The sequence below is a fragment of the Tessaracoccus sp. genome, assembly GCF_016714275.1.
Lineage (GTDB): Bacteria > Actinomycetota > Actinomycetes > Propionibacteriales > Propionibacteriaceae > Arachnia.
Genome location: NZ_JADJNP010000010.1, coordinates 1 through 54,678, shown reverse-complemented (window position 1 = coordinate 54,678; position 54,678 = coordinate 1). Strand labels below are relative to the sequence as shown.

At 63.9% G+C, this 54,678-nt stretch carries 61 protein-coding genes (1 of these 61 only partly in view); 30 read left to right on the top strand and 31 right to left on the bottom strand.

The window, feature by feature from the left end; translation table 11 throughout:
- From IPJ61_RS20530 to IPJ61_RS20500, 9 genes are all read right to left on the bottom strand, one after another.
- Positions 1-189: the 5' end (the start) of a hypothetical protein gene (locus tag IPJ61_RS20530; RefSeq protein WP_297112266.1), read on the bottom strand. 732 nt of this gene lie to the left of the window's left edge; 189 of the gene's 921 nt are visible here — the first part of the coding sequence; it begins with the start codon at positions 187-189; its stop codon lies beyond the left edge, outside the window.
- 133 nt (positions 190-322) lie between these two features.
- Positions 323-541 (bottom strand): hypothetical protein, encoded by a 219-nt coding sequence (locus tag IPJ61_RS20525; RefSeq protein WP_297112265.1) that lies wholly within the window; start codon positions 539-541, stop codon positions 323-325.
- A gap of 18 nt (positions 542-559) precedes the next feature.
- Complete coding sequence (locus IPJ61_RS20520; RefSeq protein ID WP_297112263.1) at positions 560-757, bottom strand: hypothetical protein; 198 nt, start codon at positions 755-757, stop codon at positions 560-562.
- On the bottom strand, positions 754-975 hold the full coding sequence (locus tag IPJ61_RS20515; protein ID WP_297112261.1) for a hypothetical protein: 222 nt from the start codon (positions 973-975) through the stop codon (positions 754-756). Before IPJ61_RS20515 ends, IPJ61_RS20520 begins: the two co-directional genes overlap by 4 nt.
- Complete coding sequence (locus tag IPJ61_RS20510; protein WP_297112259.1) at positions 975-1,259, bottom strand: hypothetical protein; 285 nt, start codon at positions 1,257-1,259, stop codon at positions 975-977. Before IPJ61_RS20510 ends, IPJ61_RS20515 begins: the two co-directional genes overlap by 1 nt.
- A gap of 622 nt (positions 1,260-1,881) precedes the next feature.
- Complete coding sequence (locus IPJ61_RS22465; RefSeq protein ID WP_366506007.1) at positions 1,882-2,025, bottom strand: SUMF1/EgtB/PvdO family nonheme iron enzyme; 144 nt, start codon at positions 2,023-2,025, stop codon at positions 1,882-1,884.
- A gap of 136 nt (positions 2,026-2,161) precedes the next feature.
- A complete protein-coding gene (locus IPJ61_RS20505; RefSeq protein WP_297112257.1) occupies positions 2,162-2,368 on the bottom strand; it encodes a helix-turn-helix domain-containing protein in 207 nt (68 codons plus the stop codon).
- Positions 2,365-2,508: an SUMF1/EgtB/PvdO family nonheme iron enzyme gene (locus IPJ61_RS22460; RefSeq protein ID WP_366506005.1), complete on the bottom strand. Its 144-nt coding sequence runs from the start codon at positions 2,506-2,508 to the stop codon at positions 2,365-2,367. Before IPJ61_RS22460 ends, IPJ61_RS20505 begins: the two co-directional genes overlap by 4 nt.
- On the bottom strand, positions 2,505-2,918 hold the full coding sequence (locus IPJ61_RS20500) for a hypothetical protein (protein ID WP_297112255.1): 414 nt from the start codon (positions 2,916-2,918) through the stop codon (positions 2,505-2,507). Before IPJ61_RS20500 ends, IPJ61_RS22460 begins: the two co-directional genes overlap by 4 nt.
- Before the next feature lie 86 nt (positions 2,919-3,004).
- Between IPJ61_RS20500 and IPJ61_RS20495 the strand changes: the two genes are divergently transcribed.
- The gene (locus IPJ61_RS20495) at positions 3,005-3,682 is read left to right on the top strand and encodes a hypothetical protein (protein ID WP_297112253.1); all 678 of its coding nucleotides are present in this window, start codon (positions 3,005-3,007) and stop codon (positions 3,680-3,682) included.
- Here the strand turns inward: IPJ61_RS20495 and IPJ61_RS20490 are convergent.
- From IPJ61_RS20490 to IPJ61_RS20410, 17 genes are all read right to left on the bottom strand, one after another.
- Positions 3,679-3,915 (bottom strand): hypothetical protein, encoded by a 237-nt coding sequence (locus tag IPJ61_RS20490; protein WP_297112251.1) that lies wholly within the window; start codon positions 3,913-3,915, stop codon positions 3,679-3,681. The two genes, IPJ61_RS20495 and IPJ61_RS20490, sit on opposite strands and share 4 nt — an antisense overlap.
- 65 nt (positions 3,916-3,980) lie before the next feature.
- Entirely contained in the window at positions 3,981-4,493 is a 513-nt protein-coding gene (locus IPJ61_RS20485) for a hypothetical protein (RefSeq protein WP_297112249.1), read from the bottom strand.
- 94 nt (positions 4,494-4,587) lie between these two features.
- On the bottom strand, positions 4,588-4,986 hold the full coding sequence (locus IPJ61_RS20480; protein ID WP_297112247.1) for a hypothetical protein: 399 nt from the start codon (positions 4,984-4,986) through the stop codon (positions 4,588-4,590).
- 7 nt (positions 4,987-4,993) lie between these two features.
- On the bottom strand, positions 4,994-5,329 hold the full coding sequence (locus tag IPJ61_RS20475) for a hypothetical protein (protein ID WP_297112246.1): 336 nt from the start codon (positions 5,327-5,329) through the stop codon (positions 4,994-4,996).
- Positions 5,330-5,333: 4 nt separating this feature from the next.
- Positions 5,334-6,092: a hypothetical protein gene (locus tag IPJ61_RS20470; protein WP_297112245.1), complete on the bottom strand. Its 759-nt coding sequence runs from the start codon at positions 6,090-6,092 to the stop codon at positions 5,334-5,336.
- Positions 6,092-6,934 carry a hypothetical protein gene (locus IPJ61_RS20465; protein WP_297112244.1) on the bottom strand — a complete coding sequence of 281 codons (843 nt, stop codon included), beginning with the start codon at positions 6,932-6,934 and terminating at the stop codon, positions 6,092-6,094. The genes IPJ61_RS20470 and IPJ61_RS20465 overlap by 1 nt, the downstream gene beginning before the upstream one ends.
- A 3-nt stretch (positions 6,935-6,937) precedes the next feature.
- Positions 6,938-7,936 carry a hypothetical protein gene (locus IPJ61_RS20460; protein ID WP_297112242.1) on the bottom strand — a complete coding sequence of 333 codons (999 nt, stop codon included), beginning with the start codon at positions 7,934-7,936 and terminating at the stop codon, positions 6,938-6,940.
- 11 nt (positions 7,937-7,947) lie between these two features.
- The gene (locus IPJ61_RS20455) at positions 7,948-8,181 is read right to left on the bottom strand and encodes a hypothetical protein (RefSeq protein ID WP_297112240.1); all 234 of its coding nucleotides are present in this window, start codon (positions 8,179-8,181) and stop codon (positions 7,948-7,950) included.
- 206 nt (positions 8,182-8,387) lie between these two features.
- A complete protein-coding gene (locus IPJ61_RS20450; protein ID WP_297112238.1) occupies positions 8,388-8,738 on the bottom strand; it encodes a hypothetical protein in 351 nt (116 codons plus the stop codon).
- Positions 8,735-9,133 carry a hypothetical protein gene (locus IPJ61_RS20445; RefSeq protein ID WP_297112236.1) on the bottom strand — a complete coding sequence of 133 codons (399 nt, stop codon included), beginning with the start codon at positions 9,131-9,133 and terminating at the stop codon, positions 8,735-8,737. Before IPJ61_RS20445 ends, IPJ61_RS20450 begins: the two co-directional genes overlap by 4 nt.
- 56 nt (positions 9,134-9,189) lie before the next feature.
- Positions 9,190-10,815, bottom strand: a complete 1,626-nt coding sequence (locus IPJ61_RS20440) for a hypothetical protein (protein WP_297112235.1) — start codon at positions 10,813-10,815, stop codon at positions 9,190-9,192.
- A gap of 47 nt (positions 10,816-10,862) precedes the next feature.
- A complete protein-coding gene (locus IPJ61_RS20435; protein ID WP_297112233.1) occupies positions 10,863-12,533 on the bottom strand; it encodes a hypothetical protein in 1,671 nt (556 codons plus the stop codon).
- Positions 12,534-12,680: 147 nt separating this feature from the next.
- The gene (locus tag IPJ61_RS20430) at positions 12,681-13,454 is read right to left on the bottom strand and encodes a hypothetical protein (RefSeq protein WP_297112231.1); all 774 of its coding nucleotides are present in this window, start codon (positions 13,452-13,454) and stop codon (positions 12,681-12,683) included.
- Positions 13,455-13,630: 176 nt separating this feature from the next.
- Positions 13,631-14,533: a hypothetical protein gene (locus IPJ61_RS20425; RefSeq protein WP_297112230.1), complete on the bottom strand. Its 903-nt coding sequence runs from the start codon at positions 14,531-14,533 to the stop codon at positions 13,631-13,633.
- 25 nt (positions 14,534-14,558) lie between these two features.
- Positions 14,559-15,344 carry a phosphodiester glycosidase family protein gene (locus IPJ61_RS20420; protein WP_297112228.1) on the bottom strand — a complete coding sequence of 262 codons (786 nt, stop codon included), beginning with the start codon at positions 15,342-15,344 and terminating at the stop codon, positions 14,559-14,561.
- Positions 15,345-15,602: 258 nt separating this feature from the next.
- A complete protein-coding gene (locus IPJ61_RS20415; RefSeq protein ID WP_297112226.1) occupies positions 15,603-16,055 on the bottom strand; it encodes a hypothetical protein in 453 nt (150 codons plus the stop codon).
- Positions 16,056-16,500: 445 nt separating this feature from the next.
- Positions 16,501-16,737: a helix-turn-helix domain-containing protein gene (locus tag IPJ61_RS20410; RefSeq protein WP_297112224.1), complete on the bottom strand. Its 237-nt coding sequence runs from the start codon at positions 16,735-16,737 to the stop codon at positions 16,501-16,503.
- A gap of 26 nt (positions 16,738-16,763) precedes the next feature.
- On the opposite strand from IPJ61_RS20410, the gene IPJ61_RS20405 reads away from it, so the two are divergent.
- From IPJ61_RS20405 to IPJ61_RS20390, 4 genes are all read left to right on the top strand, one after another.
- Positions 16,764-20,384 (top strand): hypothetical protein, encoded by a 3,621-nt coding sequence (locus tag IPJ61_RS20405; protein WP_297112221.1) that lies wholly within the window; start codon positions 16,764-16,766, stop codon positions 20,382-20,384.
- Positions 20,384-21,448: an adenine nucleotide alpha hydrolase family protein gene (locus tag IPJ61_RS20400; protein ID WP_297112219.1), complete on the top strand. Its 1,065-nt coding sequence runs from the start codon at positions 20,384-20,386 to the stop codon at positions 21,446-21,448. Before IPJ61_RS20405 ends, IPJ61_RS20400 begins: the two co-directional genes overlap by 1 nt.
- The gene (locus tag IPJ61_RS20395; RefSeq protein ID WP_297112217.1) at positions 21,445-26,040 is read left to right on the top strand and encodes a UvrD-helicase domain-containing protein; all 4,596 of its coding nucleotides are present in this window, start codon (positions 21,445-21,447) and stop codon (positions 26,038-26,040) included. Before IPJ61_RS20400 ends, IPJ61_RS20395 begins: the two co-directional genes overlap by 4 nt.
- Before the next feature lie 81 nt (positions 26,041-26,121).
- Complete coding sequence (locus tag IPJ61_RS20390) at positions 26,122-33,363, top strand: Eco57I restriction-modification methylase domain-containing protein (RefSeq protein ID WP_297112215.1); 7,242 nt, start codon at positions 26,122-26,124, stop codon at positions 33,361-33,363.
- A gap of 216 nt (positions 33,364-33,579) precedes the next feature.
- Here the strand turns inward: IPJ61_RS20390 and IPJ61_RS20385 are convergent, their stop codons facing one another.
- Complete coding sequence (locus IPJ61_RS20385) at positions 33,580-34,800, bottom strand: ATP-dependent DNA helicase (protein WP_297112213.1); 1,221 nt, start codon at positions 34,798-34,800, stop codon at positions 33,580-33,582.
- A 30-nt stretch (positions 34,801-34,830) separates the two neighbouring features.
- Here IPJ61_RS20385 and IPJ61_RS20380 point away from each other — a divergent pair, with 30 nt between their 5' ends.
- The 4 genes from IPJ61_RS20380 (at position 34,831) to IPJ61_RS20365 (ending at position 36,325) form a co-directional block, all read left to right on the top strand.
- Positions 34,831-35,232, top strand: coding sequence for a hypothetical protein (locus tag IPJ61_RS20380; protein ID WP_297112211.1), 402 nt, complete (start codon positions 34,831-34,833; stop codon positions 35,230-35,232).
- The gene (locus tag IPJ61_RS20375) at positions 35,232-35,372 is read left to right on the top strand and encodes an SUMF1/EgtB/PvdO family nonheme iron enzyme (RefSeq protein ID WP_297112210.1); all 141 of its coding nucleotides are present in this window, start codon (positions 35,232-35,234) and stop codon (positions 35,370-35,372) included. The genes IPJ61_RS20380 and IPJ61_RS20375 overlap by 1 nt, the downstream gene beginning before the upstream one ends.
- Before the next feature lie 279 nt (positions 35,373-35,651).
- Positions 35,652-35,960: a hypothetical protein gene (locus tag IPJ61_RS20370; RefSeq protein WP_297112208.1), complete on the top strand. Its 309-nt coding sequence runs from the start codon at positions 35,652-35,654 to the stop codon at positions 35,958-35,960.
- Positions 35,954-36,325, top strand: a complete 372-nt coding sequence (locus tag IPJ61_RS20365) for a DUF488 family protein, N3 subclade (protein ID WP_297112206.1) — start codon at positions 35,954-35,956, stop codon at positions 36,323-36,325. Before IPJ61_RS20370 ends, IPJ61_RS20365 begins: the two co-directional genes overlap by 7 nt.
- Before the next feature lie 124 nt (positions 36,326-36,449).
- Here the strand turns inward: IPJ61_RS20365 and IPJ61_RS20360 are convergent, their stop codons facing one another.
- On the bottom strand, positions 36,450-36,737 hold the full coding sequence (locus IPJ61_RS20360) for a hypothetical protein (RefSeq protein WP_297112204.1): 288 nt from the start codon (positions 36,735-36,737) through the stop codon (positions 36,450-36,452).
- A gap of 138 nt (positions 36,738-36,875) precedes the next feature.
- Here IPJ61_RS20360 and IPJ61_RS20355 point away from each other — a divergent pair, with 138 nt between their 5' ends.
- The 15 genes from IPJ61_RS20355 (at position 36,876) to IPJ61_RS20290 (ending at position 47,248) form a co-directional block, all read left to right on the top strand.
- Positions 36,876-37,247: a hypothetical protein gene (locus tag IPJ61_RS20355; protein WP_297112202.1), complete on the top strand. Its 372-nt coding sequence runs from the start codon at positions 36,876-36,878 to the stop codon at positions 37,245-37,247.
- The gene (locus IPJ61_RS20350; protein ID WP_297112200.1) at positions 37,244-38,413 is read left to right on the top strand and encodes a DEAD/DEAH box helicase; all 1,170 of its coding nucleotides are present in this window, start codon (positions 37,244-37,246) and stop codon (positions 38,411-38,413) included. Before IPJ61_RS20355 ends, IPJ61_RS20350 begins: the two co-directional genes overlap by 4 nt.
- Before the next feature lie 3 nt (positions 38,414-38,416).
- Positions 38,417-38,659: a hypothetical protein gene (locus IPJ61_RS20345; protein ID WP_297112198.1), complete on the top strand. Its 243-nt coding sequence runs from the start codon at positions 38,417-38,419 to the stop codon at positions 38,657-38,659.
- Positions 38,660-38,915: 256 nt separating this feature from the next.
- Positions 38,916-39,437, top strand: a complete 522-nt coding sequence (locus IPJ61_RS20340) for a hypothetical protein (protein ID WP_297112196.1) — start codon at positions 38,916-38,918, stop codon at positions 39,435-39,437.
- A gap of 187 nt (positions 39,438-39,624) precedes the next feature.
- Entirely contained in the window at positions 39,625-39,969 is a 345-nt protein-coding gene (locus IPJ61_RS20335) for a hypothetical protein (RefSeq protein WP_297112194.1), read from the top strand.
- 4 nt (positions 39,970-39,973) lie between these two features.
- A complete protein-coding gene (locus IPJ61_RS20330) occupies positions 39,974-40,510 on the top strand; it encodes a hypothetical protein (RefSeq protein WP_297112192.1) in 537 nt (178 codons plus the stop codon).
- Entirely contained in the window at positions 40,458-40,727 is a 270-nt protein-coding gene (locus tag IPJ61_RS22455) for a helix-turn-helix domain-containing protein (RefSeq protein WP_366505995.1), read from the top strand. The genes IPJ61_RS20330 and IPJ61_RS22455 overlap by 53 nt, the downstream gene beginning before the upstream one ends.
- A gap of 121 nt (positions 40,728-40,848) precedes the next feature.
- Positions 40,849-41,199 carry a hypothetical protein gene (locus IPJ61_RS20325; RefSeq protein WP_297112190.1) on the top strand — a complete coding sequence of 117 codons (351 nt, stop codon included), beginning with the start codon at positions 40,849-40,851 and terminating at the stop codon, positions 41,197-41,199.
- Positions 41,200-41,220: 21 nt separating this feature from the next.
- Positions 41,221-42,531 (top strand): DUF932 domain-containing protein, encoded by a 1,311-nt coding sequence (locus tag IPJ61_RS20320; protein ID WP_297112188.1) that lies wholly within the window; start codon positions 41,221-41,223, stop codon positions 42,529-42,531.
- Positions 42,532-42,626: 95 nt separating this feature from the next.
- On the top strand, positions 42,627-42,860 hold the full coding sequence (locus IPJ61_RS20315; protein WP_297112187.1) for a hypothetical protein: 234 nt from the start codon (positions 42,627-42,629) through the stop codon (positions 42,858-42,860).
- Entirely contained in the window at positions 42,857-43,813 is a 957-nt protein-coding gene (locus IPJ61_RS20310) for a hypothetical protein (RefSeq protein WP_297112185.1), read from the top strand. Before IPJ61_RS20315 ends, IPJ61_RS20310 begins: the two co-directional genes overlap by 4 nt.
- Complete coding sequence (locus IPJ61_RS20305) at positions 43,803-44,183, top strand: hypothetical protein (protein ID WP_297112183.1); 381 nt, start codon at positions 43,803-43,805, stop codon at positions 44,181-44,183. The genes IPJ61_RS20310 and IPJ61_RS20305 overlap by 11 nt, the downstream gene beginning before the upstream one ends.
- Positions 44,184-44,502: 319 nt before the next feature.
- Positions 44,503-46,188 carry a DEAD/DEAH box helicase gene (locus IPJ61_RS20300; protein WP_297112181.1) on the top strand — a complete coding sequence of 562 codons (1,686 nt, stop codon included), beginning with the start codon at positions 44,503-44,505 and terminating at the stop codon, positions 46,186-46,188.
- A 104-nt stretch (positions 46,189-46,292) separates the two neighbouring features.
- Positions 46,293-46,964 carry an ERF family protein gene (locus IPJ61_RS20295; protein WP_297112179.1) on the top strand — a complete coding sequence of 224 codons (672 nt, stop codon included), beginning with the start codon at positions 46,293-46,295 and terminating at the stop codon, positions 46,962-46,964.
- On the top strand, positions 46,961-47,248 hold the full coding sequence (locus IPJ61_RS20290) for a hypothetical protein (protein ID WP_297112159.1): 288 nt from the start codon (positions 46,961-46,963) through the stop codon (positions 47,246-47,248). Before IPJ61_RS20295 ends, IPJ61_RS20290 begins: the two co-directional genes overlap by 4 nt.
- Here IPJ61_RS20290 and IPJ61_RS20285 read toward each other — a convergent pair.
- On the bottom strand, positions 47,233-47,616 hold the full coding sequence (locus IPJ61_RS20285) for a hypothetical protein (RefSeq protein ID WP_297112157.1): 384 nt from the start codon (positions 47,614-47,616) through the stop codon (positions 47,233-47,235). The two genes, IPJ61_RS20290 and IPJ61_RS20285, sit on opposite strands and share 16 nt — an antisense overlap.
- Positions 47,617-47,684: 68 nt before the next feature.
- Between IPJ61_RS20285 and IPJ61_RS20280 the strand changes: the two genes are divergently transcribed.
- The 6 genes from IPJ61_RS20280 (at position 47,685) to IPJ61_RS20255 (ending at position 52,889) form a co-directional block, all read left to right on the top strand.
- Entirely contained in the window at positions 47,685-48,227 is a 543-nt protein-coding gene (locus tag IPJ61_RS20280; RefSeq protein ID WP_297112155.1) for a hypothetical protein, read from the top strand.
- Positions 48,224-48,847 (top strand): dTMP kinase, encoded by a 624-nt coding sequence (locus tag IPJ61_RS20275; protein ID WP_297112153.1) that lies wholly within the window; start codon positions 48,224-48,226, stop codon positions 48,845-48,847. The genes IPJ61_RS20280 and IPJ61_RS20275 overlap by 4 nt, the downstream gene beginning before the upstream one ends.
- A 299-nt stretch (positions 48,848-49,146) precedes the next feature.
- Positions 49,147-49,413: a hypothetical protein gene (locus IPJ61_RS20270; RefSeq protein ID WP_297112151.1), complete on the top strand. Its 267-nt coding sequence runs from the start codon at positions 49,147-49,149 to the stop codon at positions 49,411-49,413.
- A 9-nt stretch (positions 49,414-49,422) separates the two neighbouring features.
- Positions 49,423-50,370, top strand: coding sequence for a formylglycine-generating enzyme family protein (locus IPJ61_RS20265; RefSeq protein ID WP_297112149.1), 948 nt, complete (start codon positions 49,423-49,425; stop codon positions 50,368-50,370).
- Between the two features lie 582 nt (positions 50,371-50,952).
- The gene (locus tag IPJ61_RS20260) at positions 50,953-52,248 is read left to right on the top strand and encodes a DNA cytosine methyltransferase (protein ID WP_297112147.1); all 1,296 of its coding nucleotides are present in this window, start codon (positions 50,953-50,955) and stop codon (positions 52,246-52,248) included.
- A complete protein-coding gene (locus IPJ61_RS20255; RefSeq protein ID WP_297112145.1) occupies positions 52,245-52,889 on the top strand; it encodes an Eco29kI family restriction endonuclease in 645 nt (214 codons plus the stop codon). The genes IPJ61_RS20260 and IPJ61_RS20255 overlap by 4 nt, the downstream gene beginning before the upstream one ends.
- Here the strand turns inward: IPJ61_RS20255 and IPJ61_RS20250 are convergent, their stop codons facing one another.
- The gene (locus IPJ61_RS20250; protein WP_297112143.1) at positions 52,890-53,069 is read right to left on the bottom strand and encodes a hypothetical protein; all 180 of its coding nucleotides are present in this window, start codon (positions 53,067-53,069) and stop codon (positions 52,890-52,892) included.
- The gene (locus tag IPJ61_RS20245) at positions 53,066-54,031 is read right to left on the bottom strand and encodes a DDE-type integrase/transposase/recombinase (RefSeq protein WP_297112141.1); all 966 of its coding nucleotides are present in this window, start codon (positions 54,029-54,031) and stop codon (positions 53,066-53,068) included. Before IPJ61_RS20245 ends, IPJ61_RS20250 begins: the two co-directional genes overlap by 4 nt.
- Positions 54,032-54,678 lie beyond the last annotated feature (647 nt).

Genomic DNA, 54,678 nt, shown 5'->3' with positions numbered 1-54,678 from the left:
GGGGCCAGAACGCGCACCCGCAGGCACCTGAAACAGCCCAACCTCGTGGAATGGCTGCGTCAGTACGCCCTCGGTGGTGTTCTCAGTCCAGCCGTCCGAAAAGGACGTGAATCCGAGGAACGCCGCCGCCAGGAACGCGGCATCACCCTCGGGAAACACGACCGGAACGTCGTGGTTCAAAAGCGCCATCAACTCCGCGTTGCGCCCGCGGAGCATGGGGAGCTTTTCGCGTGCGTAGACCCGAGGCTTGCCGTTTGTGTAGGATCGACCCATGCGCGGAACCTACCGCGCCTGTGGGCCACAGGAAAGAGAGTTTTCTATTTCAGGGGGCGGGTGGGACGCGGAGGGCGCGGAACACGGCCATCCCACGCAGTTGAATGAGAGTGTCGCCCGTGGCGTTTTCCCACGCCTCACCGAGCACCATTTCCCCCTCGGGGGAGTCAATGCCCTCGGGACGGGCGTAGACGAAACGGAGGTTGCGCCGCTCGTCCACGACCGGAATCCCGATGAGCGTTCGCTCAGAAGGCTCCACGTCCACCATCTTGACCTCCGTTAGAGTCTACAGCCCCGCAGCGCGGAGCACATCCCCGGCCTTGCGGTCGCCCTGCGCCTCTCGCTTGTCGAGCAGATAGGCGACCAACGGACGGTCGGGGTAGAAGCCGCCATACCGCTCGTCTGGTGTCCCAACGCGCGCCGCCGCGTCGTAAACGTAGATGCGTGCCCGCAGTCCCTTCGCGCCTGAGAATTCTCCGGTCACAGCACACCTCGCACGGTTCGTGTGTAGTACCGCCAGCGGCTTGTCTGAATCACCCGTCGCGGTTCCCAGCCGCGCGACGTGCGGACCTCCACACGACCGCCGAGCGCGTAGAGCGCCGCGACGGTCTTGGACACCTTGCGCGCGTCTCGCGCACTCCCTGTAGAAATGGTGCTTTCGTAGAGCACCTCGTCGCCGTCGAGAACTCGCAGATCGTTCATCACACAATCTCCATGCTGGTGTTGACGCCCTGGACGCACTCTTGAATCGCATCCACGACGATAGGCTCCACGGTCTTCTCGAACCCTTCGCCGCCGCGGATGAAGCCGCCCGCGAACAGCACCGCGATTTCGCGGTCCTCCAGCGTCCGAAGGTGGATGTAGGCAATCTCGCCGTTCGTCTCGCGAACCTGCCCCCACACTTCGGAGAACAGTTTGTAGGCGATGACGGGGTGAATTGCCATCAGAGACATGAGCTGTACCCGAAGGCTGTCGATGAGTTTCACGAGTGCTCCATCCGGCGCGTTCTCTGCCCCGGTGAACTAAACCTAGATCGCCCCCACAAAAGAGTCAAGCGCGGTGGATACTTTTCTTGCGCTGTGCCTGTTTTCTAGGGCTTTTCTGTACGTCGATTGTCCATCGCGGCTAGCAGCGGGAGGTTCTCGGCGCGCGGCTCGACCTCCAAGCGTCGCGCCTCAGTGATCGTGATGGGAACTATTTTGAGCGTCATGGTCCGACCTCCATGCGCATTACGCGCAAGCCTCGGTCGTTCCCTGGTAGATCCTTCTCGCAAGTGAAGCCGCGGTACTCGGCGCGCAGTCTACGCCAGCTTTGACCGAGGATGGTTTCACTGCCGATGCGATACCTCACGGCCCCACCTCCAGCCGTACACAGTGAAACCCGAGATTGTAGAACCGATCAGACACAACCCCGCCGATGCGATGAGCCATGAGCGACCACGGAAAAACGCTACCCCAGCTCTTGCCGCGGTAGGTATAGAGCGTCACGGCCCCACCTCCAATCGTCGCACGCGCAAGCCTGTTCCGCTAAAAGCTGACGTGGTGCTGTATGCGATGCAAGGTTTCCACCACCCTGTTCGATGCCAAGAACAGCCACGCGCAACAATAATCACGGTCCCACCTCCACGCGCGCGCAACGAAACCCAAGGCTGAAGAACCGATCGGACACGGCGTTCCTGAAGCGATTGGCCGCGCGCACCCACGACGGGACGTTGCTGACCCAACTCCCGCCGCGGAGGACGCGTGCGATCACGGCCCGACCTCCAGACGCGCGCAACGAAACCCGAGGCTGAGGCCCCAAGAGAACACGTCTCCCCTGTCGTGATTGGCTGTAGGCAACCTCGACACAAGGGTCGAAAAACAGCTTCCGCCGAAGTAGACGCAGAACGTCACGTCTCGCTCCCGCGCTTCTCGGGCCTGCCCTGCGTTGCCGGAAACTCCCTCACGAGTTCGGGGAACATCTCCAGCCGCCCGTACAGAGCTTGTTTGGAGAGGTTGAGCGCCTTTGCAGTGCGCGTGCGATTGCCGCCCGCGTCCCGAAGTGCCGATCGCGTCTCTGCGAGGATTGCAGCGCGCATGATGTCTTGAACGGTCACGGCCCCACCTCCACCCGCGCGCAACGAAACCCAAGGTTGCTGTGCCGATCGGACACGGCGTACCTGCTGCGATTGGCCGCGCGCACCCTCGACGGGACGCTGTTGCTCCAACCCCCGCCGCGGTAGAAGTGGGGTTTCACTGTTCAAACTCCACAGCGCACTCCCAAATCCAGTGCCCAGGATCGTCCAGCGGCCCGTCTTCGTCCGCCTGTCCGTAGTGATTTGCGCAGGCTTCTGCGAGCGACGTGAGGTTCACGATGGCCGTGCGCGCGTCTCGGTGCTCCTCGACGTTGAGCCACATCCATGACCTTACCGCCCGAGCCGTAAACCGCTGCACGGCGGGCCTCCACTTGCTCATTGTGCGGTTTGAGCCGCAGTACAGGTTGCCCGTCGTCGGGTCGAAGCATCGCGACTCCATGATGTGCTCAACCGTCTCTTGAAGGCTTGAAGGCCCGAGGATCGTAACCTCTTCTCCGTCTTCGAGAAGGGCGTGGTGCATGAGTTCTTCTGCGAGGCCATCGGTCCCGCGGAGGGTGAGCTTGGGTGTCATGTTGCAGAGGTTGCTCACGACGATAGAAACCGTCAACCGTGGCTGTCGCTTTCGGGGAGAAGCGTCTTTTCTGTCAGACTCCCCCCATGTCCGACACCTTCACGCCTTGGAGTCCGAGCCCCGAAGCCGTCGCAGGAGGCCGCGGTGCGCGCGTCGTCTACCGCAACGCCCCACTGCGGAGCGAGGTTCCGCCCGAGCATCGCGGCGCGACGCGCACACAGCTCCCCATCACCCCCGGACTGCGCGTGCTGCGCGCGCACATCGTCGGGCGGTTCCCCTTCATTCGGCAGACATACATGCCGGGACGCTCGCGCCCGATGCTCGACACGCAACGGCTGGACATGCACCAAGCGGGTCGCGCGATTGATTTCATGGTCGCCCAGCTCGGACGCCAGCCGGATCACGCGCACGGGGATCAAATCGCCAACTACCTCGCGGCGAACGCGGAGCGCTTCGGCGTCCAATTCATCGTGTGGGCGGGCTACAAGTTCAACGCGGGCGCGCGGACGCCCGCCGAGCGGTTCGCGCCCTACACCGGCACGGTTCCGCACCTCGACCATCCACACGTCGAAATCACGCCAGAGGCGGGCGCGATGGCTCTGCCTTGGTATCGGACCCAGCAATCCCCCGCGGCGACGCCCTCAGATGACGCGCCTGCGCCCTACGAAGACGCTGGAGGCCCGTCGCCCCTGGTGATGGGCGGCGTCGCCCTAGTGAGCCTCGCAGCCGCGTTCGCGGGCGTGTGGCTGATTCGTCGGCGCTAGTAGCGCGATCCGAAATCTGCCCAGCCGTTGAAATTCTCCTCCATGAAGGCGTTTGCCTTCTGTGTGCTCACGCCATGACAGAAACCCACCGTGGACTCTGACGGGGCACGCTTCGTCTTGAGCGCGTGGATGCCGCGACGGGCAATGTCGCGTTTTCCCACCGTGCCGCAGGCGCAGAGGTAGAGGGCCGTGTGCCCCTGGAGGGGCTCCCAGGTGTGTGCGTGGTCGCTCATGCTGGATTGACGCTACAGCAAACAGGAGTCTGACAGGGGGGGTCGCGGATTTCCCGCGAAGGCGCTCAGGGAGACGTGACGGTGTGCGTGTGCGCGGGACCGGCGAGCGTGCCCGCAGCGTGAGTGTGCGAGGGTCCGGTGTGCGTGTGCGACGCGACGGAACCCGCAGGAACCGGAACCCGAAGAATCTTGAACGCTTCTGCGCTGGTCGGCGGTGCTGCGCCAAACACGCCCATCACGAGGGGTGAACCGAGCGCGCCGATGGTCGCATCGTTGCTGTGGATCAGACACGGCGGCTGCGTGGCGGTGATGAGCCACATGCCTTTGAACTCGTCGTTGCCTGCAATGAAATTCGCCGTCGTCGTCACCGTCTGTCCGACGGTGGCGAAGCCGGTTCCAGCCAAAGCCTCGTCGGTCGCCGTGGTCGGGGTTGCGCCCGTGAACGATGGTTCGGTCGCGCCCGACGCGCCCGTACCATCCGCAGCCGTTGCGCCAGTCACGGCCCCACCTCCACCCTTCGAATTGACGAGAGACGTACTCCCGTCTTCGTTGCGAACCAGTACCTTCTTTGCGCTCATGTTCTCTGTGTCCTTTCAGCCAGAAACCTTGTGCATGATGAAAGCGTCGAGCGCGGCCCCGAGGAGCGCGCCGAGCATTGAATCTACTTCCTTCTCATGCGGGGCGGCAGTCGCCCACGATTTCGTTGTCGTACAGGAAAATGAAGCCCTCGCGCCCGTCGCGGAGCACCTTGACCTTGTACATCTTCGCGCCGCGCCGCGTGAGCGCGCCCTGCGGAGCCTGGAGGATCTGGACCTCCGTGCCGACGGGGTAATTCTGAGAGTTCTCAGTGCCCATCTGCATCTGCGGGCGAAGATGAAAATCCCAATGCGGCACGGCGCGGCACGGTCCCGTGGGTGACGTGGTAAGGACCGTGACGGGAGTAGATCCCGGCGTGAGCGAGCCCTGCCGCGCGTTCATCTGGACCGCCATGCGGAGGAACAGATACGCGAGCGTCGGGATGGCGACAGCGCAGCCAACAATCAGGATCTTTTTCTCTGTTTCGGGGCTCATGGCTTACTCAGGGGTTGGGAATGTCGAACGCCGCGAAGGCTGCGATGACGCCTTGCGTGCTGACCTCGTTGTGGACGAACGCCGGAAAGCTCTGGCCGCTCGCTGTCTCGATGATCGGCACGGCGAGGTTGACCGCAGCGCGGGCGAGCGGGCGTTGGCCGCGCCGAGCCTCCGCGACAGCCTTCCCGATCTTCTGGTCAACGGCGTTTTCAAGGCGGTAGCGCGTGGCGTCTCGCACGATGCGCGAATGGCGCAAGAGAAAGAGCGTCGTGTACGGGGCGACGACGAGCACGCCCAGCGCGCCCGCGAGCACCCCAAGCAAGAACGCATCTCCCTCTTTCACGGGATTATCCCCTCGCCCGCTTTGCAGCCACACCCGAAGCGCCCGCAATGACCATCAACACGCCCGCGCCGAGGCCGAAGACAAGCACGCCAAGACCGATGCCCAGCGCCCATCCGGGGATGCCCACCGAGGCCGCGCTGTCGGTGATGGTCGAGAGCGAGACGAGGCTTTGGGTCTGCCCGCGCGCCTCGGGCTCAGTCGCGTCCGTCACGGTCGATCCGCCCGACGCGATGCGCTCCGAGGCCGGGACGGGCACGGGCGCGGGCGGCGGCGCGGGCGGGTCCACCGGCACGCTCACCGGCACCGCAGCGCCGGCAGGCCGCACCGTCCGCACGGCGGGCGCAGCGCCCGTTCGAGAAACGGAGAAGCTGCCGCGAGTGATGTCGGCGGTGCAAGCGGTGTCCGCCGCAGCGGGACGGCCTGAGAACCACACCTGTTCGATGGCTGCGTTGCGGACGATGGCACCCGCCGTGCCCATCGCGCGCACCACGTCTCGAATCAGGTCGATCTTCTGGATGCTCGATCCAGCCTTGACGACAATGTTGATCGCAGCCCGGAATTCCACACGCCCGCAGTTGCGAGCGCTGGCGACGGTGCTGTTGGGGTTGCGCGTTCTCCCGTCGAGCGACACATCGGTCCCTGACGCGCTCCACGCTGCCGCGATGGCGTCATCGAAACGCGCGCGGCTGAAACGCCCTGCGTTCTCGTTGCCGAGCGACGCGAACAGCGTGATTCTGTACTTCCCAGGAGCGAGCGCAGCCATCACTTCACCTCACGAATCAGACCCGACACACCGCGCGCGGTGTAGCCGATGATGAAAAGACCGACGACAGAACCGAGGCCGATGAGCGTCCACTGGATCGCCGCCGCGCTGATGGGCCACTCGAAGCCGGGGACGTGAAACGCGGGAGGCGACGTGCCTACCTGTCCCGGCGTCGTGGATTGCTCAATCGGCCCCGCAGCCACCGCCGCGCCAGCCGTTCCCAGCACGCCGCCGCCGCCCGTAATGGTTGCCTCGGGCGGCGCGTGCCCCGCCTGAAAAGGCTCGTAGGTTGCGCATGCGGTGGCAAGTACGGCTTCTACCGTTACATCCTGTCCGGTTGAGCGCCGGTAGGCTGCGGCTGCGGCTGCGGCGGTGAGTGTTGCTGGCAGGATAAGAAAGTTGACACCAACCGCCGCGCCCGCAGTGCGCACAACCGGCGTGCGGAACCACTCGGTCAGGTCGGAACAGGTGTTGAGTCCGCCCGCGATGCGCTCTGCGGAGAGGCCCGTGTCGCGCGAGGCCACCTTGAAGGCTTCCGCCGCTGCGCGGTTTGCCGCTGCTCCTGCCACCGCGGAAGCTCCGACCTTTACCCACAGGTCCACGCTGATGACCTTGCGGCCCATCACGCGCGACAGGGGAATGATCTTCACTTCGGGGTTTGCGTGCCCCGACGGCGCAAGGCTTCGACCGTCCTCCGACGTTGCGAGCCCGAGCCCTGTGAAGCGCCGAGTGATCTCGGTTGCCATGACGGCAATCGAGAACCGCGACGCGAGCGCAGGGCTCACGTTGAACGAGTAGGAGCAGTGCCAATACTCGCCCATGCGGATGTTCTCGGCGCTCATGGCTCAGTGCCTCTGAAAGAGCATGTCCGCGAGGAACGACGCGGAGCGCGTGAGGCCACCGCCGTTGCCCGAGAGCGCGGTGTTGATCGTGTCGAGTTCGGTGCTCACGGCGTCAAGTTGTGACTTGGCAATGTTCATCTGCGCGGAGAGTTGGCGAAGCTCGTCGGTGAGGTCTTGGAGGCGCGTAAGCGAACGGGAAACGTCATCCGAGATGAGCCGCACGTCAGCGTGCGCGTCGCCCCCCGGATACCCCGCCGCAAGCCGTTGCCGATCACCCTGGACAGCCGACCCTTCCGGCGACGACAGAAGCAACACGCGAGCGCCGCCCGTGTCGGCGCGCTCCGTTCCGGCATTGTCGTCTCCGGCGATGCGCCAGCCGGTGAGCACCTGATAGTCGGGGATGCCGTGCGCCAGGGTGAGGCGTTCGGCCACGCGCGCCGCAATCTGCGTGGCGAGGTTCGCCATCGCAGCCGCAAGGGCGTTCTTCTGCGAGGTGAGTTCGCCTCGCCGCGGGAGAAGTTCGGCCTGCGCTCGGGCGCGAGCATCCGCCGCCGCCGCCGCCGCATTGGCGTTGGCGATAACGGCTTCTTTCGCGGCGTTCGCGTCCGCGAGCTTGCGCTCAAACGAGGCTCGGGCATCCGCGAGCTGGCGCTGAATGTCTGCGGCCCGTCCGTCTCCCGATGCAATGGCGATGCGGAGCTGTTCCGTCAAAGCCGCCACGCTCGCAGAGGCGGCGTCGCGGTCGCGCAAGAGCCCGTCTCGCTCTGTCACGAGGTCTGCGTTCTTCGCCCGCAGCCGCGCGAGTTCCGCTGCCGCGTCGTCGGATGCTTCGGCGTGCTTGTCGGTGTGCTCTGGCGTTCCCGGCGTCGTCTCGGTCTTCGTTGCCGATCCCTTCACGGGATCACCGAAAACGTCGAGGCCCTTCTCGGCCATGTGCGCGGCTTGTCGCCCGTAGGCGTAGGCCGCGACAACGGCGGCGAGTGCGATCAAAAGCGGACCCATTGAACCTTCTCCTATGCCTGCGCCATCAGGGCGCCGCTTTCTTTCAAGGCAAGCTCTCGCGAGTAGGCTTTCTTCGCCGCGGTGCCTGCCGCCTCTTGCTCTGGTGTGTACTCGCCCGCGGCGATTTCTTCCGCCGTGGGCTGCAAGGCCGCGCGCTCCTGCGCTGTTTCCGGTCGCAGGAGCCACCAGAGGCCAGCGCCCACGCCAACCAGGGCGAGCGCGCCGATGACGTGCTTCGCCTTCATGGTCGTTCAGGGGGCGGCGGGCGGCGTCGTGGTCTTCGGCTTGAAGACCATGTATCCGGCGAGCACGCCAAGGGCGAATCCGCCGCCGACGAGGACGTAGGGGTTGCTGCCAATCTTCTTCATCATGTCCATCATGGTCGTTTCCTCGGTTGAATCCCCGTTACGGGGAGAAAGTGTCTTTCTTGTCGGAACCTATCACACACGGGTCAGGCGTGCTGCGTCGGAGTTCCAGCCGAGCCGTCGGGCGTCTTCGGGATGGACAGGCCCAGCGTGCCCTCCCGAGCGGCGATGCGTTCGGCGCGGTCGGCGGCGTCACGCTCGCGCCGTGCCGTGCGGTCGGCGTTCTCGCTCAGGTAGCCCAGCACGTCATGCAGCGCACCACCCACGCCGCGAACGATACTCGCGGTGGGGTTATTGGACTCCGCAGGCGGGGCGTTCTGATCCGGCGTGAAGTTCTGGTCGGGCGACGGCGTAGAGGGCTTCGCCACCACAACCACAATCCCGACAACCAAAGCGGCCCCGAGGACCGCCAGAATGATTTTCCCCGTGTCGCTCATGTTCCTTCGCGCTCCCTCACTGGCTGGTCTACAGCCTCGAAACTCACTTGTACGTTGGACAGGTCTACGTCTGTCGCGTTGACGATTTCGATTCCGTCAATCCCCGTCGTGCTCACGCTCCCAGCGCAGTTACGACCTTGCGCGGACGCGGTGTAATACTGTCCCGGCGTCACGAGAACAACGGGCTCCTCGCCCAGCGTCCAATCGCGACCCTGCCCCACGTCGAGGCGGGAGCGAACAAAGTACACCAGCAAGCCATCGCCCATCGGTGCGCCGACGAGGTTCGCGGGCGGGTCGAAGGTGACACGCACCCGCACGTTGAGGCTTTCAAGCCCCTGTCCTGACAAATCAAACCGGCGCGCGGCGCGCTTCAGGTTCGCGGCGTTGGCTTCCATGAAGCCAAACATGTGCGTCTGGTTCCACCGCTTCGTCTCTGTTCCTCGGCAAGCCATCACATCACCCTTCCAGAAGCGTCAGCCACGCGGATGATTGGCGTTCCGCGGATCGCTTCATCGCGGGTCCACGGGTACATATTCCCACCGAAAACGTCTCCGTTGGGATCGTCGCCCTCGTCCTTGTCGCGGACCTTCGCCGCGCCGTCCCTGACGTAGCGCAACTCGGGGGTCTTGCGCGCTCCAGCGCCGCCCGCCGCCAGCCACGCCACGACGGCACCCACGACGGTCACAACCGCCGCGATCCCGCCGACAATGGGATTGGCTGCGAAAAGCTGCGCGGACGCCACAGCGCCGCCGCGAAGGATGCTCATGGACAGGTCCACGGCGTCTGCGTGCTCTTGCGAGTTCGCGAGCTCAAGCCCTGCGATGTAAGTGTTGAGCTGATCGACGCGGGAGGACTGCGCCCGCGCGACGCGCGCGTCGCGCTCTCGCCCGACGCTGCGGTCAAGCTGCGATCCGACGCCAAGCCCAAGCTCGCGCATCGCCTTGCCCGCGACGCTGTTGTGGCACTCCAGCGCGGCGTGCGCGTGGGCGCTCGCGCCCAGGTCCACCATGAAACTTGCGAGGTTTGCCCACCGGCAGAAATCGGCCACCGCATCGGCCACCGTGAGCGTCGCCCATTTGTGGACGGCGTTGTAGGTGTTCTCTTCGCGGTGCGCCGTGAAACAGCGCGTCCGCGCGCGGAGCGAGGTGTTCCACACGTCGGAGCGGTTGCCGAGGATGTTGATGCCGGTGTTGTTCCGCGCCGCGCCGTGCTTGGGCTCTGCCCAGCGGTGCGCGAGGTATCCGCGCCACCGCTCGTCAATCTCGTGAAAGACGGTCCCGTAGACGCCCGCAGGCTCGTTGTACTGCCACGAAGGGAACTGCGGCCCCGTGTTGAAGAACATGAACGCCGGATGCCACGCTGGGTCCGCATTGCCGCCTTGCGAGAGGAGGGCAAGTTGCGTGGTGAGGTCGGAGAGTTCCGTCACGAATCGGCTATCGGACAGGAACGTGGAGTCAAACAGTTTCGGCCCTGGATAGAGCTTGCGCCAGCGGTTCGGCACGGGGAACGACGGGAGAAGATCGCCCGAGGCCGCGGTGATGCCGATGGCGGTAGACGGTCCCGTGTCGCCATCGAAGGTGTTTCGCAGTCCACCGTAGGGAGCGAAATCCGCCCACTGCGCCGTCATCAGGCGCGTGTCGAGCGGAGCCCCCCAAATGCCCGACGGCATGGGGTCGTTCGTCCACGTCACGAGGTTGCGCGCGGCGGGAGGGGGGACGACCGCGCCAGGCGCGGGCGGGTTCCACGAAAGAATGCCGTCGCGCACCCATTGGTCGAGCTTCGCGCGAATCGCTCGCTCCGCAGTCGAAAAGCTTGGGTCGATCAAAAGGAGTTTGTTGACGGAGGTATGAAAGGTTCCCGCCACACCGCGAACGGTGTAGGGGAACTCGTAATCACGCGACGGGATCGCGTTCGCCCACTGAGCGATTGCGACCTGTTCGGTCGGCGTGAGGCTGGATTGGTAGGGGAGAAAGCGCTGTACGGACGGAGGGACGCGCGACCCGATAGAGTGCGCGCTGCGCTGGACAGTGTTCCAAAGCCCCATGAGGCGGGTACGGGCACGGTCCAGCGCAGTCACGTCAAGCTCCAATCAGGTCGAGTCGTTTGAGGCGAGAGACGCGAGGGTCAGACCTTCGGCGCGACCGCGGAGAGTTGCGGGATGCCCGACCCGGCGTTCATCAGCGCAGCGCCCGCGTTGGCGACCGCATCGGGGACGCTCTGGACGAAGCTCGTGATCTTGCCCGCGACGATGTTCGAGCTGGGGCTGTCGGGGTTCGCGATCGTCGGGAGGAACGTGACCGTGCCGTTCTTGCAGCAGTTCTGCCCGAGGTCTTCGATGATCCCGCGGTCGGTGGCGTCGTTGTTGAGCACGATGTCCACCATGTTCGCGAGGCTGTTGTAGGCGTACTGGCCGCTGGAGAAATCCCAGTTGCCTTCGAGCTTCACGCTGGCCGCGCCGCAGCCCGCATCGAGCGAACCGAAGCCCGGAAAGCCCTTCATCTCCAGCGCAGAGACGGCGACCATCCGGCACGGGTACGGGGACACCATGCCCAGGAGGGTCGAGAGGTCGTCGGGGGCAAGCTGCGTGGTCGGAGCGGTGGTGCCAGTGAACGCGCGGGCCGAGCGGAGCACGTTCTCCGCGGTGCCGGTGACGCCGGGGTAGCGAACGGTCTGGAAGCCGTTGCGGCGGTTCCAGATTTCTTCGAGGAGGTGGCGCGGCCCGCGATCCTTGTAGTACTTCGGGAACGTGTTCTGCCCCGCGATGTACCAGTCGAGGTAGTTCGCGACGGCGAAGTCGCCCGAGAACTCCCCGTACACGATGCCGGGGCGGTACGCCTTCGCGTCCACAGTGTCCGTGACGTTGGTGTCGGTGGTGGCCGGGAGCGTGCCCGAGAACAGCACCACTTCGCCGTCGTTGTACTTCAGGTCGCCCGCCGAGCGCGAGACGTTGCGGAACTGCCAGGGCATCCCGTGGACGCGCTTGTCGGTCGGGCGCAGCGGGACGGCGAAGACGTACAGCGAAACGGTCGTGACCGAGAACGCGCCGCCGTCGGCGACGTGGATCAGGTTGCCTTCCGGCGTCCTGTTCATCTGGCAGTTGATCTGCCAGGGCTGCTCGTAGTCACAGAGCGTGTCGAGCGGGATGGAGTCGGCCACGAGGTCGCCCATGTAGGCGCACAGCGGGATGACGAAGAAATCGTCCACGGTCTGCGCGACGCTCGCGCCAGGGGCCTGCACGTTCAGGAGCCCTTCGAGCTGCCGCCAGTAGGCGTCCGTCCGCGAGCCGGGGAAGTACGACGGGTTGAAGGTCGAGAGCGGCGTCGAGAGGCCCGCCCCGAGGGTGTTGTCGGGCAGCGCGAGATATTCGGGGTGGATGCCGCGCGTGGCGACGCCGCCTGGGGTGCTCATGTGCTGGTCGAGCTGCATGGCGGGACCGTTCACGAGTTCGCCCGCGAAGCTCCAGCGCGCGAGGTCCATGAAGGTCTGGTAGTACTTCTTCGTCAGCTTGGGGGTGTCGAGCTGGACGTTGACGAAGCTCCCGCGCTGGAGGCGCGAGCACTTCAGGGTTGCGGCCCCGAGGTCGTTGGTGAGGGTGCCCTGGACGCGCACGCCGATGGCCGGAACCTGCATGTTCCACTGCCGGTTGCGGAAGTCCGCCGCCATGTTCTGCGGGATCTTCACCGTCTGGACGTTGCCGCTCGCGGCAAGGTTGTTGCTGGTCTGCGAAGCGAGCGCCCACTGGCCCCCGCCGCCCGCAGAGCGAAAACGCTGTCCGCCATTCTGTCCGTAGATCATCGTCGTATTCCCTCGTTGGGTGGTCGTTTGCCTTGTGGCTACCGGCAATGACCTAACACGCCGCGAAGATAGGAAAGAAGCTTTCCTGTTCAATGGTGTCGGAAGGTGGGCCAGTTGTGGCCCATAGGTAGGAAAGAGGCTTTTTCGTCAGAAGCCCAACACGCGCCCCTGTGTTGGCGTCGCGGGCGTGATGAGCGCAGCGGGATAGTGGTTCGGATAGCGCCCGCGGTCCCAAATGAGCGGTGTCGGATCGCCGCCGACGAAGTAGTGGATGCGCTCCGAGCGGATCGGCGTACATCGCTCACGCGGAATCTTGACGCCGTTGATGTCGTAAAACTTCGCGTCAACAGGAGTCCAGAGAATCAGGAGCCGGATGTTGGTTCGCGCGCTCGGGTGATAGTCCACAAGGCGGTGTCCGGTGGAGTAGAGCGTCAGCCCTGCGTTACGCGCCTGCCGCATCGCAGCCCAGAATTCATCGTCGAAATCGCGCACAGCGCCCGCCTCGTCGATGAACAGAACCGCGCGAGGACTCTTGGGCTTGCCGCTGTTCACAGCACGCAAACCCTCTCCGATCATGGCCCGCACCGACGCTTTGAGCTTCTCCAGCGTCGCGGGTCCGCGGAACAGATTGCTCTTGCACTGTTCCGCGAATTCCAGCTTGCGCCGCTGGAGTGCTGCCTCTTCGGTCGTTCGCGCCTCTCGAATTCCCTTCGCGTGTGCCTCGGAAACGCGGTTCAAGTGAATGAGAAGGTCGCCGTTGGAATCGTAGCCGTACCAGCCAATTCCATTGAAAAACGCACACGCCATCGACAGGCGAGAAAGCGTCTCGGTCTTGCCGCAGCCACCAGGGCCGAGGCCCACGACGATTGAGCCGTTGAGCCTGCGGGCTGCGTCAATTTGAGCTTGGGTTGCTGGGTCCATCCCGGCGAGGATAGCAGGAAAGCGTGTTTCCTACTTGCGGGTTTCTGGAGCGTCTTCGCGCGAGGTGTAGGGATCAAATCCCATCTCTTCTGCGGGCGGACACTCACACTCGAAGGCGTGCTTCTGGTGCTTGCTGCACCAGAACTCACCGCACAGGCACCGTTGCCAGAGCGGGTCTACTTTGAGCCGCGAACGTCTTGGACGACGGCCCATGCATAGCTCCCAGCCAGGAGCGCGCCCACGGCCATGCGGATCTGTTCCTCGTGGTTCTTGAGCCACTTCCCAGCCTTGTCGCCCATGTTGTCGCCCGCACTCGCAAACTGCGCCGCGACCGTCATGCCGATGGTCGCCGGGAGCACAACAACGACGTGCTCTCCCTCGGTGGGTTTTCGCTGGTTCTCCGCAGCCCTCTCGGTTTCGCGGAGGGTCGTGACGCCCATCGCGTAGCGAACGGGGACCGCCATGCCGCCGCGGACGGTGAGCACGATGGAGATTTCGCGCACCACCGCGTTCGCGAGGTCGCTGCGGATGAGTGCTTCAAAATTCAGGTCAATGGGGAGGCCCATCGGCGGCAATGGCTGGTGAGCTTCCAGCGCTTCCGCCGTCATCTGCCGGTGCATGTACTGCATGTGCCCCTCGGGCGTCATGCTCGATCCGAGACGGGTCGCGCCCCATTCGAGGAGACCATCGAACATCACCTTGCCGACCGTTGCAGCCATCTGCGCGCGGTCCTCGGGAGTGATCGCGTCGCCCTTCTTCGCCTTCTTCGACCCGTCGAGGATCGGCATGGGCTCTGCGCCCATACCTGCGATCACGGCGTCTCGAATGTCAACGAAGCCCTCTGGAGCACCGCCGACAGCGGGCTCCGCAGCGGGCTCCGCAGCCGCGACGGGAGCGCCTTCGCCCATCGCAACGGGACCATCACCGATGCCGGTGTCGAGCTTCTCCGGGGGCGTTTCTCCAAGCGCAAGCTCGGGCACTGCGGGCGCTTCGGGCTGCACTTCGGGCATGAGGTCCACGCTCGGTCCCGCCCCTACGTCCTCTTCAACGATTTTCCTCTTCGCCACGTTCTTCTCCATTCAGAGTAGGAAAAACACTTTCCTGTCAGCCGTTCCTCGAAACCATGAGCGCGCCCGCCAGGACGAGCGTGCCCACAACCGTCAATGCGCCGCCGAGCACACCGTCAGAGCCCGTGCCGATTGCGGCTTTCGCGCGCTCCAGCACGTTGCGGGCGGGGCTTTTGCGCTCCAGCGTCACCCATGAAATCACTCTGCGTCCGCGGAGGTTCATCGCCTGTTCCGTGCGTCCATCCTTCTCAATGTCGGCATAGAGCGCCGTCGAGCCGCCGCCGTCGGTGTAGCCCGCATCGACAAAGCCCGCGGCCCCTATGGCTGCGGCGAATTGCGGGAGCGTCATGCTGGACGCGGCGATGAGCGCAATGCGCCCGTCTGCGGCGATGCCGACGCCCGCACAAGCGGTGGGCACCGTTCCGCGCAAGCCCGCCGTCACGACACGGCTGCGCACGAGCGTCGGATAGAGCTGCACCAGGGCATCCGCCCCGGTGCTGTTGCCAGCTCCGTGCTCCGCGCTCGCGCGACCACCGGAGACGGCAATGGCGATGCCGTCGTTTGGCACGCGCGACGCCACATCCACCGCGCGCGTCGGATACCAGAGACGGCACTTGTTCACGCCCTTGCGGAAGGTCGAGTAGGAGTGCGGCTCCCCCGGCGCGTAGTCGAACATCGGCCCGTCGATGGCTGCGAGGATCGCGGGGTTCCCCGTCACAATGTCTGCCGTCGTGCTTGGGGCGGTGGGCTGCGAGACGACGCCAAGCATCGACGCATCGCCCAGCACGATCCGAAGCCCGCTGCGTTGCTGTACTTCGATCACCAGAGCCTCCACACGATGAAATCAACGATGAGCGCAACGAACGCGCCCGTTCCGACTCCGTAAAGGTATGCATGGGCAACAATGCGCGAAACCCTCGCATCCGCTTCGCACAGGTGTTCATCGCGCATGTGAGCCGCCGCAGCAACGCCGATGACCGATTGGAGTTGTTCTCTGTGCTCCGACTCTTTCGGGCACGCCTGATGTTCTTCTCGCATCGGTCGGTGTTCTGACACTCCGCGAATGCGGAGTCACGGAGAATCAGCCGCGCCGCTTCTTACAGGCACATGCAATCGGCGCACCATTGCGGCGGGACCGATAGAAGAACCACGGTGCGGGAGAAAGTGTGTTTTCCTCCCCGGTGACGGTCATCACGGTTCCGACCGCTGCGCCAGCCGGGAGGTTGCCAACGGCAACGACCCAAGACCCAGGCGCGACGCCCTCCAGCGCGGTCCCGAGCAGCTTCGCGTCAAGCACGAGCCCGTACTGAATCAGCGCCACGTCCGCGCCTGACAGAACCGCCTTCAAGTCGCCCGAGTAGACGACGCGGCCCACGCCTGCGGCTTGCACGTCGGCGGCGGGGAGCGTCGTCTGAATCCGGCCCGAGAAGGCCCGCGCGAGTTCGGAGAGGAGTCCCGCGCTCGGACTGCCCGCGAGGGCCACCGTCTGCGCGCCTCGCGTGTTGGTTTGGAGAATCTCATTCAGCGTTGACATTGGCCCTCTGTTGGCACGGTGCTTGAATCTAGTATTGAAATCTAACTATCTATCCCGCCGCACCCACCCTTTGAGGGTAGCAGTGAAAAAGATTAGTTCAAGGTACGATTGTCGTATTTCTCTATATACAATCTATTTCATGTTGTGTATTTTTGAGGGCGGAGCGAGGGAGGGGATCAAGATTTATAAGAGAAGTAAGAGGAACTAAAGTATAGATAGAGTATAACTAGAAGATAGTTGCAGAAGAGTAACTATAAGATCACCACAAAAGACATAGTTATACAAAAGAGAGAAACTCTGAAAACCGAAAATCACTAGAGTAGGCAAACGCGCGCGGGCGCGCGAGGTTGGCACGGCGGATGCTAGAGGCTTTCGGTCAACCGACAAGCGCGATTGACACAAAAAAACGAGTTGGGAAAATCCTCTTTTCTGTCGTGGTGGCGAATCAGGTGGGAAACGGGGTGTTTCTGGCTAGAAACCGGAAACGCTCAATGTCGGGACGAAGCCCGTAGGCGTTCACGAGGCGGGTGAAGGTGCGCCGTGGGATCTTGAGCACGCGCGCCGCATGGGCGACGTTTCCGTCGTGCCGTTCCAGCGCGCCGAGCAGACGGATGCGCTCTGCGGCTTGGGCTTCACCGCCGACGATGAGCGCTGCGAACGCGCGGGTGGGTGTATTCGCCATGCGGGGAGTGTGGCATCCTACGGGCCATGAAAGAGCAGACGCGCAACGCGATTGACCTTCTCTTGCGAGGCGCAACCCGCTTCGGAAGTGTGCTTCGCCAGCACTTCAAGGCGAAGACGGCCCCGGACTGCGAAACGGGGAGCGTGGTCGAAAAGGAGGTGAGCGTTCGCGGGCTCGCATCCCTGGAGAAGCGCGTCGAGCGGATCGCGTCGCAGCTTGCACGCATCGAGAAGAACTCAGAGCGCGGAGGCCGCGCGCTCACGAACGCGCTGGACGATTTCGAGCGGGAGTACAACGCCCTCTCGCGCGGCGCGAAACGGTACTGCCGACGGTCGGATGCGTGGATCGCTTCGCAGCGGAAGTTCACGGCGTTCGCGCTGGGGTATCTCAGGGGCCTCGCCAGCGCGCCGCAAGGGGCCAAGCGGGCGGCGGAAGCCCCGGTGAAGGCCGAGAGCCCGAAGCCCGAAGCCAAGCCGCAGACGGACCCGCAAAAGCCCGCCGCGAAGGCTCCAGAGGGGAGCCGCGAACTCCCCACCGCCGAAGACTGCCGCGACCGCGGCGTCGAAGCGTTCAAGGGGAAGTATGCCATCGTGCAGGCCATCGCGTGCTGCGTTCACGCTGCGGCGCGCGATCACGGCGTCAAGCAATCCGAGTTCCGCGTCACCCGCGCTCGCGGGTCGCACCTGTCGCTGACGGTTCGGATGGTCCGCACGGGTCGGTCGATGCGCTTCACGGGCACCACGACGACGAAGGGCTATCGCAGCGCGTGCAATAGCGTGTCTGCGTTCTTTTCGTCCCTTGCCAAAGCATCGAAGAAGGATGAAAAGCCCACGGTGAAGCCCAACTATCCCAAGACTCGCACCGTTCAAGTGGCCCTCGCATCGCATGGTCTGCGCGCTGAGAGCACCATGCCCGCGGATCTTCTCGCGCTGGAGTACAGCGCCTATGAGATGACCGCCGCGGATCAGGACCGGATCGCGGACGAACACCGCGCGATGGTCGAGCGGCTCTTGAAGAAGGGCGTCGAGATCGACCCGCGGGTGGCTGGTCACTACAACCTCTCGCACGTCGAGCACGCGCCCGTGGTGCCCGCCGAGCCAAAGCTCACCACGGAGCAACTCTCCGAGCTGACGAAGGACCAACAAGAGCTTCTCGCGCGCCTGGAGACGATGCCGCTGGACGATGCCGAGAGCGAATACCAGAAGATCGCGAAGGCCGCGCGCTTCACGGGCTCGGGCATCGACGCCGTGTTTCGCGGGAAACACCGCGTCGCCATCGTGGAGAACAAGCGCGAGATTCAGGAGATGAAGGGGCGCAACGAAGACCTCCCCGACGACAAGCGCCTCGCCTCGCTCAAGGGCACTGCCCACGAGGGCAAGGCGAACGCGGTGGACTACTGGATTGTGTTCAACAAGAGCGTGTCGAAGGCCGAGGCCGAGAAGACGCTCGGGGATTACCTTGACGTGCTCGATGCCGCGGGACACCAGGGCCGAAACGACATCGTTTCGCTCTGGACGAAGACCATGCGAGCGCTCGGGTACTCCGACTCGCTCATTCGCGCCAACCACCTGAAGGACGCTGCGAAGCGCGTCGTGTCGAAGCGCCGCGCCGAGGCCGCGAAGGAATCCACGACGGACGTGAAGTGGGTTCGCGTGGAGCTTGAGCAGAACGTGGTGCGGCTCAAGTTCGGTCGGAAGCCCGCCGCAGGGAGCGAGAAGGCGCTACAGGCCGCGGGCTACGGGCTCGTGAGCAAGGGTCACGAGAGCCCCTACTGGCGCGCGACGTGGAACCAGAAGGCGCGCGACGCCGCGTTGGCCGTGGGAGCGAACGCCGCAGACCTCCCCGAGATCGCCGCGTCCAAGCCTGCCGAGAAGCCCGCTCCGAAGGCCGAAGAGAAGCCGATGGAGGCTCCCGCGCCCGTCGCTGCGCCGCCCCAGGTCGAAGCCGCGCCCGCCCCGGAGGCATCGAAGCCCGACGCCAATCTGGAGACGATGGCGAAGATGGTGGCCGAGCTTCTGGTACGGCCAGAGGGCGCAACGACGGGGGAGATTTCTGCGGCTGGCGGCGGCACTCCCGCTGCGGTCTACAAGGCACTCGCTGGCCTCGGCGTCGCGACCATCACCGGCACACAGGTCAACCCCACGGGCGGTGGTCGCAACGTGGGGACTGACAACGTGTGGCAAGTGCGCGGCGTGGACGACAACGGCGTGAGCGGGCGCGGCGCGAAGCGCATCCGCATCGTGCTCGCGGCGCTCGGTCTGCCGCCCGCGGACGTGAAGGTCACGAACGAAGAGACGCCGACGCCCGCGCCGCGTCCCGCCACCATCCCGCCGCCCGCTCGCTTGGAGGTGCCAGAAGCACCGAAGGCACAACTCACCTACCGCGGCGTGAAGGTCAAGAAGATCGCTTTCGTCAAGATGGCGAAGACGAACATGCTGGTGACGTTCGATGAGAAGCTGTCGCCAGCGATGGAGCGACGCCTGAAGCGCGAGGGCAGTCTCGACGGCAATTCGTGGGCCGGGAGTTTCTACGGAGAACACTCCAATCCATTTTTCTGGCCTTACAACGCAACGACCCTTTCCATGCTTCTGTGGATCGCGTCGGAGCATGAGCTTCCGCCCATCGGAAACGATGAGTTTCGCGGTTCCGAGAAGCAGGCCAATCGGCGCATCGCATTCGACCAGAACGGCAATGGAGCCGCGGACTCGCTTCGGAAGCACTGGACCGAGATTCGCACCGAAACGGGCCGACTGATTGACGACATCAACCGCCTGAAGGGCGGTGTGTCCGAAAAGCGTCTTGAGACGATCAACGAAGACCTCCAAGACATTCGCACGGTCATGGCCGATCAGGGAATGTGGGCAACGCTGCACGCATACGGCGAGGCTTACGGTCTTCTGGTCGATGTGGAAGCGTGGGTGAAACAGGGAGCCAAGACCGGCAAGGGGCCAAAGACGGCGGTTGGTCAGGTTGAAGTGGGCAACGGCATCACGATCGTTTCAGACCGCAAAGCCAAGCCTCGTGACGCCGCCGACGATGATCGCATCTACCGTCTTTCGGACGGTCGCGAGGCATTGGTTTCTCCGTTCCGACCGGGAGGCACGGGAGATTTGAGGTACAGCGCCCTGATTGGCGAGCTGGAGGCGGTCGCGTCCACGCCGGAACACGCCATCCGCAAGGCCCTCAAGAACCCCACCGTGCGACATGGCGAGGAGCCCGCGCCAGAGGCCCCCGTCGCAGCGCCGTCTGTGCCTGCCCCGCAGCCCGCCGCGCCGGTCGAAACCGAAGAGGAGGCCGAGCGACGCGAAGCGGCTGAGATCATGCGCGCGCTCGGGCTCTCGCCCACAGCTCCCGCACCGGCTCCCGCGCCCGCCCTTCGCCCTGCAACCATCCCGCCGCCCGCTCGCACAGAGGTGCCAACCGCACCGCCCGTGAGCGTCCCTGCGTCCATTCCCGAGCCGCTGCCTGCGGAAGACCCTGCGCTGACCCGTGCGAAGGCTCTGGCCGACAAGGCCGCACGCATGATGGCTGAATTGAGGGGAAAGCAGCTTTCTCCCGCCGCACCCGCGCCGAAGCCCACCCCGACGCCGCAAGAGATCGCGGACGAGAGGATGCGGAAGCTCCTGGCAGACCTCGGAGAGTCGTGATGGGGACCGACCCAAAGGCCGAGATTGTTGAAGCCGTATTCAAGGGCATTCAATCGGCCTTTGACGCAAGAACGACACCGATTGCCGTTGTAGAGCATGAGGCAATCGACCTTTCAATCTACGATCACATCATCGTTGCGTTCTCAGGAGGCAAGGATTCTCTTGCTTGCCTTCTCAGGCTTCTGGACCTCGGCGTCAAGAAAGAGAAGATCGAGCTTTGGCATCACGACGTTGACGGACAAGAGGGATCGACCCTCATGGATTGGCCCTGCACGCGCGACTATTGCCGAGCGGTGGCCGAAGCGTTTGGCGTCAAACTTTACTACTCGTGGAAAGTTGGGGGATTCGAGCGGGAGATGAACCGCAAGGAGACACCAACAGCTCCGATCAAATTCGAGACGCCCGACGGAACATTTGAGACAGGCGGCAAAGGTCCGAAGGGCGACCGAAACGGGCTCTTTCCACAAGTCAGCCCCGACCTCTCAGTGCGTTGGTGTTCCGCCTATCTCAAGATCGACGTGGGCGCAGCCGCACTCCGAAACCAAAGACGCTTCGACCGGAAAAAGACGCTGTTTGTCACAGGCGAGCGAGCGCAGGAATCCGCCGCACGCTCCAAATACCTCACCTTTGAGGCTCACCGCGCAGACCTTCGCGACGGGCGCGTCCCGCGGTACGTCGATCAGTGGCGTGCAGTTCATGCCTGGAGCGAACGCGAGGTGTGGGCAATCATTGAACGGTACAGGCTCAACCCGCATCCCGCATACCGTCTCGGATGGGGCCGTGTCTCATGCGCTGCGTGCATCTTCGGATCATCCGATCAATGGGCGAGTCTCCGTGCTGTGAATCCGTCGCAGTTCAACGCGGTGGTTGCCGCGGAAGCCAAAAGCGGTAAGACAATCAAGCGAAAGCTGTCTGTGGTCGAAACGGCAGACAGGGGAAAACCGTTCAGCATGAACCCGGCAGATATTCGAGCCGTGCTCAGTCACAAATTCGATGAGCCCATCATCGTTGACCGCTGGATGCTCCCCGCTGGAGCGTTTGGCGACTCGTGCGGACCCACATGAACATCATCGGAAGCCTTACGGTTGGCGGCATTCTGGTTGAAGCCATCTCGACGGATGAGGGCGTGAGCTTTCGCGTTGGCGGCATGGATAACCCATCCGAGCCGTGCAACTCCAAGAAATGCGTCAAAGAGACAATCGCTTCCGTGTCTCGGGCCATTCGCGAGCGCGAGCGCGAGCTTGCCAAGCCGCAACCGGAGGTTGTTTCGTATGCGTCCGTGGTTGAAGATCCGGCGTCAAGACCAGAGGAAATCACTGCGCTTGCGGTCACAATGAAGGAATCGAGAATGAGCAACGCTGAAGCCTGGAACGAGCCGCCGCGCGTAGACCTCGCAGGCCCTCTCCGCATCGAATCCGGCATCATCGGCACCGTCTTTACGATGGTGCTCTCCTACGTCGGCACGGGAGAGGTGCTCGGGCGGTACGAGGCGCAGACCGACGAGGATGTGGAGGCCATCTTTACGGTCATTCAAGAGATCGTGAAGGAGGGATCGGAGAGCCCCGCGCTGTCTCCCGTCGTCGCTCCTGCACCTGTCCCGCCGCGTTCGCCCTACGCCGATCCCGAGGCGTCGATCCAAGAGCGGGCCGAGTGGGTCAAATCGGGTGGACACCTTGCCTGGACGTGGAACGAGCCGGAACGCCAGTGGTACGAGATTGGAACGCACGGGGGGAAGGGCGTAGACGCCTACGCTGCGCCCGCGTCGAACGTCGTAGACGGCACGACAGGCGTTCGCTCTTACCGCCTGTTCAACGGGAGCGAATCGGCCCGCGATTGGCTGCGCGGTGTGTGGGGCTACATGGGGACGTTGCCGTCGCAGAAGCCAGCGTCTGCAATTTCGGCAATCTCGTGGATTCCGCCGCGCACGCTCACCGCAGCCGAGCGCCTGAACCTCCAAATGTCGGGACTCGCAGAGGCTTCGCTGCAAGCGCCAGGAACCGAGGAAGGGCTTGCGACGGGATGGATCGGTCGCAGCAACCCGAAGATTCTGGAGATGATCCAGCGCATTGACGCAGAGCCCCGCGTCGCAGCGCCGCCGCCATCACCATCGCCCGCGACAGTGCGGGGGGCGTTTGTTGTGGTCGAGGAACGACCGCAAAAGAAACCGAGCAGACCGACGACAAACGAAGCCCTGCACGGCTTTGACCTCCCCCGCAAATCAGCAACCCTTTCCAAGCGCAGCCCCGCCGAAGGCGTGATCGAGTTCGAGGTGCGCGTGCGCGTCGATGAGCGCGATCCTGTGTCGTCGCAAGACGGCGAAAGGCTCGTGAACGATGCGCTGGACAGGGGAGACGAAACTCTCCGCGTGACGAAAGGTGTTTACTTCAACAACGACATTCGCAGGGCGACGTGCGAAACGTCACTGTTCACCGGAGATTGTATCTGGACCGGGACTCTCCGCGGAAAGATGGATGAGAACCATCTGGCCGATTCCAATGCAGTGAACTACCGGCACTTTCTCGACGCAACGACCGAAGCCGAAGCGGCGATGTTTGAGAGCTTGGAATCCAAGCAGATTGACGTGGTGCAAAGCTGGATCGTTCAAATGCAAACGCCGTGGGGGAAGGAACTCCACGCGATGATCCAAGCAAAGAAAGAGGCCGACGAGGCAAGGGTCAAGGCTGAGAAGGCTGCAAAGAAAAACGCGCCGCCCGCGTCACCGCTGCCGCCGTTGCCCGTGCCCACGTCCGAGGCCACCGTTGACCAGGCTCTGTACGCGCGCATCGAAGCTGCGATGGTCGCGCAAGGCTTGCCCCCGCAGGGAAAGGCGCTCGCTTTCGCGATTCAGACGGGCAAGTACAGTTCCATTCTCGACACACGAAACAAGACCTCGCGCAAGGTGTTCACCGCGATTACGGGCGTGAAGCTCCCGCCGACGATCAAAGGCACGCAGGCGCTTTTCGTCGGGAAGCCGTTTCCCGTTCTGTCCGACGGGAGCAAGCCCGCCAGCAAGCCAGAAGCAAAGCCCGTTGCCCTGCCGCCAGCGCCCGACGCAAGCAACCCCTACAGCAACACGCGCCGCTACGGCGCACGCAGGCCCGCCGCATATGGGGCCATCCCCGCGGGCTCCATGAAGACCGAGGCGGACGACAGCGGACGGTTCCGTGACCTCGTGACGTACCCCCAGCCGCTCCCGCTGAAAGAGTTGGCGAAGTACGAACTCTCGCCCATCTTCGACACGCCCGCCGATGCCGTGGATTCGCTCGTGAGCGCGTACAAGATCGCGAAGCCTGAATGGGATCTACCCGCGATGTTCGCGCGCAAGGCCGCGCTGGTCGAGCGCAGAGGATTTGCGGACGATCCAGACTCCGAGGTTGCGGCACGGATTTTCGAGGAGGTGATTCAAGAGGCCGCGGAGACGATTCAGCCTGCACTCAGCATCCACAAGCCGCTCGGACAGTACAAGCCGTGGGATCTGGTGTCAGCCGTGCGTGCGCGCCGATGGAGTGAGCCCGTTGCAGCGCCCGCGGCAACCGAAGACGGCTACGAAGACCTCCCGCCAATGTCGCTCAACGTCGGCGCGCTCCAGCCGCTCCACGCGCCGAACATCGCAAGCTCGCTCCTGAGCGGTGTAGACGTGGAGGCTGAGATCGCCGCCATTCCCGACCCGCCAGAGAAGACCGAGGCACAGGCCCCTGTCGGCGCGATCCTCATGCCCGCCGCGACCGCAGCGCAGTCGGCGGACCCTGCCGTTGCGAGCGCGGCGCGCAAGTGGAGCCCCTACCAGAGCGCCATTTTCGATGAGGTTCGTACCGGCCAGGGTCATGTCGTGATCGAAGCCGTCGCCGGAAGCGGCAAGACGACGACGATTCTTGAAGCCATCAAACAGATCAACACCGACAAAAAGGTGCTGATGGTGGCGTTCAACAAAACCATCCAGAAGGAACTCCAGGCGCGGCTTCCGAGGGACCGATCCAACATCGCCGTGAGCACCCTCGCGGCGCACGGATACTCCATCCTGCGTCGGTACTGGAAGGCGCGGTATATCAGCACGAAGGGCCGCGGAGAAAAGCTCCTGAGCAACGCCAGAGACGAAGAGGTGTTCGCGTTCGCGGTGCGAGAGTACATCGGCAATGACGCCAACGCCGATCAGGTCAGGGCCGACGTGAAAGACCTGATGGGGCTATGCGAATCGTTCCTCGCGATGGACGACAACGCGATCCGCAGCGTACAGGAGGATTACGAGCTTTTGCTCGGGTCCGATGGAGCCGCAGCGTCGTGGTACTTCGACGGATGGAACAAGGGAGCCAAGCGCCGATTCACTCACGCTGACATTCTGCGGTGGGTCAAGGCTGGACTCACGCATCGGATGGATGAGCCGCCCGCGAATTCCAACTACGCAAAGCGCATGGTGTCCGACAGGGACACCGGCCTTTACAACGAGATGACCGAAGACGGAAAACTCGGCTTCGTCTCGTTCCGAGATATGTCGTTCGTTGTCTCTGCAACGAAAAGCATGGTGCCCGAAACCCTCTATGACGTGATCTTCGTGGATGAGACGCAAGACATGGACGTGGCGCAAATCGAGCTGGTGTTTCGCTCGCTCGCGCCGCAAGGCCGCATCGTCGTGGTGGGCGACCGGAATCAGAGCATCTATCGCTTCCGCGGAGCTGACAGCGAAGTGATCCCGCGGCTTATCAAGGAACTCTCTGCGACCGTACTCCCGCTCTCGGTGTCCTACCGCGTTCCTGGATGCGCCGCAGAAGAAGCGCGCAAACTGGTGCCCGAGTTCTCGGTGCCCGAGACGACGCCCGACGGCAAGCCGTGGCCGATGGGGTGGTGCGGCGCGGTCAAGGCGAAAGAGATGGTCAAGGATTGGTCCGTCGGAGATATTGTCATCACGCGAATCAACAAACCCCTTGTGCCGATGGGGATGCTCGCGCTCGGTTCTGGTATCTCGCCGTGGATTCTTGGGGAAGGGAACGCCATCGCCAATCAGATCAAGTTCATCATGTACAAGATCCGGCGAAAGAGCATTGGTGACAGTTCGCTCCAAGCCTTCATCGACGGTGCAGAGAAGTGGCTGAAAGAGGAGCAGGGCGAGGTTCGCAAAGAGGTTCTGTCGCGCATCGCTCGGTGGGAAGCCAACGAGAAGAAGGCTGGACGCCCCGGAAAGTGGCGCACTGACAAGGAATTGACCGTTCAAGAGGACGGCGATTACATCGAGAAGCAACTGATTTTCAACGCATTCTGGAACGAGTCGAAGACGGGATTGGCGCAGAAGCCCACCGTCAAGACCGCCGACGACATCGAGGAGATTCTCAAGAGCATCGCGCCGTCCGAGAAGGCGGTCGAAGCCATGACGCCCGAAGAGTACAAGCAAATGCTCTCGGAGCGTCTGGTGCTCACGAGCGTTCACCGGATCAAGGGCGGCGAGGCCAACAGGGTTTTCTTGCTCGCGGATACCTTCAAGTACGGACGCAACGGATGGCAGAAGCGCATCCCGCCGAACGAGAAAGATCAAAAAGAAGAGATGAATCTCTGGTACGTCGCCGTCACCAGGGCGAAAAACGAGCTCGACAAGCCGGGGCGACTCTCCTATGTTGAGGGTGTCGATCAACTCTTGGGCCGCGGGTGGGACAAGGGTAGCGGGTGAGCGGGACCGTTCCGCGCCCCACATGACCGAGAGACAGAGAAGTGTCTTTTCTGCTTCCCGGTCTGTGGTAGGTTCTCGCCCATGCGGAAAGAACTCCGATTTGGACGTGTTCTTGTGGCTCTTTCGACCGAGGGCAGCGAGTTCACGGTTACGATCACGTCAGCGTCCAGCGGGGCCGTTCTCAGCCGCGCGGTGATCGAAGACGAGGCACAACTCGCGGACGTGACGGGCAAGCTCTTGGCGCTCAAAGCGCAGAACAAGGCCGCGCCGCCGCCTCCCGTCGAAGCACCTACGCCCCCCACCGAAGCTCCCGCGCCGCCGCCTCCTGCCGCAGAACAGGCCGCAGTTGCGCCTCGCACTCGCACTCCGCGCGCCCCGAGGTCCGCACTGTCCGCGCCCGAGGTGGTACGGTCGGCATCCGCGGAAGCTCTCGCGCAAACTGCATCGCTCTGTGAGCAGGCCGAAACCATGCTGGCGCGCGTCGAGAAACTCAACCGCGGCAAGCCCGACCTGTGGACCGAGGCGCAGCGCACCGACGCGAACCTGTGCGCAATGTGGACGCTTCATTGCGTCGAGGCACGCGGCGACGCTCCGACCGACGAAGAACAGACGAAGATTGGTCGCTATTCCGGCTGGGGCGGGCTCTCCCACGAGAAGAACTTGGATCGAATGCCGTCCGACGTGCGGCCTGAGATCGAAGGGCTTTTGGACGAATACTACACGCCGTCGAACGTCGCCGCGGACGTGGTGCGGGTGATCCGAGAGAAGTGGGAGGCGTCGCTCCCGCAGCACGACGGCACGCTGCAAGCTCTGGAGCCGTCCGCAGGCATCGGTCGCTTCATCCGTGCCGCGCAGGACGCTGGGCTCCCGGCGCGCTGGACGGCCATCGAATTCAGCAACGTCTCGGCTCGGATGCTTCAAGCGTCCATGCCGACCGTCGAGGTGAATCACAGCAGTTTCGAGAAGTGGGCACAGGGCGGTTTCGGCGGGCTGTGGGGCAAGATCGGGCTGATTCTCTCGAATCCTCCCTACCCCGAATCGCGCGGGGATCGTGCCGCACAGGATTTCGCGAGCGAGTACAGCGAACCGGCGGCGTTCATCTACTTCATCCGTCGAGCTCTGGATGCGCTCGCGCCGAAGGGTATCGGCGTGATGGTGGTCCCGTCAGGGTTCCTCTCGGGCGTGAGCTACAGCGACACTCGCGCAAAGGTGCTCCAGCGCCATCACCTTCTCGCGGCGTTCCGCACGCCCGACGGGATCTTTCCCGGCGCGAAGCTCAACATCGACGTTCTCTTTTTTGAGGCGCGCGGCGGCACGCTCGCCGTGCCGAACAAGAGCGACGCGGATGTGATTGCGGGGCGCTACTTCGAGACGCACCGGGGCCACATTCTCGGCACTGAGAAGGGCACCTATGGAGAGGGCGCAAGGTGGGATTACAAGGTGCTTGGCACCTTCAACGGCTTTCCCGCGTTCGATCCGCGCCCACTCCAGACCGAGAGCGAACTCCAGCCGTTCAAGACGAAGATCAACTACAAGCCCACGGTCAAGCAAGCCGCCATCAGCGGCGACCCCTACGGACTCGACCGCGCGACGACGGTGGGCGCTCGCGTGCGGTCCTACTTCTCGCTCCTCGCGGACGGCACGACGCCCAGGCACGTCGAGATGTGGCCCGAGCTTCACGCGGACCTGTTGCAGTGGAAGAAAGAGCACGGCAACCCGCGCGAATCGACCATGCTCCGCGACCACGCCCCCGAGAACAACAACGTCGCGATGTTCCTGTCTGCGTGGGATCGCGCGGGTGAACTCGTCGCCCAGGTCGCGACGCAACCTCAGTGGATGAGCCCGATTCAGGGCAACGCCGACGATATGGCGGCGGTCGCCAACGCCCTCTGGCGGGGGCAGACGATCACCCTGGAGGACGTGGGGCGGGCCGTGGCAAACGCTCGCAACGTGACCCTGGAAGACGCCATGCCGAGCGTCTACGAAGGGCTCCCCGGTCTGTACGCGGCGGGCTGGCGTCTGGACGGCGAACGCTTCAACGTGCTGGTTCCGTCGAGTCAGTTTCTCGAAGGGGAGATGTGGCCTCGGTACGACAACGCAGGCAACGCGCTTGTGTCGTCGGACATTCTGCGAGGCGGGAAGATTTACGGGTCACTGCCCAAGGGCGAGGTCGAGCAGCAGCGGAAAGAGATCATCGCTGCGCTCAAACTCCCGTCGTGGGAGGACATCAACCAGCCATTCCCTGACACCGAAGACCCGCGCCGTCGCTACACGCCCGTTGACCGCTGGGTGCCCTTCGACATCATCAAGAAGTGGATTCACGAAAAGCTGTCGATGAGCGCTGACAGAGCAGGCAAGCGAGGGCGCGGTATTGTCAGAGGCTCCAGCGATTTCAAGCCCGACACCCTCTCTCTCAGCTTCGGCGCAATCGCTGTGAAAGGTGTGGATTTCAGCGCGGAAAAACTCTCCGTCTACGATGTGGACAAGGTTGTCGGAAGCTCCAACGACCATGCTGTGCGAAAGTTTATTGGTTGGTACAACCACATGAACCGCCTGTTCATCGTGCGCGCCGAGAAGGAATCCCCCCAAGACAAGACGACCGCCGCCGACGTGGAGAAGGCGCGCGAGGAAGTGATCCGCGATTGGATTCGTGGGTTCTATGCCTGGATCGAGACGCCCGCGAACGAAGAGAACCGCGAGCGGATTCTGAACGCCTACCATCGCGTCCAATTCGGGTATCTGGACCCGAAGATCACCGCGGAGCCTCTCAACATCAAGCGGTGGACCGGCTATGTGAAGATGCACCCATGGCAGAACGCGGGCGCGCGTCGCGTGCTGCGCAATCGCACGGGCCTCGTGGCGTTCGATGTGGGCGTCGGCAAGACCTTCACCGGCATTGGCATCATCGCCAAGGCGCGCGAGGAGGGCTGGGTGCGGCATCCGGTGCTTCTGGTTCCGAACAGCATCGTGTGGAAGTGGTATCGCGACGTGGTGGAGAAGTGTCTCGGGCGCGTCATCAACGGCGTGCTTGTGCCCGAGTACAAGGTCTGTGTCATCGGGTCCAAAGAGGTGAAGCGCACCGTCAAGGTGAAGGAGGCAAAGACCGTCGGAGAGGGCCGCAACAAGCACGTTGAAATCGTGGAGGTTGAGCGCGAACAGAGCGTTTACGAGCCCGACACCCCCGCAGACCGCGGGGAGAAGTGGAGCCAATTCCAGCGCGGCGAATACGATCTCGCGATCGTTACCTACAGCGTTCTCGGGATGACAGAGATGGACCCCGAGATGGTGGTCGAGTTCGTGAAGGATCTTCACTCCGTTCGCCAGAGCATCGCCCTCGGGAAAGAGCGCGAGTTGCCCGACGAGGACGAGGACGACGTAACCGATGAGGACGAGGACGACGAGGACGACGAGGACGACGGCGAGGACGGCGAGGACGACGGCGAGGACGGCGAAGCCAAGAAGAAAAAGGAGGGATCTGAACGCAACAAGGCCAAGCGCATCGTTGACGTGAAGCAGTTTGTTGCAGACAAGCTCAAGCAACGCTCCGTCGATGGCGTTCCCGTGCCCTACGACATCGGCCCGCGCTGGGATGACATCGGCGTGGATATGATCGTCGTAGACGAGGCGCAGAATTTCAAGAACCTGTTTGCGACAGAGCGCAAATGGAAGTACATGAGCAGTCCGCCGAAGGGCTCCAAGAGGGCCTGGAACCTGTTTTTTCGCTGCGCCTCGGTGCGTAAGAAGCAGGGCGGCGGCGGCGTGGTGCTCCTCTCCGCAACGCCCGCGAAGAACTCCCCCCTGGAGTTCTATTCTATCCTCTCCTATCTCGACCCGAAGATTTGGGAGAACATCGGCATCAACAATCAAGAGCAGTTCGTGGATCGCTTCATCGAGGGCGTGGAGATCACTGCCATCAGCGGCGACGGAAAGCCGAAGAAGGCCATTGGTGCGGTCGCGTTCAAGAACCTCGATGAGATTCGTCGCGTGCTCAATCGGTGGGGTGAGTTCAAGACTCCGCTGGACATTGCGCGGGAGTATCCCGGCGCAGGCATCCGACTGCCGGAACCGACGACGCGCTACATCGACGACGTGGGCAACAGCTACTCCACGAGGTTCCGTCCGAACGTGAATTTCTGTTACGACGGGGAGATGGCGAACCTGTGGTTCAACCACAAGGGAGAGCCCGTTCACATCGTGGACGTAGGCCTCGCGCCGAGCGAGCATCAGAGGATCAAGGACAGGCTCTACCGCACGCTGTATGTGGAGTTCCAGAAGGCGGGCGCAACCGACCCGAAGATGAGAGGCAAGGCGCTTGCGCTCGTGACGCGCCGCGCGATGATCGCCGTTCACCCATGCTTGGACGAGTGCGCGGAAGCGCACACTGAGGTGAAGAACGGCAACCTGATCGTCGTGAACACGAAGACCGGCAAGCGGCTCACGACCCCCGACGGGAGCGTCGTGAGCGCGGTGCAGTTCCTTTCGGAACCGCGAGCCTACGGAAGCAAATGGTCGATCAAATCTGCGAAGGAGGTTGGGTCGTTTCAATCTCCGAAGTTCGACGCTTGCGCCAAACGCATCGCCGCCAGCCTTTCATGCGGTCAAGTGGTGCTCTGTCCGAAGGGGCGAGAAGACGAGACGATGGAGATTCTCCAGCGTTTCGGTACGCCCGCGAACGTGATGATCGCAGTCAAGCACGAGGACCACGCACAAGACGTGTTCCGCCTCGTCTCGGGCCGAATGCGCAAGCCCGGAGAGATTCAGGTGGTGGTCTGTTCCGAAGAGGTGATGCTCAAGGCCAGGGCTGAAAACCTCGGATGCCAGCGGTACACCATGCCTTTCGGCGGCGAGAACGTGGACGGTCAGAAGGAGGTCGCCCGCGCAGTTTTCGGCACGCGAACGTGCGGACACGTCATCTTTCTGGAGTCCATCGCGGGCCATGTATGGCTCGAAAAGACGCTTGTTCACTACGGTGTCGATCCAACGCGCATCGCGGTTCTCAACGGAAAGACCGCGCCGTCGCCGGGGAAGCGGCTCGCCATCGCAGACGCCTTCAACGGCGATGCAGAGAAGATGGTGGACCCGCTCTATGACGTGGTGATCGCGAACTCTGTGGCTTACGAGGGAATCGACCTTCAGCAGCGGACGTGTGCGATTCACCACGTTGACCTCCCGTGGGAGCCCGCCACGCTCCATCAGCGGAACGGGCGCGGTGTGCGTCAGGGCAACAAGATGGGCTCTATCGAGATTGCCTACTACTTCGGGCGATGCTCGGGCGATGCTCTCCGGTTCAACATGATCGGGGGCAAGCGCGGATGGATGGTTTCCCTTCTCCAGAGCCAGGACCTCAAGACCAACAACCCCGCTGCGGGTCAAGGTATTGAAGGCGTGATCGGCATGGTGTCGTGCAGTCGCGAAGAGGCCGAGGAGGCGCTTTCGGAGGCATGTGTCAGTCAGGTGATTGACGAGCGCAAGCAGACCAAGAGCAGGGTCAAGCTCCTCCTGGGTCGCGCGAGCTACGCTTGCGCCCGTTCGCGGTATGCCTCCGCGCAGGGGTTCAAGGGGGAGTCGATTCAGGTTTTCCGCGACGACGCAAAGGCGTCTGTCGATGAAATCTACGCGAAGGTGTCCGAGCGGTCGTATCCGTTTCTCTCGCGTGTCGCTCAGGTCAACGATTACCTCTTTCCGCCGACGAGCGAACTCACCATCGAGCCGAAGCGCAAGCTGACGAAGAAGGAAGAGGAGGAGGAGAAGAAGCGAAACAGGTGGAAGCAGACTCAGAAGGAGGAGACTCCGCAGCATCTACCGTTCTACGTCCGCGCCGACGGGAGCGAGTACACGCACGACGACGACAGGGCCGTCAGTGCGGGAGGCAAGGTCAAACCCGCGGGCGGCGACGAAGGCGAGGACAAGTACGACGCGCCAGAACCCGCCGAGAAGAAGGCACCGACGAGTATTCGCGTGTATCCCATCGCCTTCATTCTCCCGCCCGTGTGGGAGTCGTGCAGGATGAAGCTGATCCAACGGAACAGCTACGGAAGCCTCGCGGTGAGTTTCTCTCACTATGGCTCCGTCGTGGCTCATGCGAAGGCGGTCACGGGTATTTCGGTGAGTCCCAGCGGGGCCACGGCGGCGCAGGTGTGGGCCACCAAAGACGTGATCGGACACCGCAAGCCCGGTAGCGCAGAGTGGAAGCTGCGCGATTTTGGCGAGGTTGCCGAAGAACTCCACGCCGCGACCCGAAGCTATGTGAAGTCGAAGCACGCGGAATACGATTTCAACAATCCTCCACCGTTCGCGCGACGTGCCTACTGTCTTCCGCTGGACATCTACGACGTGTCGGATTGGCCCGACGACGATCACGAGACGGTCATGCGGGCGGTTGAGGTCAAGCTCAAGCACAACACGGCGCTTGAACTCAAGAGCAAGGCCGATCCAGAACGCTACGATTCAGAGTCGCGCATTTGGGAAGAACTCGCGTGGTACGCTGCGGATGAGACGTGGCTCGCGCGCTATTGGGGTATCTACGCGCCCCGCATTCTCATGGATCTTTCCATTCCCGGCTCGGAGTACCAGAGCGCCGGCTGGATCGCGGGCCGCTGGCAAGTCGGCGGAGACAAGCCGAGGCAGGGGCTCTACAACATCGGGAACAAGAACCTCCCCGGCATCGCCGCGGATGGGTCTTTCTCCCTGGTTCCGCGAGAATCCATCACGAAAGAGAACGTCCACGAGAAACTGGCCCTTGTGCCGATGCCGACCTACGCGAACCTCCTGCGCTTCCGAGAGGCTCTCTCCGCACTCAACCCGAAGCGCAGCGCGAACACCTACGGCACCTTCAACGCCATCGCAATCGCGTGGTGGGGTGAGAGCCTGGGCGAGAGCGTGATCGGCAAGAAGTTCAGCGACGTGACGGACATCGTAGACGCCGTGATGGTCTGGATTCGCGCAGGGAAGCCCACCGACCAGAAGATCCGCACTCTCGGCGTGGTCGAGGCCATCCGCCAATCGCTCGAATGGATCGACAAGGAACGCGGGCTCGCTCTGAGCGGAATCGTTTTCAGCGAAGACCCTGCGGTCAACGGCAATTCCGGCAACCTGTGGGATGCGCTTGTGGCTGCGATCCCCGCCGAGAAGATGGACGACGTGCGATCTGAGCTTATTTGGGACGTGCGGAAGCGTGCGGACCTGTACGCCTGGAACGATCCCGAGACGCGCAAGAAGGAAAACGAATTGCAGGAGAAGCCGTCCGAACTCGTCAGGGGAAAGACGCCCTCAGAAGACGAGGGCGACGAAGACGGCGAAGAGGACGAGGGCTACGAAAGCTGAGTACCAGCGTCGATTTCTTGAAACGATTGGCCTCCTGCGGCGGTGTTGAGGTGCGAGCCTCAACAATCCAAGCCGCGGGAGAAGCCATGAGCCAGAATTTTCCAGAGTTCCAGACCGTTCGTATTTCGTCCATCGCTGCCCAACGCCTTCGGGCGCTGATGGTGTGGACGAAGCCCGAACGGCTGGTGTTTCTCGTGCCCGTACAGCCCTGGATTCTCAGGGGGAATTGACCCGCAGAAGATCCGCCAGGGCGCTCTGGCGTACCGGCGCAGGCGCAGAGAACGCCCGCCGGTACGCGCGCTCGGTCCCGATCACCACGCACACCCGCCGCGCCCTGGTGACGGCAGTGTAGAGCCATTGGCGCGTGAGCAGGGGCGAGGCCCGCCCGTCGAGGCACACCACGACGGCGGGATACTCGCTCCCTTGTGCGCGGTGGACCGTGAGGCACCACGCCCGCACAAGTTCCCGCCGCACCACGCCCGCGGGATACGCCACGATCCGCCCGTCGTACTCCACCTGTGCGCCGCGTTCGTCTCGCAGAAGACAGCGCCCCACGTCTCCGTTGAACACCCCGAGTTCGTAATTGTTCTTCGTGTGGAGCACCTTATCGCCAGCGCCGAGGTACGGCCCCGCGTGCGGGTTGAAGTGACGGGCCAGCGCAGCGTTGAGTTCGTCGGAGAGAAGCACCGTGCCCGAGAGCACCTGAATCTCCGCGTCGGTCGCGAGCCCGTACTTGCCGGGAATCGACCGCTGTACCACCGAGAGCGCCCGCGCCATCACGTCGAGGTCTGTGGGCACGGGTACGAAGAGAAACGCCTCAGATGGCCCCTTCACGTCGCGCGGGCGGTTGCCTGCGAGGATCGCGTGCGCAGCCGTCACGACGGGGGAGCCCTCGCCCTGTCGGTGGATGGTGGCGAGGCGCGCGGTGGGCACCACGCCCGAGCGCAAGAGGTCTGCGAAGGGAGCGCCAGGGCCGACGGGCGGAAGCTGGTTCACGTCGCCAACAAAGGTGACGTGTGCGCCCTCGGAAGCGGCTTCGAGGAGGTCCGCGCAGAGCAGAGCATCGACCATGCTTGCCTCGTCGCAAACGATTTGTCGCTGCGACCAGGGCGTCACGGCATCGTAGCGGACCTTCCGCAGCCGCGGTTCCCAGCCGAGCGCGCGGTGGATGGTGCTCGCGGGCCTGTGCGTCTTCTCGCTGATGCGCGCCGCAGCCTTGCCAGTGGGCGCGAGCAAGAGCACGCCGCGCTCTCGGGCCGTGGAATGCTCGCAGAGCGCCGCGAGGGCCGTGGTTTTGCCGCTTCCCGCGCCGCCAGTGATGCACGCGACGCGCGAAGAAAGGGCGAGGTCTACGCCCGCCCGCTGCTCATCTGTGAGCCCCTCATAGGAAAACGTCTTTTCTGTCTCAGAGGCGTGATCGTTTGCGTCTTGCGTCATGCGGTTGGCTCCAGTATACCGTAGCCAAACGTGACGCTCGAAACAATCATGCTGTGGATGGCGCTGTGCATCGGGAACGTGCAGGCGTATGACCGAAAACTCTACGCCGACGCAATTCTTCGCGCGACGCCCGATGTGCAGGAGCGTCGATTGCTGACGGTAACGGCTTGGGTGGGAAACTGGTTCCACCTTCATTCCGCCGCGCATCGAACGCCCTACTTCGACGTGACCGAGTTCCACGCGACGCACCCCGAGGTTGAGATCACGCTGGACCGCGGCGCGGGCCTCGCGCTTCGGTTCCTGCGGCTGCACCACGACGTTCGATGCCGCGGGGCGGGGTGGGCCACCGCGCTCGGGCGATACCACACGGGCGCGTGCGAGATTGACCGTCTCGCCGTGCGCCAAATGGAGATGATGCGGAGGATGCCGTAATGTTCTACGTCTACCGTGGTGGCGGCTGGTACAACATCGACCGCTCCAGGGCGCGCGCGGGCGTTCGCCACGGGAACTCTCCGTCCTATCGCGACAACGGACTGGGTTTTCGCTGCGCGCGGGTGGAGGTGGGACCGTGATCGCACGCGTCTGCCGCGGCGTGGGTTGGTTCATCAGCGACCCGTCGTGGGTGCGCGCGGCCTATCGCAGCAGGAGCGCCGTGTCCTATCGGTACTGCAGCCTTGGGTTTCGTTGCGCGCGGGTGGAGGTGGGGCCGTGATCCATACAGAGTTTCAGCGTGGAGGATCGTGGGTGCAGTCCGCCACGTTGCTTGTCGGGTCTGCCGCGAGAACGGAGTACCTCTTGAGTCGAAACTCGTGGGCTGGGTCCGTAAGGCTGATTCGCGTGGAGGTTGGACCGTGAAACTGACGATCATCCCGGTATCGCCCATCGCCCGAGAGAAGACGATGGCGTTTGTGAACCCCGGAGGGCTGCGCGAGGTCGAGGTTGACCGCTACCCGCTGTCGCCCCGAGCCGAAGCGGTACTTCACTTTCGCATCGTTCTTGACGTTGGGATGCGAGAGCTTGCAACGGCACTGGAGATGGAACCGAGAGAACTCTCCGCGCTGGAGAATGGACGCGCAACGCTGTCCGACGGCGAATGGTGTGAGGTGTTCGTTGTCCTATCCCGGTTCGCGTTGAAGATGGAAGATGATCCGCGATGGTAAAGGTCCACACGTCGCGCATGACCTTCGGCGGTCCCGATGCGCTGGACGTGACGCGCTCGGGCAACCATCCGACGGGTGTGCTGTTCGCGCCGTCGTGGGCGCTCGTACAGCCCTACCTCAACGCTCGCCATGCGGGACTCGAAACGCTCGCGCTGTGGCGCAAGTACGAGGCCGACTATCGAGCCGAGATGGAGCACGCCCGCAAGGTCTACCCGTCACGCTGGAGTGATCTTCTCTCGCGCGAGTCGGTCACGCTTCTGTGCTTCTGCGCCAACGCGCAGAGGTGTCACCGCACCGTGCTTGCCGCGATGCTCGGAGAGTTTGGGGCCTCCGTCATGGGCGAGCGTCAACTGTCGATGTTCTGAGGGGACATGGAACTCTTGGGAATGCGAAACGTCATCATGGGGCTTCTGCGATGATTCCAGCACCGAAAGGCTTTCTCGGCAGCGGTCAACCGACGGGACTCCCGCCGAAGCCCGACCTGAACCGCTACACGGAACCGAGCCGGTACAGAATCGAGAAGATCACGCCAACGCGCGAGCCGCAGGCGTTGCCCGTTGAGAAGCCGACACCAGAGCCTCCAGCCGCGCCGGAAGCAATCAAAAGGCGGATTCGCAGGGCGATGAAAGCATCGCCAGTTTCCGCCAAGAACACACCGCAGCGCAACGGCACGACAAGGGGATGCGTTCTGGAAGTATTATACGAGCAGAAAGACGCAATCTCAACAGAAGATGTAGCGCTAGAGTGCTGGAAGCGATGGCCGGAAAAATTCGGCATGACAAAAACTCCGCAGCATCCGTGTACGAATTCCGTGTACGCGAAGCTGGCATCGCTCACAACGGACGGTCTTGTCCACAGGCCGGTTGCTGGAATGGTTAGAATAACACTTGAGGGAGCCAGCGCATATACTAGGGGATGGTTCTAGCAACCATGAAACTACTAATCGGCACAGGCGCAAAGCCGCCCAACCTCGAAAAGCTACGTCGCGAACTCGACGCAGCCGACCGCTTGCTCGTGGACGCGAGCGCGGTGGGCTTCGCGCTCTACGGTCAAAATGCTGTCTCTCGCAAACTGCCATGCACCGTGTTTGACTCGGATCGCACGCGCCAGGAGTACAGGGACGGGTTTTGTTTTGTTGTGGCTGAGACGTGGACGGGAGACACCATGCTCCACGCGCTCACGAACGCGGCCAGGGCGACGAGCGAAAAGGGTCATACTGTCACGATTGCCCACACAGGCGATGCAGTGTTCGCGCTTGAAGGCGTGCGGACCGTGAGTGTGGAGTGAGGCTCAAACCCACAAAGGCGCAGGCGAGCGCGATTGAGCGAGTGCGTGAGGCGTTGCCGGGGAGCGTGACGTTGGTTGCGCCGACGGGTAGTGGCAAAAGCTCGGTGCTCGGGCCTGAGATCGCGCGTGGCTACCTTGAGCGCGGGGCGCGCGTACTGTGGCTCACGCCGGGACCGTCTACCGCCATCGCCGCATTCGAGAGCCTGTATCGCGCGGGCTTCAACGACCTTCGTTTGATCGCCAGCGGGTTTGAGCAGTGCTCGCCCAGCGCAACGTGCGTAATTGCCTCGCTCTGGACGCTTCACGCTGCGCGCAAGCGCCGCGCGCTCTACTGGTCCGCGTTCGATCTTGACCCGCTCGATTCGCTCGCGCCGGATGTGGTGCTGTGGGACGAAGCTCACAAACTCACCGGCCCGATTGCGCGCGGGGTGAGAGATCGCTTTCCCGATGCCTCACACGTCAACCTGACGGCGACGCCGTGGCGCGGCTCGCAGCCCATGCCGCGAGAGGTGCTCGGGCGCTCTGTGCTGGCCGATGATCCCGAGGCCCTCACGGCGGCGGGGCTGATTGCGCCCGCTCGGGTCATCTGCCCGCCGCCCGATACCCTCGCGCGCACCGTGAACGCCCACGCTGGCCGCAGACGCGGGTTCGTGTTCTGCGCCACGCAGGCCAGGGCGCAGGATGCCGCCGCAGAACTCACCGCCGCAGGATGGTCAGCCGAGGTGATGCTCGGGGGCATGGCACCCCTGAAAAGGAGAAGCGTTTTTTCTGATTTGAACACGGGACGCATAGATTTCGTTGTCGGAGTAGGGTGCTTTGTCGAGGCCATCGACCTTGCAAAAATCTCTGTGGCCGTGTTGGATTACGCCCCTACGTCGCGCGTGAAATGGTTTCAACTTCTCGGTCGCATCAGGCGGATGCGTCGCGCGCCTGGACCCGCGAAGCTCGCTCTGGTGATCGACCCCTACCGAGCGGTTGTGCGACATGGGCTTCCAAACGACGTGATGGAGTCGCGGACGAACGGAATCACAATCTGCGAAAAGTGTCTTTCTGCTAAACGTGGCGCGTGTGCTTTTCATCACTTGCACAAAAACGAGCCGCTACTAGAATCTTTCTCGACGGCAGCAGTCACGGCGATGGACACCGCGACAACACAAACGGAGTGAACAATGTTTCTCATTCGAGTCGGACAGCAGAAGACGGGGAGTTACTCGTTCTCGCGCGCCAAGCGCGTTGGCAAGAACATCAGTCAGAGCAACGGGACCGTGAAGAACGCGGTCGAGGGCCAGAGCATGACCGACGACGAGGCCATCGCCGCCGCGCTCGCGCAGTTCCAGGAGCTGAAGGGAACGACCGCGGAGAAGGTCGAAATCGAGTCGTCAGAAATGACGATCGTGGCTCGGTTCATCTGATCCGGTCGGCGTCGTGTTTCAGTGCTCGACGCCGGAAGCCTGCGCCACCGAACGCCGTTGCGGGCGTACCGCAAGCTGCATGGGGTGTGACGCTCTCCGCGCAGCCAGAAAAGACCGAGCGATGAAGCTCAAGGGTCTAGCGTCGGAAACCCGTCTTGAGAATGTCGAGGCTCAAGGCGTGGTGATTCTAACTCTGGTGATGGATCGTTTCCTCGATGTGGTTTTCAAGGTTCAAGGTTCAACAGGAGATTTCGCAATGGCATGGTCCACAAGCGGCGACGCCGACAAGCCCTTCATCTCGGAGACGAACGGCGATTTCATGATCGGTGAGTGCCTCGGCGTCGAGACGAGCGACAGCGGGAGCAAGTACCTCCGCGTCGAGGTGAAGCACACCGACGAGAAGGGCAACCCCAAGACCACGATCTTCAAGGTCTACGAGGGCAACAGCGGGCGCAGGGGAGCGGCGGGTGCCTATGCCGAGCGCAAGAGCCTCGCGGCGAAGAAGGGACGCGGAGCGACCGCGCACAAGTTCATCTTCTACCGGCTGGAGCCCTCGCTTGACGACGCGGGAGAGCCGAAGCTCCGCGACGACGGCAAGCCCTGGTCGAACCCGCGGTGGGATTTCACCGACTCGCCCGAGGATGTGAAGGCGATGGTTTCCGAGAAGGGCAAGGCGCTGGAGTTCCACCCGAAGCCCCAGGAGCGCCGCGCGCAGAAGCCCGCCGCCGCGCAGGCCCCGGTGAACAACCAGCCCGCCGACGATGATGTGCCGTTCTGATCTTTCGCATCGCCAGCGCAATCTGACGACGTGATACGTCCCGAAGAGACGGGGAGCCACCTACGCGAACGGTGGCGCTGACTCTCAAGCGAAGTGGCAACGCGGCGGGATCGTAAACCGCAGAACCCTGTTCGATTCAGGGGAGAGTCTCCAGCTCGGACAATCCGACCTGAGAAGGAACAAGCCCATGTCACAACGACGACCGCGCCCCACCGACGAAGAGATTGAGGAAGCGCTCGCCGCGCTCGATCCGATTTCGCTCATGGTTTACACCATGATGCGGACGAACGGGCCGAACTACTGTCTGTCGATGGCCGGTGGGCTTCTCAAGGCGTGCGCCGAAGCGGCCCCGCCGCCGCCCGATGCGGTGGGCTCTGAGGAGGAGCATCGCCGCATCGCGCGGCACTACCTCCTACTGAACAACGCCGCCGGAGCGGCGCTTCAAGCGCTCCAGCAGGCCACCGCCAGGGCGAACGAAGACACCGCCGCCGCCCCCAACCCGGCGAGTCGCATCAAGCTCGTCACGAGCTGACGCTGTGGACCTCCCGCTCGCGGCTCTGGAGCGGTTCGTCGCGTCGTGCTCGCTCGACGCCGACGCGATGGCCGCGAAAGATCCGTACCTCCTCTACTACCTCTACGCGGAAGAAGAGACGCCCATCACGCCCGAGGCTTACGACGCCTTCGCGCGGGAGCGATGGAGCGTCGAGAAGGGCGACCCGCGGCGCGTGCGCTTCGTCGCATGGGCGATGGTGGACCGCGCGCGTCGAGCGGCGGGACACTCCAGCGTGCCGTGGGCTGCGGTGCGCGACACCTGTGTTGGGGCGTGTGGCGTCCAGCCTGCGGAGGTGCAAGCCGCGGTGCGCGACGCCATCGTGGCAAGAGCGCTCGATGGCTGGCGCGACGCGGAGGGACGGGCCTACGTCGGACTGCGAGCCCTGGTGGAGGCGGAACGCGCCATCGCTCGCAGTCTGCGGGAGCGCCTCGGGCTCTCGCCGCCCGCGCAGCATGTGTTAGGTTGCGATGATGGCGAAGACAAAGACGGCTCCGGCGCGGCGGATTCAAGTACAGATTGAGGGTGGCCCCTGCACGCTCGCGCGAGCACGCACGGTAGCGGAGAAGGCCGCGCTTGGGGCTGCGTTGGAGACAGCCGACGGGAACCGCGAGCTTGCGGCAAAAATCCTCGAAATCAGCGAGTCGCGCCTGTACGAAATGCTCAAGGCTCACACGGACCTCGCGAATCGCTACCCAGGCTCCCCGCGTGGGCAGGCGACGCGAAAAAGCGCCGCGTAAAACACCGCAAAAATAGGGCTTTCGACAGAAAAGACGGGAAAGCGTCTTTCTTCCGTTGACGCTCCAGCAAACCGGAGCCATAGTTCTCCTCGTCGGACAGCAAACGACGACGAAAGGAACCATGAGCACCGACCACGACACCATCGACCCGTCCGAGTGCGACCGCCGCAGTGATGCGTGCCGCGACGCAATCGAGGACGACGCAGCCATCGACGCCGGAACGCGCGTTGCCGGTGCGCTCGAAGCCTGCGCCGTGATCCTCACGGGACAGGCCGAGAGCATCGAAGCAGCGGCGACCGTCGCTCGCGCCGCCGGGCTCTTGGATGTGGCCTCGCGCCTTCGGGCGTTGGCCTCGGAGCTCTCTACGCTCACTGAAGACCGCAGCGCGGGAGCGCCGCGGTTCACCGTCGCGAAGACCGCCGACGCGCTCAACAGCGCGTGCGGGCTCAACCTCTGCAACCTCAACGTCTGAACAAGGGAAAAGGATCAAACCATGAACGCTCCGAGCACCGCCACTGTTTCGCAGGCCGACCACGGCATCGTTTTCACGCTCGCCGCCTTCGGCGCGGCGACGCGCGAGGGCGTCAAGGGCACCGTCCATGCGGGCTCCTACGTCCACGCAATCACCCGCGGAGACGACACGTTCGTCAAGGCCGAGGGCGGGCTGATCGCGAAGATCCCCACCATCCGCGCCCCGGAGTTCCTGCGGCTCGCTCTGCCGACCGAAACGGCCATCGTGCGCCTCGTGCAGAGCGCCCCGGAGCCCGTGCGTGTGACGGCGGTGCAGGGCGTTGTGCGCTCCATGCCCACCGCCCCGCCCGTCTCGCGCGTTGTCTCGCGGCCCGCCACGTCGCTCAACTTTTCGCGGCGCGACTCCATCGCCACCGACGAGGCCGCAATGCGCCGCCTCCGCAGCGGCGCGGACGTGGCGAAGGCGGCGGGCCTCGGGTGGACCGTTTCGACGCAGCCCATCGCCAGCACGCACGGCGCGACGGGGATCGCGCTCGACATGTCGGGTTACGCCGCCGTCACCCGCGACGACACGCGACAGGTGTTTGGCGTCGTGGGGAGCGGCTGGAAGCCGGTGCAGAACGACACCATGCTCGCCTCGCTCGACCCGCTGGTGGACCTCGGGGCCGAGTGGGTGGGCGCGGGGTCGTTCCGGGGCGGGGCAACGGTGTGGGGTCAGATTGACCTCGGAATCGAGCGCGAGGTGGTTGAGGGCGACGTGGTGCGCCCCTACGTCTTAGTGCGCAACGCCCACGACGGAACCGGGGCGTGCATCGGGACGCACACTGCGGTTCGCGTGGTGTGTTGGAACACGCTCACGCACGCCACGCAGACCGGGATGGCGCTCTGGAACGTGCGGCACACCGGGGGCGTCGAGGTGAACATTTCGAGGGTGCAGGAGATTCTGCGCCAGCTCCGCGCGCAGGCCGACGCGAACCTCCGCGACTTCGCCGCGCTCACGAGGGCGACCGTCTCTCGCGCCCAGGTCGAGACGGTGACGAAGCTCCTCCTGCCAGATCCCACCGACCGCGAGATGGCGCGGGCGCTCAGGAACGCCGAGACGGCGCGCGAGACGGTGGTGAGCCTCTTCGACGGCGCGGGGCGCGGCTCGGACATGAAGGGCGTTCGCGGGACCGCCTGGGGGCTCTGGAATGCAACCACGGAGTACGCGGATTGGACGATGGCCCAGAGGGCTCGCAACGACGAGAACCGCACCGAGTCGCGCCTCGCGGGCGACGCCGCACGCTTCAAGGCGCAGGCGTACACGGTGATCCGCGAAACCGTTGGGGTCTGAACGCTCCTGTGTGATTCCAGTGCGCGGCCCGCGGCAATCGCTGCGGCTCGCGCCCTGGTGGGGTCACAGGAACGTGACGGATCTACGGAGGCAAGATGTGCAACGGTAAGACGGTCGAAGCCGAGGGCTGCGAGTTCTGTCCCGAGGGGGGCTACTGCGATGCGTGCTTCTACAAGCACTCTGAGGCGCGACAGCATCGCGCCGAGTGCAAGTGTGTGTTGTGTGTGCGCTGGTCGCGCATCCTCACGGCGCGAATTCACGAGGGGCGCGTGCTCGACGCGATGCGCCGCGCTGCGGTGATGCTCTCGGGCGGGTCGGTGGCGTTGTGAGCGCCGCAGAGAAGGGCGAAGACGCCCGCGGGCGCGTGCCGCGACGCGATGTGTTCTACGGGCACGATGACGACGTGACCATCCTCGGAATCGACACCAACGACGGGCCAGAGCACCCGTTGTTCGACGCGCGCATCTCGCTTCCGATCACGGATGACGACCTCGCGAGCGTCGAAGAATTTGGGGTGAAGGCCCCGATTCTGTGCTGGCGCAACCCCGTGTCGAAGCGGGTCGAGGTGATCGACGGCATCCAGCGCACGCGCTGGGTTCGCGCGCTCAACGCGACCCGCAAGCCAGCAGACAGAATCCGTCTCCCGCGGCTGACGGAAGCCGGGATGACGCTGGAGCAGGCTGTTGACCTCAAGGCTGTGCTGAACGCCTTTCGCAAGGACAACGACCACATCGCGAAGGGTCAAATCGTGGAACACCTCCAGAAGAACGGACGCACCCGCGAGCGCATCCGTCTGCTTCTGAACGGCGTGAGCCTTGTGTCCATCGACAACTGGCACCGGCTCTACAAGAAGGGCATCCCCGCTCTTCACGCCGCCGTGCGTGACGGATCGTGCCAGCCGTCCGCAGGCTGGGAAATCGCGAAGGGCACGCCCGAGCAACAAGAGCTGGCGCTGGAGCGCATTCGCGCCCACATGAGCGGCGCGTCTGCGGCGTCACAGAACGCCGACAGCGCCGCACCGAAGGCCCCCGTCAAGCCCCCGTCGGTCAAGGACACCGCCGCCGACGCGGCGGGCGACCGAGGCGCGGACAAGATCAAACCGCCGTCCAAGAAAGTGCTTCTGGCGCTCGCTCCACACTCGCCTGTGATGGTGGCCGACGTGCTGGAGTGGGTCTGTGGGCGCAAGCGCCTCCCCGACGGCGCGTGGTTCGAGGAGGCCGCGCAAGCAGTGGGCATCGCAGCGCTCAAGAGCGACGCAATCGGGGGCGGCGGTGGCGAGTGACACCCGCGAGGTAGACGCGGAGCGCATCGCCCTGGTGTGGGCGGTACTGACGCACTACGCGGGGCGTGGGGGTGACACCGCACACGGCGCGAGGGTGCGAGCGCAGGCTGCGGCGCGTGTGCTCTGGATCGTCTCGACGGGCGGCGACACCGAGGCCGAGATGATCGACGCTGCGGAGCGCGTGACGCTCGACGGCGGGGCGCGGTTCGACGCGATCAAAGGGTGCGAGGCATGGGAGGCGGCGCTGGACTCGACCATCGAACGCCTGAGCGTCGCCGCGCTGTTTCGCCCGTGGCTGTCGCTGGCGGTAGACGCTCGACGGCTGGCGTGGGGAGCGTGGCAAACGCTCATTGACCGGAGCGCAGAGTGACGTATCTCGAAAAGATCGCGCTGTGGCGCACGGCGGGAATCTGCCCGTGCGGGAAAGAGCGCGCGAAACCCGGCGCAGTCTACGGGCTCGCGTGCCGAGAGAAGCGCGCGGAACAGGACGAGGAACGCCGCGCGGCGGGGAAGTGTGTCCGGTGCGGGCGAAGCCGCGGGAAATGCAGGAGCAAGAACCATTGCCGCCGCTGCTTGAACCGCGCAAAGCCACCCAAGCGCACCGACGTCCGCGCGTACAGGTGCTCCAACTGCGGGCGCACGGGGCATCAGTGTCGTGTCTGTCCGCACCCCGAGAAAGGGAGGTTGCCGTGAGCGCCGTGCGCCTGGGTGTCGATGACGGGCAAATCACGCTTCACCCCCTCGGGCATCTGGACGAGGAATTCGACGCCTACCGCGACGCGGTTCGGGTGGGCGGCGCGAGGTACGACAGAGACGCGCGTAAAACCGTCTGCGCGCCAGAATGCGCCGCCCGCACGGTCGCAGCGCTCAAGGCTGCGGGATTCGCCGTCATTGCCTCTACGGAGGCGCGTAGCGCCCTCTGGAGCCTCGCGGAGCGAATCGGCGCGGATGAGCAGCGCGCCCTCGCGCGCCTGAACCGAATCGAGGAACGCACTGGATGGCGGTTCCGGGGCTACCAACGCGACGGCGCGGTGTGGCTGGCGTCGCGGCGAGGCGCGATCCTCGCGGACGAAATGGGCCTCGGAAAGAGCTGCCAATCGCTCGCAGCGCTCCCCGAGCGCGGACGCGCGGTGATCGTCTGCCCTGCGGTGGTGATTGGCGTGTGGCTGCGCGAGTGCGCCACGCTGCGTCCAGACCTTCGCGTGAGCGTTCTGCGCGGACGGCGGGGGCTCGACCGTTGGCCCGAAGAGAGCGAGGTGGTGATTGCGAGCTACGAGACGCTCCCCGACACCATGCCGTCGGGCGACGTGCCGGTGATTACACTGATTGCCGACGAGGCCCACGCGCTCAAAAACGGGCGTTCTGGGCGGGCGCGGCGATGGGGTTCACTCGCGGCGGTGGTGCGTGCGGCGGGCGGCGCAACGTGGTGCGTGACCGCAACACCGCTCACCGATGAGCCCTTCGACCTGTACAACGTCGCGCGGGCGGCGGGTGTAGCGGAGGTGATTTTCGGTGGGTGGCTGGGATTCCTTCGCGCATTCAACGCGGAGGAAACGGAGTACGGGATTCAATTTGGCGAGCCCGAGCCATCGCTCGGGGCTCAAATCGCTCGCGGGATGCTGCGGCGCGCGAAGGGTGAGGTGCTCTCAGAGCTTCCACCGAAGACGTACCAGACCCTTGACGTGGACGTGACGGGCGAGGTGCGAGCGCTGTGCGATGAAGCGCTCGCGTTCTGGAACGGAGCGGAAACGGAGGATCTCAGTGCGGTCGAGAAGCACACAAACAACCTTGCGGCGCTCGATGCACTCGCGCGATGCAGGGAGTTCGAGAAGATCACACGAGCAAGGCGGGCGCTTGCGGGGCTCAAGACCGCTCACGCGCTGGCGTACTGCAAGCAGGCCGACACGCCGATGCTCGCGTTCTCCGCGCACGTCGGACCCGTCCGCGCGCTCGGGGCTCTGGAGGGGTGGGGCTTCATCGTGGGCGACATGGAACCGTCCGCACGGACGGCAATGGTCGATGCGTTCCAGCGCGGCAACCTTCGCGGGCTCGCGCTCACCATCGGCGCGGGCGGTGTGGGGATCACGCTCACGCGCGCAACCGAAGTGTTGTTCGTAGACCTCGCGTGGACGCCCGCTCTCAACGACCAAGCGGAGGACCGCGCGCATCGCATCGGCCAGCGTGACCATGTGACGGTGCGGCGGATCGTGGCAGACCACGACCTCGACCGGCGAATGCTGGAGGTGCTCGGAGGAAAAAGAGATTTGATCGCGGCCAGCGTGGACCGTGCGACCGTATCGGAGAAATCCTCTTTTCTGTCTGTTTCAGATTCTCTCCGAACGCTCTTGAAAACTGGAGCGTCAAATGCCAAATGAGGACTGCGAAACGTGCCTCGCAGTGCGCTCCATCTGGTGCGGGCGAGTGAAGCTCTGCCGGTGGTGCGCGCCGCACCTGTGGACGAAGACTGAGGGAGAGAAGCGTGGGAAACGAGAAAGAAATCAGGCTTCGGATGGGTGCTCACGGTCTGACGCAGATGGGCGAGGCGCAGGGCGTGTACCGGAAGCTGGCGAGCGCGTGGAAAAGCCTCGCCTTCCTCCGAAAGAGCGCGAAGGTGGATTACGGAAAGGGCGGGGGGTATCAGTACACCCCGGCCAGTGAGGTGACATCGGCGGTTCACAACGCCCTGGTGACAGCAAACCTCATCGTCGGCGCGTCGCGCGTGGTGGCCGTCTCGGGCGACCATCGCGCCGCACTGGTGACGCTGGAGGTGGACGTGATCGACCCGGAGGACGGGTCGCGCACCACGTTTCAAGGCACGGGAGCCGCTTCGGACAGCGGCGACAAGGCGCTGTCGAAGGCAAACACCGTCGCCATGCGGTACTTGTGGTTGGGCGCGTTCCAGATCGCCACGGGCGACGAGGACATTGCAGAGCACCATGCGCGCATCTGTCTTGACGGGCTGCGGATGGAGCTGTCGGCCTGCGCTGATGCGTCGGCCTGCGCTGATGCGTTTGTCGCGCGGGAGGGGGTGCTCGTCGGGACGCTGGAGGGCGACGCCAAGAAGATCCTCGCGGCGAGGCTGGCGAAGCTCAACGTCACCGACAGGGATGCGATCCGCGCCATCGTAGAGGACGCTCGGGGACGGCGGTGAGCGAGCGCGCAGTCCGCATTCTCTCGCTCTACAAGAGCCTCGTGAGCGAGGTTGAGGCGCTCGACCTTGCGCCGAGCGGCAAGAGCAAGGGCGTTCAGGAGGCGATTCTCGGCGCGGTGAAAATCGAGCTTTCGCGAGCGCTGTTCAAGGCGCTCGTGAACGCCACAATCGACCCGTCCGCGCTGACTGCGCTGCGGGTTTTGCGGGTTGCGGGGAGGATTGACGAGGACAGGGAGGGGGCGGAAAGGAGCGAGATTGAGGCACGCGGTCAGGTGGGGCGGTAGTAGACGCGGAGCGTGCCCTTCACGGCGTTGTTGCCCGTGTAGAGCCAGAGCGCGCTCCCGGCGACGACGGCGCGCTGCGGGCCACCGGCCAGAGGAGCCTCAACATTGAGCCCCTTGACGGTCGTGTCGATGTCGCCGCAGCGCTGATCGCCCGCGCCGCCCGTGGCCGAGAAGAGGGCCGAAGTGCTGGCGTGGCCCGTCTCGACCTCGAACTCGACGCGGGCGATGGTGAAGCCGAACGGCGAAGAGGGGATCAACTCGTAGTTCTCCGTGCCGCTGGCGATGGTGAACTCCGCGACCTGTTCGATGGCCGCAGACCCGATGCCGAGGGCATCCGACGTGACGGTTCCGATGCGTTTCTGGCCCATTTGGTGATTTCTCCTGATTTTGGGAACGTGTGCAGCCGCGAAGGTAGCACAGAAAAGACGAAGAGAAGATGAACGAGAACGTCAAGAGGATTCTGGTCCGCAACGGAAGCGTCATGCAACAGGCGTGGAACGAGCTGGTGATGGCGTTGAACACCGAAGAGACGAACGACAACGATACGCAAGCGGTTCTGTACCTCAACGGCGTGGGCTACCGTCCCGGAAACACGGGTATCGGAGTCGTGGTCGGCGCTGGGCTCCTGGGGGCGGGCTGGAGCCGATCGACTGACGGCATGATCGTCTGCACGTCGCCCGTTCCGCCCGAGGCGGTGATCGCCCTGGAGACGTTCAACCCGACGCTGCGGGAGTTCCGCGCGAAGGCGGTCGGACAGCTTTTTGACAGGTTCCTGTCGGTCAAACTGGCGGCGGGAGCGACCGGAGAGCGGTTTCGTCTGGAGGCGCGCGACGGCTTCGCGCCGTGGCAGATTGCGGGCGCTCTGCCAGACGGCGATGCGGTGCGCGCGGCGTACTTCGACCAGGAAACGCTGGCCGCGCGCGAGGCGCTTGTGGCCGAAAACGAGGACATGCCACCGCTGGCGGGAGGGGTGAAGTGAAGCCCGTTCTACTCGTGATCGAGGGGCCTGACGGCGTAGGCAAGAGCACGCACGTTCAGGCGCTTGTGCAGGGTCTTGAGGTGCGTCTCGACATGGCCTTGAACGTCGTGTCATGGGCTCACCCACGCTTCATCGGAGATGACCCGTGGCAGCGTGCGCTCTGGTACGCGCAGTCTCGGGCGCGCTTCGCCTCGGACGTGCGCGCAGGCCGCTACGATGACTTCGTGGTGGTGATCGACCGCTGGTATTTCTCGACGCTGGTCGCCTCGGACGTGGACGAGTTCCGCGCGCACTGCCCCGGTGAGCACGCGCCCGCGCTCCTCGATGATCTTCGTTTCGGGATGCAGTGGCTTTGCCGCGCCGAGATGAGCGCCCTTCCGCCTGTGCGGGTGATCTTGCTGGACGCGCCGAGCGAGGTGATCGTGAAGCGTCTGCAAGACCGCGGAGAGAAGGTGCTTGATGGCAATGTGAGCGCGCAGCGGTGCGCCTACGTTGGCGTCATGCAGGCAACGCGCGCGGCTGTCGTGAACACCGCAGACGCGCCAGAAGTTTCACGCGCGCGTATTCTCGAAATCGCGCGCGGGATCATCACGACGGCAAGTTCCATCAGCGTGCCATGAACTCGCTTTCCGAGATTGACCCGAGAGGACGATTCGAGCCCTGCGAGTGCGAGGGTGCTCCAGCGTGCGAGAAGTGCGAAGGGAACGGGGATCAAGAATGCGGCAAGTGCGACGGAAGAGGCCAGTGCGATCACTGTAACCAGACGTGCAATCTGTGTCATGGAAATGGCGAGATTGAATGTGACGCCTGCGACGGCACGGGTCGTGTTGGATGTTGCCAGAAGTGCGGAGGGTGTCTCAATGAGGACGTTTGGCAGACGATCCTCGCAACGACAACAGCCAAGTTTCTAAGCACGAAGATGCAGAAGACTGTTGCGAAAAAGGTCGCAGGGGGGCCAAGCAACGCAAGGGTTGCCATCGAATACAGAAAGGATACGGGCTCGCTCGTGGTCTACGGGCTGACGAAAGATGCCAAGATTCCTGAGATGGGCTGGCATCCCGACCGAGACAACAAAGGCAAGACACTCGCAACCGGCATGTGGATGTACTGTTGTCCGTCGGAAGAGTGGTGGAATAGCGCGCTAGACCTTTTTGATACGATCAAATCAACCAAGTTTCCCGGCTAAGAGGCAATCATGTATCACCAGTGCAAAATCCAGTGGCGTCTCAAGGGTCAACGGTTCTGGATTGACTACATCCAGAACGATTCGCAGGACTTCGCCGCGCTCATGGCGATGGACGAAATGCGAGGAAAACTGCTCTCCTCCGATGCGGTGGACGCCATCGCTCGGAACCTCACCGCACGGGATGGCGTGCCGGTCGCGGGGGAGCCGCTGACGGAGGATTTCTGCACGCTAGCCGCGCTGATCGGCCAGGGCTTCGTTCCGGGGCATCATTGGCGCATCGTGAGGACGAACGAGCCCAACGCTGCGCGCTCACACTTTGACCGCTTTCCCGATGGGCGCGTGTGGCCCGCCTGGGTTGAAGTGATGGGCGAGGTGGACGCCGAAGGCGCGCAGAAGTACGCCGCCGCATGGCCGGTGAAGTTGGAGAGGGGTGCGGCGCGGGGCAAGGTGATCGAGACGGAGCACCTGTTGCCCGATGGAACGCTCACGCCGATGGTGTTCTGCGCGCCGTCGCTCGACCAGCCGGAGGGCTACTGGTTGGCAAAGTTCCCCGTGACGGTCGGGGAGTACACCGCATTCGTCAAGAACTCGGGATTCGTAACGGCTGCGGAGAAGGAAAATGCCAACCGCACGTTCCGCAATCCTGAGTTTGAGCAGACGGAGGCACACCCCATCGTCTGCGTCAACTGGTATGACAGCGTGGAATTCGCGAAGTGGGGCGGGCTCGCGCTCCTCACCGAAAAGCAGTGGGAGTACGGAGCGGTGGGGCCGACGAAGGCTCAGTACCCGTGGGGCGAAGAATCCCCCAACGACAGCCTGTTGTGGTGGAGCGGAACCACACAGCGCAGCGGGACGTGTCCGGTGGGGCAGCACATGGCGGGCGCTGGGTACTTCGGCGCTGGCGACATGGCAGGCAACGTGTGGGAGTGGACCTGTAGCGAGTGGAAGCCGAAATGAGAGTGTTTGTGCGCGGCCTCTGCTACGGCTCTGGCCTCAGAAGCGGGATTGGCTGGTTGCCTGTACAGCACGGTTACTGCGAGGCCGCGCATTCAACCATCATGCAGAACCGAGGGTTTCGAGCGGTGAGGGTGGAGGTTGGGCCGTGATGGTAAGCGTCGGGGGTGAGAACACACCGCCGAAGCGCCACGGGCGGGACATCGACGCGGCCGACGCCCGGCGGGGGCTTGGGGCCCCGCCCAGGGGCGGGCCCACCGCAACGCGACGCGCACGGCGTGCGGGCGCCGCGGGGACGGCGGCGGCAAACCGGGGCGACCCGCCCCTGCGTGGACGACCGGGTGCTGGCCTGATTTGAGGTGAATCAGGCCACCTCGTTGGCACGGAAACCAACCCGTACCACTGCGCCCGCGCGGACCCCAAACTGTACCACCTCAGAGCTCCGAGGAATTTGGCCCAACGCGCCGAGTTCTCATCCGAGCCAGCAAGGTCTTCCGGTGGCTGGCGCAGGCGCAACCGGCTCGTAGACCGGCTCGACACCACCGAGTCGTGCTGGCGCACGACGACACCAACAGGAGACGATCTATGAGCGCGAAGATGGCTGTTTCTCGGCAGTATCGAACGGATGTTGACGGCACCCGCCGTCGTAGGGGTACTGTCCGAACCGACGTGACGCAGACAGTCGAACGAGAAGCGTGCGAAGTGCCTGGGTCAGATCACTGCGAGAGCGGCGATGTTCCCGTCGCCCCTCTGCGCTCCCTGGAACTCTTCACCGGGGCGGGCGGGCTTGCTCTTGGAACCCACGCGGCGGGGTTCCATCACGTTGCGCTGATGGAGTGGAACGAGGATGCCTGTGCAACGCTGCGTCACAACGTGGCCTCGGGCGCAGTGAAGGGCATCGAGGGGTGGCGTGTACGCCGGGAGGATGTTCGATCCGTAGACTTCGCGCCCTTCGCCGATGCAGACCTTTTGGCAGGGGGCGTTCCATGCCAGCCGTTCAGCGTCGGCGGGAAGCACCTCGGCATGGACGACGAGCGCAATCTGTTCCCTGATTTTGTCCGTGCAGTTCGCACGATCAAGCCGCGCGCATTCATCATCGAGAACGTCAAGGGGCTCCTGCGGGATTCCTTTCGGCCCTACTTCACGTACATCCTTCTTCAACTCACTCATCCTGAAGTCGCTCGGCGCAAGTCTGAAACGTGGGCAGAGCACCTGTGTCGCCTGGGTAAGATCAAGGAGGACTCGTCTCAGTACCGAGTGTCCTTCCGACTGCTCAACGCAGCGGACTACGGCGTGCCACAGACCCGTCAGCGTGTGTTCATTGTCGGTTTCCGCAGTGACCTTGCGCCGACGTGGCAGTTCCCGACCCCCACTCACTCATACGACGCCCTGATGCGCGATCAGTGGGCTACGGGAGCCTACTGGAAGCGGCACAATCTCTCCGTTCCCAAAGTGAAGCCTTCCTATGCGGGATCAACGATTCAATCGGTGATGACGCTGCCTTGGGCTACGATCCGCGACGCCATCTGCGATCTCCCGCGCCCTCGCACCGATCGGGAAGCCGCTGGCGTACTGAACCACCGCCTCAACCCCGGCGGGAAGACGTACGCGGGTCACACTGGCAGTCCGCTCGACTTGCCATCCAAAACGCTCAAGGCAGGCGTTCACGGGGTTCCTGGCGGCGAGAACATGATCGTCATGCCGGATGATTCCGTCAGATACCTCACCGTGCGCGAAGCTGCGCGAGTGCAAACCTTTCCTGATGCATGGTGGTTTGAGGGAGCATGGTCTGAGGCCATGCGACAACTTGGCAACGCCGTGCCGGTGCGTCTCGCTGAGACTGTCGCCCGAAGCGTTGCAGATGGATTACGAGGCAGATGACTTCACCCAACGAGTACAACCCGCTCGACTATCAAAACCTCACAAAACACTGCGTTGACGAACTGATGCGGAGAGGTCCGTTTGAGTTACCACTCGAACAGGACTTCTTCGGTGCTGGCGTCTACGCGCTATTCTACACAGGTGACGATCCGGTCTATGCCAAGATCCGCTCGCCTGATGCCGAGTGGCCGATCTACGTAGGCAAAGCGGTTCCGCCTGGAGGTCGCAAAGGCGGCGGCAAACCAGCCGCACAGTCCAAGTCGTTGAGCGGGCGTTTGGCCGAGCACACCGCCTCAATCAAGGCGGCATCGAACCTGTCGATTGACGACTTTCTATGCCGCTATCTCGTTGTCACACCGCTCTGGATCACGATGGCCGAGCGTTTCCTGATCGAGCACTATCTGCCGCTTTGGAACATCGGCATGGACGGCTTCGGCAACCACGATCCGGGGAGTGGCCGTCACGCCGGAGAAATCACTTGGTGGGATGCGTTGCACCCAGGTAGGTCGTGGGCCAAGAAGTTGAGTCAGACGAAGACGCCCGCTTCGGCCCAAGCACACCTGAAGAAGTTGCTGGCGAACTACGAGACGACCCCCAAGGCCGTTAGCCTAGAAGACATTGAGCCGCACGAAGACGAATAACTACTGGTTGGCTCGGTTTGCGGCCAGAAACGCTTGCAGGCTTGCGTAGACCACGGTGGCTTGAACCGCGCACCCGAAGGGCATGAACGTCGGGGGCAGCGTGACGAGCACGCGCCCGTCGTCGAGCACCTCGAAGGGCAGTTCACCGAGCGTGAGACGGAGCGGTTCGCGGCGCTTCACAGCGACACCCCCGTCCCTGGTAGCGAGAGCTGGCCCGGTAGCGGGGCTGCACGCGAAGGTCTGCGCCCGAAGGTGCCGCCCGTGGGGCGCGGGGGTGGCAGTGGGGGCGGGGGCGGCGCGTCGGAGGCCGCAAGCGCCTCGGTGATGAGTTCCTCCATGCTCCAGACGTGATCCGTCAAGCCCGCTTCCATCGCGGGCGTGACGCGCAGGGTCATGTGAACCCGCGTGAAGTTGTAGGCCGCAAAGTGGAGAGCAGCCGCCGCTTGAAGGTGCTCCAGGCGCTTGCTGTAGGCGTTGGTCAACCTCGTGAAGCGGCGCATCTGCATCCGCGTCGTGAGGTTGCTGCGCTCGACGTAGGAGGTGCTGATCTTGTCCTCGTCGGGCGCTCCGATGACTACGCGCTTGACGCTCCGCGTGACGCGCCCGCGCGAGTAGCGCACATCGTCGCGGCTCGCGCCGTCCGCAGAGTCCTTCGCGTAGGTCTTCATAATCTGCGCGAAGTTCACGCGCGACCCGAAGGCGGCTTCGATGGCCTCGACGTAGATTTTCAACCCGTCGGTCGTGATCTGCGGGGCACCGAGCACGCGGCCTCGCAGCTCGCGCGCGAAGGCGTGGCCCGCCTCCGAGGAGCGCTTCCCCACCAGATGCACGGGCACCAGTTTCGTCCGCGCGTCGATGGCTACCCAGGTGTACGCATCGCCGTACTCCGCAGGGTCGCCGTCGCGAAGATGGCCCTCCTTCTTGCCGATGAAACACCAGATTTCATCGAGCTCCATCACGTCGCAGTGGAGATCGCGCATCCGCTCGTCGAGCAGACAGCGACACCCCTCTCCGACCGTCAGGAGCAGGTTCGTGACCGTCTGACGGCCCACGTCTACCAGCCTTGCCGTTGCGCGCAGGGAGGTGCCTTCTGCGAGAGCAGAGACCACCCTTACGCGCTCCTCCATCGAGAGCACGTTCATCGCCCTATTGCCTTCCTCCGGCGGGCGCGGCACGATGGCTCGTGTCCTCGTGACACCGCGAGACCGTGCTGCCAACCAGCCGGTGTTGCGGCCCCTCCCCGTGCTTGTAACGCGGGGCGGGGCACTACTAACCTCTGCGATTCAGTGTACTTGCGCTGGGCTCAAAGTCTAGCGGAAACACCGTAAAACAAGGGGTTTCCGCGCGATGGTCGGCTCTCGTTTGGAGGGGTGTTGCGACCCTCCGCGAGCGACCGTCACCGCGCGCCAGGGCACCCTCAACGGCACTCCGTCAAGGTGCTGAACGTCCGTCGGTGGCGGACAGACGCAGAAGGTTTCGCGGGCATTCTCACGCGAGCGCGGGGCGTGACGGAGAATGTCACTCGCTCGGTGCGGGCGGCAGTCGTGATGGTGGGGTGGCGGGCGGTGACGCGCTCGGAGGTCGAGCGACGGCGGGAGCTGGCGGCGGTCGGCGGCGGCGCCTGGTCTGCGGGGGCCGACGTGGCAGGGAATGTCCGCGTTCTGGCTCCAATTTTCTGCGCCACATTGAGACGTGCGAAGGGCGTCAGAAATCAAATCGTACCACTGCGTCGCGAGCGACTTGAAACCGTACCACCTCGACGCGAGCGACTTGAAACCGTACCAATCAA

What these genes read in the sequence shown, in the direction of transcription:
- IPJ61_RS20455 (WP_297112240.1), bottom strand. Translation starts at nt 8,181, where the DNA reads ATGAAGGCGAAGCACGTCATCGGCGCGCTCGCCCTGGTTGGCGTGGGC.
- IPJ61_RS20375 (WP_297112210.1), top strand. Translation starts at nt 35,232, where the DNA reads ATGTTCTACGTCTACCGTGGTGGCGGCTGGTACAACATCGACCGCTCC.
- IPJ61_RS20260 (WP_297112147.1), top strand. Translation starts at nt 50,953, where the DNA reads ATGAGCGCGAAGATGGCTGTTTCTCGGCAGTATCGAACGGATGTTGAC.
- IPJ61_RS20385 (WP_297112213.1), bottom strand. Translation starts at nt 34,800, where the DNA reads ATGACGCAAGACGCAAACGATCACGCCTCTGAGACAGAAAAGACGTTT.
- IPJ61_RS20435 (WP_297112233.1), bottom strand. Translation starts at nt 12,533, where the DNA reads ATGATCTACGGACAGAATGGCGGACAGCGTTTTCGCTCTGCGGGCGGC.
- IPJ61_RS20445 (WP_297112236.1), bottom strand. Translation starts at nt 9,133, where the DNA reads ATGGAAGCCAACGCCGCGAACCTGAAGCGCGCCGCGCGCCGGTTTGAT.
- IPJ61_RS20470 (WP_297112245.1), bottom strand. Translation starts at nt 6,092, where the DNA reads ATGGCTGCGCTCGCTCCTGGGAAGTACAGAATCACGCTGTTCGCGTCG.
- IPJ61_RS20525 (WP_297112265.1), bottom strand. Translation starts at nt 541, where the DNA reads ATGGTGGACGTGGAGCCTTCTGAGCGAACGCTCATCGGGATTCCGGTC.
- IPJ61_RS20400 (WP_297112219.1), top strand. Translation starts at nt 20,384, where the DNA reads ATGGGGACCGACCCAAAGGCCGAGATTGTTGAAGCCGTATTCAAGGGC.
- IPJ61_RS20280 (WP_297112155.1), top strand. Translation starts at nt 47,685, where the DNA reads ATGAACGAGAACGTCAAGAGGATTCTGGTCCGCAACGGAAGCGTCATG.
- IPJ61_RS22455 (WP_366505995.1), top strand. Translation starts at nt 40,458, where the DNA reads ATGATGGCGAAGACAAAGACGGCTCCGGCGCGGCGGATTCAAGTACAG.
- IPJ61_RS20390 (WP_297112215.1), top strand. Translation starts at nt 26,122, where the DNA reads ATGCGGAAAGAACTCCGATTTGGACGTGTTCTTGTGGCTCTTTCGACC.
- IPJ61_RS20515 (WP_297112261.1), bottom strand. Translation starts at nt 975, where the DNA reads ATGAACGATCTGCGAGTTCTCGACGGCGACGAGGTGCTCTACGAAAGC.
- IPJ61_RS20415 (WP_297112226.1), bottom strand. Translation starts at nt 16,055, where the DNA reads ATGTCAACGCTGAATGAGATTCTCCAAACCAACACGCGAGGCGCGCAG.
- IPJ61_RS20410 (WP_297112224.1), bottom strand. Translation starts at nt 16,737, where the DNA reads ATGGCGAATACACCCACCCGCGCGTTCGCAGCGCTCATCGTCGGCGGT.
- IPJ61_RS20495 (WP_297112253.1), top strand. Translation starts at nt 3,005, where the DNA reads ATGTCCGACACCTTCACGCCTTGGAGTCCGAGCCCCGAAGCCGTCGCA.
- IPJ61_RS20485 (WP_297112249.1), bottom strand. Translation starts at nt 4,493, where the DNA reads ATGAGCGCAAAGAAGGTACTGGTTCGCAACGAAGACGGGAGTACGTCT.
- IPJ61_RS20430 (WP_297112231.1), bottom strand. Translation starts at nt 13,454, where the DNA reads ATGGACCCAGCAACCCAAGCTCAAATTGACGCAGCCCGCAGGCTCAAC.
- IPJ61_RS20335 (WP_297112194.1), top strand. Translation starts at nt 39,625, where the DNA reads ATGTCACAACGACGACCGCGCCCCACCGACGAAGAGATTGAGGAAGCG.
- IPJ61_RS20265 (WP_297112149.1), top strand. Translation starts at nt 49,423, where the DNA reads ATGTATCACCAGTGCAAAATCCAGTGGCGTCTCAAGGGTCAACGGTTC.
- IPJ61_RS20460 (WP_297112242.1), bottom strand. Translation starts at nt 7,936, where the DNA reads ATGGGTCCGCTTTTGATCGCACTCGCCGCCGTTGTCGCGGCCTACGCC.
- IPJ61_RS20425 (WP_297112230.1), bottom strand. Translation starts at nt 14,533, where the DNA reads ATGGAGAAGAACGTGGCGAAGAGGAAAATCGTTGAAGAGGACGTAGGG.
- IPJ61_RS20360 (WP_297112204.1), bottom strand. Translation starts at nt 36,737, where the DNA reads ATGCCGAATTTTTCCGGCCATCGCTTCCAGCACTCTAGCGCTACATCT.
- IPJ61_RS20245 (WP_297112141.1), bottom strand. Translation starts at nt 54,031, where the DNA reads ATGAACGTGCTCTCGATGGAGGAGCGCGTAAGGGTGGTCTCTGCTCTC.
- IPJ61_RS20355 (WP_297112202.1), top strand. Translation starts at nt 36,876, where the DNA reads ATGGTTCTAGCAACCATGAAACTACTAATCGGCACAGGCGCAAAGCCG.
- IPJ61_RS20270 (WP_297112151.1), top strand. Translation starts at nt 49,147, where the DNA reads ATGCAGAAGACTGTTGCGAAAAAGGTCGCAGGGGGGCCAAGCAACGCA.
- IPJ61_RS20405 (WP_297112221.1), top strand. Translation starts at nt 16,764, where the DNA reads ATGAAAGAGCAGACGCGCAACGCGATTGACCTTCTCTTGCGAGGCGCA.
- IPJ61_RS20365 (WP_297112206.1), top strand. Translation starts at nt 35,954, where the DNA reads ATGGTAAAGGTCCACACGTCGCGCATGACCTTCGGCGGTCCCGATGCG.
- IPJ61_RS20315 (WP_297112187.1), top strand. Translation starts at nt 42,627, where the DNA reads ATGTGCAACGGTAAGACGGTCGAAGCCGAGGGCTGCGAGTTCTGTCCC.
- IPJ61_RS20480 (WP_297112247.1), bottom strand. Translation starts at nt 4,986, where the DNA reads ATGAGCCCCGAAACAGAGAAAAAGATCCTGATTGTTGGCTGCGCTGTC.
- IPJ61_RS20500 (WP_297112255.1), bottom strand. Translation starts at nt 2,918, where the DNA reads ATGACACCCAAGCTCACCCTCCGCGGGACCGATGGCCTCGCAGAAGAA.
- IPJ61_RS20255 (WP_297112145.1), top strand. Translation starts at nt 52,245, where the DNA reads ATGACTTCACCCAACGAGTACAACCCGCTCGACTATCAAAACCTCACA.
- IPJ61_RS20465 (WP_297112244.1), bottom strand. Translation starts at nt 6,934, where the DNA reads ATGAGCGCCGAGAACATCCGCATGGGCGAGTATTGGCACTGCTCCTAC.
- IPJ61_RS20345 (WP_297112198.1), top strand. Translation starts at nt 38,417, where the DNA reads ATGTTTCTCATTCGAGTCGGACAGCAGAAGACGGGGAGTTACTCGTTC.
- IPJ61_RS20340 (WP_297112196.1), top strand. Translation starts at nt 38,916, where the DNA reads ATGGCATGGTCCACAAGCGGCGACGCCGACAAGCCCTTCATCTCGGAG.
- IPJ61_RS20490 (WP_297112251.1), bottom strand. Translation starts at nt 3,915, where the DNA reads ATGAGCGACCACGCACACACCTGGGAGCCCCTCCAGGGGCACACGGCC.
- IPJ61_RS20285 (WP_297112157.1), bottom strand. Translation starts at nt 47,616, where the DNA reads ATGGGCCAGAAACGCATCGGAACCGTCACGTCGGATGCCCTCGGCATC.
- IPJ61_RS20320 (WP_297112188.1), top strand. Translation starts at nt 41,221, where the DNA reads ATGAACGCTCCGAGCACCGCCACTGTTTCGCAGGCCGACCACGGCATC.
- IPJ61_RS20450 (WP_297112238.1), bottom strand. Translation starts at nt 8,738, where the DNA reads ATGAGCGACACGGGGAAAATCATTCTGGCGGTCCTCGGGGCCGCTTTG.
- IPJ61_RS20395 (WP_297112217.1), top strand. Translation starts at nt 21,445, where the DNA reads ATGAACATCATCGGAAGCCTTACGGTTGGCGGCATTCTGGTTGAAGCC.
- IPJ61_RS20325 (WP_297112190.1), top strand. Translation starts at nt 40,849, where the DNA reads ATGAGCACCGACCACGACACCATCGACCCGTCCGAGTGCGACCGCCGC.